Annotated in this window: 50 protein-coding genes (2 of these 50 only partly in view); 29 read left to right on the top strand and 21 right to left on the bottom strand. The window is 64.5% G+C overall.

Annotated elements, in window-relative coordinates; all coding sequences use genetic code 11:
- Positions 1–587: the 5' portion of a hormone-sensitive lipase gene (locus AC2FLM_RS07145; protein ID WP_496856831.1), read on the bottom strand. Its footprint begins 190 nt before the window's first position; only the first 587 of its 777 coding nucleotides appear in the window; the start codon lies at positions 585–587; its stop codon lies beyond the left edge, outside the window.
- 133 nt (positions 588–720) lie between these two features.
- On the opposite strand from AC2FLM_RS07145, the gene AC2FLM_RS07140 reads away from it, so the two are divergent.
- The 9 genes from AC2FLM_RS07140 (at position 721) to AC2FLM_RS07100 (ending at position 10,363) form a co-directional block, all read left to right on the top strand.
- On the top strand, positions 721–3,015 hold the full coding sequence (locus tag AC2FLM_RS07140) for a bifunctional salicylyl-CoA 5-hydroxylase/oxidoreductase (protein WP_496856829.1): 2,295 nt from the start codon (positions 721–723) through the stop codon (positions 3,013–3,015).
- Positions 3,012–3,770, top strand: a complete 759-nt coding sequence (locus tag AC2FLM_RS07135; protein WP_496856826.1) for an SDR family NAD(P)-dependent oxidoreductase — start codon at positions 3,012–3,014, stop codon at positions 3,768–3,770. The genes AC2FLM_RS07140 and AC2FLM_RS07135 overlap by 4 nt, the downstream gene beginning before the upstream one ends.
- Entirely contained in the window at positions 3,767–4,234 is a 468-nt protein-coding gene (locus AC2FLM_RS07130; RefSeq protein ID WP_496856824.1) for a MarR family winged helix-turn-helix transcriptional regulator, read from the top strand. The genes AC2FLM_RS07135 and AC2FLM_RS07130 overlap by 4 nt, the downstream gene beginning before the upstream one ends.
- Complete coding sequence (locus AC2FLM_RS07125; RefSeq protein WP_496856822.1) at positions 4,231–5,034, top strand: enoyl-CoA hydratase family protein; 804 nt, start codon at positions 4,231–4,233, stop codon at positions 5,032–5,034. Before AC2FLM_RS07130 ends, AC2FLM_RS07125 begins: the two co-directional genes overlap by 4 nt.
- Positions 5,035–5,086: 52 nt before the next feature.
- The gene (locus tag AC2FLM_RS07120; protein ID WP_496856820.1) at positions 5,087–6,229 is read left to right on the top strand and encodes an acyl-CoA dehydrogenase family protein; all 1,143 of its coding nucleotides are present in this window, start codon (positions 5,087–5,089) and stop codon (positions 6,227–6,229) included.
- A 28-nt stretch (positions 6,230–6,257) separates the two neighbouring features.
- Positions 6,258–6,710 carry a cupin domain-containing protein gene (locus AC2FLM_RS07115; protein ID WP_164132118.1) on the top strand — a complete coding sequence of 151 codons (453 nt, stop codon included), beginning with the start codon at positions 6,258–6,260 and terminating at the stop codon, positions 6,708–6,710.
- A 3-nt stretch (positions 6,711–6,713) separates the two neighbouring features.
- On the top strand, positions 6,714–8,336 hold the full coding sequence (locus tag AC2FLM_RS07110) for an AMP-binding protein (protein ID WP_496856819.1): 1,623 nt from the start codon (positions 6,714–6,716) through the stop codon (positions 8,334–8,336).
- 13 nt (positions 8,337–8,349) lie between these two features.
- Entirely contained in the window at positions 8,350–8,745 is a 396-nt protein-coding gene (locus AC2FLM_RS07105) for a RidA family protein (protein ID WP_234140329.1), read from the top strand.
- 88 nt (positions 8,746–8,833) lie between these two features.
- Entirely contained in the window at positions 8,834–10,363 is a 1,530-nt protein-coding gene (locus AC2FLM_RS07100; RefSeq protein ID WP_496856818.1) for an alkaline phosphatase family protein, read from the top strand.
- On the opposite strand, the gene AC2FLM_RS07095 is transcribed toward AC2FLM_RS07100, so the two are convergent.
- From AC2FLM_RS07095 to AC2FLM_RS07075, 5 genes are read right to left on the bottom strand one after another with little or no spacing between them, the layout of a single operon-like run.
- Complete coding sequence (locus AC2FLM_RS07095; protein ID WP_496856816.1) at positions 10,354–10,791, bottom strand: MerR family transcriptional regulator; 438 nt, start codon at positions 10,789–10,791, stop codon at positions 10,354–10,356. The genes AC2FLM_RS07100 and AC2FLM_RS07095 overlap by 10 nt on opposite strands.
- A 39-nt stretch (positions 10,792–10,830) precedes the next feature.
- On the bottom strand, positions 10,831–12,066 hold the full coding sequence (locus AC2FLM_RS07090) for a Tm-1-like ATP-binding domain-containing protein (protein ID WP_496856814.1): 1,236 nt from the start codon (positions 12,064–12,066) through the stop codon (positions 10,831–10,833).
- Positions 12,063–13,007, bottom strand: coding sequence for a homoserine kinase (locus AC2FLM_RS07085; RefSeq protein WP_496856812.1), 945 nt, complete (start codon positions 13,005–13,007; stop codon positions 12,063–12,065). Before AC2FLM_RS07085 ends, AC2FLM_RS07090 begins: the two co-directional genes overlap by 4 nt.
- Positions 13,004–14,302, bottom strand: a complete 1,299-nt coding sequence (locus tag AC2FLM_RS07080) for an aspartate aminotransferase family protein (protein WP_496856811.1) — start codon at positions 14,300–14,302, stop codon at positions 13,004–13,006. Before AC2FLM_RS07080 ends, AC2FLM_RS07085 begins: the two co-directional genes overlap by 4 nt.
- On the bottom strand, positions 14,299–15,777 hold the full coding sequence (locus AC2FLM_RS07075; protein ID WP_496856809.1) for an aldehyde dehydrogenase: 1,479 nt from the start codon (positions 15,775–15,777) through the stop codon (positions 14,299–14,301). Before AC2FLM_RS07075 ends, AC2FLM_RS07080 begins: the two co-directional genes overlap by 4 nt.
- Before the next feature lie 127 nt (positions 15,778–15,904).
- Between AC2FLM_RS07075 and AC2FLM_RS07070 the strand changes: the two genes are divergently transcribed.
- Complete coding sequence (locus AC2FLM_RS07070; RefSeq protein WP_496856807.1) at positions 15,905–17,260, top strand: aspartate aminotransferase family protein; 1,356 nt, start codon at positions 15,905–15,907, stop codon at positions 17,258–17,260.
- Between the two features lie 58 nt (positions 17,261–17,318).
- On the opposite strand, the gene AC2FLM_RS07065 is transcribed toward AC2FLM_RS07070, so the two are convergent.
- Entirely contained in the window at positions 17,319–17,921 is a 603-nt protein-coding gene (locus AC2FLM_RS07065; protein WP_496856805.1) for a response regulator transcription factor, read from the bottom strand.
- A 275-nt stretch (positions 17,922–18,196) separates the two neighbouring features.
- Here AC2FLM_RS07065 and AC2FLM_RS07060 point away from each other — a divergent pair, with 275 nt between their 5' ends.
- The 4 genes from AC2FLM_RS07060 (at position 18,197) to AC2FLM_RS07045 (ending at position 22,564) form a co-directional block, all read left to right on the top strand.
- Positions 18,197–18,703 carry a putative pterin-binding protein gene (locus AC2FLM_RS07060; protein WP_496856803.1) on the top strand — a complete coding sequence of 169 codons (507 nt, stop codon included), beginning with the start codon at positions 18,197–18,199 and terminating at the stop codon, positions 18,701–18,703.
- Between the two features lie 84 nt (positions 18,704–18,787).
- Complete coding sequence (locus AC2FLM_RS07055; RefSeq protein WP_496856801.1) at positions 18,788–21,325, top strand: hybrid sensor histidine kinase/response regulator; 2,538 nt, start codon at positions 18,788–18,790, stop codon at positions 21,323–21,325.
- 17 nt (positions 21,326–21,342) lie between these two features.
- Entirely contained in the window at positions 21,343–21,603 is a 261-nt protein-coding gene (locus tag AC2FLM_RS07050) for a hypothetical protein (RefSeq protein WP_496856799.1), read from the top strand.
- Positions 21,604–21,820: 217 nt separating this feature from the next.
- Positions 21,821–22,564 (top strand): Hint domain-containing protein, encoded by a 744-nt coding sequence (locus tag AC2FLM_RS07045; protein ID WP_496856797.1) that lies wholly within the window; start codon positions 21,821–21,823, stop codon positions 22,562–22,564.
- A gap of 38 nt (positions 22,565–22,602) precedes the next feature.
- On the opposite strand, the gene AC2FLM_RS07040 is transcribed toward AC2FLM_RS07045, so the two are convergent.
- Positions 22,603–23,487 (bottom strand): LysR substrate-binding domain-containing protein, encoded by an 885-nt coding sequence (locus AC2FLM_RS07040; RefSeq protein WP_496856795.1) that lies wholly within the window; start codon positions 23,485–23,487, stop codon positions 22,603–22,605.
- A 174-nt stretch (positions 23,488–23,661) separates the two neighbouring features.
- Here AC2FLM_RS07040 and AC2FLM_RS07035 point away from each other — a divergent pair, with 174 nt between their 5' ends.
- On the top strand, positions 23,662–24,738 hold the full coding sequence (locus AC2FLM_RS07035; protein WP_496856793.1) for an NAD(P)H-dependent flavin oxidoreductase: 1,077 nt from the start codon (positions 23,662–23,664) through the stop codon (positions 24,736–24,738).
- Positions 24,739–24,746: 8 nt separating this feature from the next.
- Here AC2FLM_RS07035 and AC2FLM_RS07030 read toward each other — a convergent pair whose 3' ends face one another.
- From AC2FLM_RS07030 to AC2FLM_RS07005, 6 genes are all read right to left on the bottom strand, one after another.
- Positions 24,747–25,310, bottom strand: coding sequence for a DUF4202 domain-containing protein (locus tag AC2FLM_RS07030; RefSeq protein ID WP_234176951.1), 564 nt, complete (start codon positions 25,308–25,310; stop codon positions 24,747–24,749).
- Positions 25,307–26,011 carry a Crp/Fnr family transcriptional regulator gene (locus tag AC2FLM_RS07025; RefSeq protein WP_234140625.1) on the bottom strand — a complete coding sequence of 235 codons (705 nt, stop codon included), beginning with the start codon at positions 26,009–26,011 and terminating at the stop codon, positions 25,307–25,309. Before AC2FLM_RS07025 ends, AC2FLM_RS07030 begins: the two co-directional genes overlap by 4 nt.
- Before the next feature lie 104 nt (positions 26,012–26,115).
- Positions 26,116–27,234 (bottom strand): THUMP domain-containing class I SAM-dependent RNA methyltransferase, encoded by a 1,119-nt coding sequence (locus tag AC2FLM_RS07020; RefSeq protein WP_496856790.1) that lies wholly within the window; start codon positions 27,232–27,234, stop codon positions 26,116–26,118.
- 55 nt (positions 27,235–27,289) lie between these two features.
- Entirely contained in the window at positions 27,290–27,667 is a 378-nt protein-coding gene (locus AC2FLM_RS07015; protein ID WP_496856789.1) for a 5-carboxymethyl-2-hydroxymuconate Delta-isomerase, read from the bottom strand.
- A 151-nt stretch (positions 27,668–27,818) separates the two neighbouring features.
- Entirely contained in the window at positions 27,819–30,209 is a 2,391-nt protein-coding gene (locus AC2FLM_RS07010) for a thiamine pyrophosphate-binding protein (RefSeq protein ID WP_234140622.1), read from the bottom strand.
- Between the two features lie 165 nt (positions 30,210–30,374).
- Entirely contained in the window at positions 30,375–31,577 is a 1,203-nt protein-coding gene (locus tag AC2FLM_RS07005) for a methionine gamma-lyase (protein WP_496856787.1), read from the bottom strand.
- 116 nt (positions 31,578–31,693) lie between these two features.
- On the opposite strand from AC2FLM_RS07005, the gene AC2FLM_RS07000 reads away from it, so the two are divergent.
- On the top strand, positions 31,694–32,152 hold the full coding sequence (locus AC2FLM_RS07000) for an Lrp/AsnC family transcriptional regulator (RefSeq protein WP_234140617.1): 459 nt from the start codon (positions 31,694–31,696) through the stop codon (positions 32,150–32,152).
- Between the two features lie 57 nt (positions 32,153–32,209).
- On the opposite strand, the gene AC2FLM_RS06995 is transcribed toward AC2FLM_RS07000, so the two are convergent.
- Complete coding sequence (locus AC2FLM_RS06995) at positions 32,210–34,423, bottom strand: NADP-dependent isocitrate dehydrogenase (protein ID WP_234221073.1); 2,214 nt, start codon at positions 34,421–34,423, stop codon at positions 32,210–32,212.
- A gap of 470 nt (positions 34,424–34,893) precedes the next feature.
- Between AC2FLM_RS06995 and AC2FLM_RS06990 the strand changes: the two genes are divergently transcribed.
- Positions 34,894–36,702, top strand: a complete 1,809-nt coding sequence (locus AC2FLM_RS06990) for a GAF domain-containing protein (RefSeq protein ID WP_496856785.1) — start codon at positions 34,894–34,896, stop codon at positions 36,700–36,702.
- 184 nt (positions 36,703–36,886) lie between these two features.
- Positions 36,887–39,184 (top strand): Tex family protein, encoded by a 2,298-nt coding sequence (locus AC2FLM_RS06985; RefSeq protein ID WP_496856783.1) that lies wholly within the window; start codon positions 36,887–36,889, stop codon positions 39,182–39,184.
- Positions 39,185–39,190: 6 nt separating this feature from the next.
- Here AC2FLM_RS06985 and AC2FLM_RS06980 read toward each other — a convergent pair whose 3' ends face one another.
- Positions 39,191–39,883: a DnaA N-terminal domain-containing protein gene (locus tag AC2FLM_RS06980; protein WP_496856781.1), complete on the bottom strand. Its 693-nt coding sequence runs from the start codon at positions 39,881–39,883 to the stop codon at positions 39,191–39,193.
- A gap of 474 nt (positions 39,884–40,357) precedes the next feature.
- On the opposite strand from AC2FLM_RS06980, the gene AC2FLM_RS06975 reads away from it, so the two are divergent.
- Entirely contained in the window at positions 40,358–41,665 is a 1,308-nt protein-coding gene (locus tag AC2FLM_RS06975; RefSeq protein ID WP_234168414.1) for an AAA family ATPase, read from the top strand.
- Positions 41,662–42,759, top strand: a complete 1,098-nt coding sequence (locus AC2FLM_RS06970; RefSeq protein WP_496856779.1) for a ParB/RepB/Spo0J family partition protein — start codon at positions 41,662–41,664, stop codon at positions 42,757–42,759. Before AC2FLM_RS06975 ends, AC2FLM_RS06970 begins: the two co-directional genes overlap by 4 nt.
- 33 nt (positions 42,760–42,792) lie before the next feature.
- On the opposite strand, the gene AC2FLM_RS06965 is transcribed toward AC2FLM_RS06970, so the two are convergent.
- The gene (locus tag AC2FLM_RS06965; protein WP_496856777.1) at positions 42,793–43,815 is read right to left on the bottom strand and encodes a tyrosine-type recombinase/integrase; all 1,023 of its coding nucleotides are present in this window, start codon (positions 43,813–43,815) and stop codon (positions 42,793–42,795) included.
- 360 nt (positions 43,816–44,175) lie between these two features.
- Here AC2FLM_RS06965 and AC2FLM_RS06960 point away from each other — a divergent pair, with 360 nt between their 5' ends.
- The 4 genes from AC2FLM_RS06960 (at position 44,176) to AC2FLM_RS06945 (ending at position 47,496) form a co-directional block, all read left to right on the top strand.
- The gene (locus AC2FLM_RS06960) at positions 44,176–44,721 is read left to right on the top strand and encodes a winged helix DNA-binding protein (protein ID WP_496856775.1); all 546 of its coding nucleotides are present in this window, start codon (positions 44,176–44,178) and stop codon (positions 44,719–44,721) included.
- Between the two features lie 99 nt (positions 44,722–44,820).
- Positions 44,821–45,306, top strand: a complete 486-nt coding sequence (locus AC2FLM_RS06955) for a SixA phosphatase family protein (RefSeq protein WP_496856773.1) — start codon at positions 44,821–44,823, stop codon at positions 45,304–45,306.
- A 126-nt stretch (positions 45,307–45,432) separates the two neighbouring features.
- Positions 45,433–46,392, top strand: a complete 960-nt coding sequence (locus AC2FLM_RS06950; protein WP_496856771.1) for an aminotransferase class IV — start codon at positions 45,433–45,435, stop codon at positions 46,390–46,392.
- 42 nt (positions 46,393–46,434) lie between these two features.
- Positions 46,435–47,496, top strand: coding sequence for a helix-turn-helix domain-containing protein (locus AC2FLM_RS06945; RefSeq protein ID WP_496856769.1), 1,062 nt, complete (start codon positions 46,435–46,437; stop codon positions 47,494–47,496).
- 55 nt (positions 47,497–47,551) lie between these two features.
- Here AC2FLM_RS06945 and AC2FLM_RS06940 read toward each other — a convergent pair whose 3' ends face one another.
- Positions 47,552–48,496: a GlxA family transcriptional regulator gene (locus tag AC2FLM_RS06940; protein ID WP_496856767.1), complete on the bottom strand. Its 945-nt coding sequence runs from the start codon at positions 48,494–48,496 to the stop codon at positions 47,552–47,554.
- Positions 48,497–48,573: 77 nt separating this feature from the next.
- On the opposite strand from AC2FLM_RS06940, the gene AC2FLM_RS06935 reads away from it, so the two are divergent.
- The 3 genes from AC2FLM_RS06935 to AC2FLM_RS06925 all read left to right on the top strand — a co-directional run bounded on the left by AC2FLM_RS06935 (position 48,574) and on the right by AC2FLM_RS06925 (position 52,612).
- On the top strand, positions 48,574–49,734 hold the full coding sequence (locus AC2FLM_RS06935; protein WP_234140610.1) for an acyl-CoA dehydrogenase family protein: 1,161 nt from the start codon (positions 48,574–48,576) through the stop codon (positions 49,732–49,734).
- A gap of 82 nt (positions 49,735–49,816) precedes the next feature.
- On the top strand, positions 49,817–51,829 hold the full coding sequence (locus AC2FLM_RS06930; protein WP_496856765.1) for an acetate--CoA ligase family protein: 2,013 nt from the start codon (positions 49,817–49,819) through the stop codon (positions 51,827–51,829).
- A 3-nt stretch (positions 51,830–51,832) separates the two neighbouring features.
- The gene (locus tag AC2FLM_RS06925) at positions 51,833–52,612 is read left to right on the top strand and encodes a carnitinyl-CoA dehydratase (protein ID WP_496856763.1); all 780 of its coding nucleotides are present in this window, start codon (positions 51,833–51,835) and stop codon (positions 52,610–52,612) included.
- A 130-nt stretch (positions 52,613–52,742) separates the two neighbouring features.
- Here the strand turns inward: AC2FLM_RS06925 and AC2FLM_RS06920 are convergent, their stop codons facing one another.
- A complete protein-coding gene (locus AC2FLM_RS06920) occupies positions 52,743–53,549 on the bottom strand; it encodes a hypothetical protein (protein WP_496856761.1) in 807 nt (268 codons plus the stop codon).
- Between the two features lie 184 nt (positions 53,550–53,733).
- Positions 53,734–54,243 (bottom strand): bifunctional 3-hydroxydecanoyl-ACP dehydratase/trans-2-decenoyl-ACP isomerase, encoded by a 510-nt coding sequence (gene fabA, locus AC2FLM_RS06915; protein WP_234140269.1) that lies wholly within the window; start codon positions 54,241–54,243, stop codon positions 53,734–53,736.
- Between the two features lie 189 nt (positions 54,244–54,432).
- Here fabA and irrA point away from each other — a divergent pair, with 189 nt between their 5' ends.
- Positions 54,433–54,852 (top strand): iron response transcriptional regulator IrrA, encoded by a 420-nt coding sequence (gene irrA / locus AC2FLM_RS06910; RefSeq protein WP_496856759.1) that lies wholly within the window; start codon positions 54,433–54,435, stop codon positions 54,850–54,852.
- Here irrA and AC2FLM_RS06905 read toward each other — a convergent pair whose 3' ends face one another.
- Complete coding sequence (locus AC2FLM_RS06905; protein ID WP_496856757.1) at positions 54,853–55,749, bottom strand: LysR family transcriptional regulator; 897 nt, start codon at positions 55,747–55,749, stop codon at positions 54,853–54,855. It lies immediately after the preceding gene.
- A 91-nt stretch (positions 55,750–55,840) separates the two neighbouring features.
- Here AC2FLM_RS06905 and AC2FLM_RS06900 point away from each other — a divergent pair, with 91 nt between their 5' ends.
- Positions 55,841–56,097 carry the start of a phytanoyl-CoA dioxygenase family protein gene (locus AC2FLM_RS06900; RefSeq protein WP_234144288.1) on the top strand. Its footprint extends 541 nt past the window's final position, so only the first 257 of its 798 coding nucleotides appear in the window; its start codon is at positions 55,841–55,843; its stop codon lies off the right edge, out of view.

Raw genomic sequence — 56,097 nt, 5'->3', positions numbered from 1 at the left:
CGTGACAGCAGCGCGGGGCTTTCGGCCGCGGCCTCGGCCGCGTCCAGGTGCAGAACCTCGTTCATCCGGGTGCCCAGCAGCGGGCGCAGATCGTGGATACCGCTGATGCTGATCACCCGGTCCAGCCGGTCGGGCAGCGGCCCGTCGGCGCAGGCCATGCGGGCCACCAGATGGCCACCGGCGGAATGGCCCGCCAGCCGCACCGGTCCCGCGACGTGACGCGCCGCCTCTTCGATCGACGCGCGCACTTCCTCAACCATCTGGCCCAGACGCGCCTCGGGTGCCAGCGTGTAGGAGGGCACCGCCAGCGCCCAGCCCCGGCTGAGCGGTCCGGCGGCGAAATGCGACCAGAAGCTCTTGTCGAGCTTGTGCCAATAGCCGCCATGCACGAACACCACCAGACCCTTGGCCACACCCTCGGGGCGGAACAGGTCCAACCGGTTGCGCGCGCCCGGACCATAAGAGATGTCAAGCGTCCCACCCCGGCTATCGCGCCAGGCCGCCGCTGCCGCGCCCCAGGCGGCGGCCAGCCCGTCCGACCCCGGCACATAGCTGGAATTGTCGAATGCATCGTCCCAGTCGATCATCGTAGATCCTCCTGTCTTGCGGACAGGGTAATCGTCGCTCCGATATATTTCAAGCTTAAAGGTTTAGGCTTGAAATATATCCGAATCCCCGTATCCTCATCTTCAATCAGCGTATCTTGCGAGGGAGGATGCAATGCGTATCGCATGTCTGGGTGGCGGTCCGGCGGGGCTGTATTTCGCCATTTCGATGAAGCTGCGCGACCCTTCGCATCAGGTCACGGTGATCGAGCGCAACAAGGGCGACGACACGTTCGGCTGGGGCGTGGTGCTGAGCGATGACGCGCTGGAAAACCTGGCCGCCAACGACCCCGTCAGCGCCGAAACGATCCGCTCGAACTTTGCCTATTGGGACGATATCGCGGTGGTGCATGACGGGGTGTGCACCGTCTCGGGCGGGCACGGTTTTGCCGGGATCGGGCGCAAGGCGATGCTGCTCCTGCTTCAGGACCGCGCCCGCGAGCTGGGCGTCGATCTGCAATTCCAGACCGAGGCGCGGCCCATCGCCGAGTATCAGGCGGAATATGATCTGGTGGTGGCCTGCGACGGGCTGAACTCGCGCGTGCGCAGCGATCTGGCCGCGCATTTCAAACCCGATATCGACACCCGCCAGTGCAAGTTCATCTGGCTCGGCACACATCAGAAATTCGACGACGCCTTCACCTTCATCTTTGAAAAGACCGAACATGGCTGGATGTGGGTGCATGCCTATCAGTTCGACGAGGACACCGCGACGGTGATCGTGGAATGCAGCCAGGACACCTGGGACGCCTGGGGATTCGAGCATATGTCCAAGGAAGAGAGTGTCGCCACCTGCGAGCGCATCTTTGCCGCACATCTGGGCGGCCACAAGCTCATGTCCAATGCCAGCCACCTGCGCGGCTCGGCGGTCTGGATCAACTTCCCCCGCGTTCTGTGCGAGAAATGGCACCATGAAAATGTGGTGTTGATGGGCGACGCGGCGGCCACCGCGCATTTTTCGATCGGATCGGGCTCGCGCCTGGCCTTTGACAGCGCCATTTCGCTGGCCACCTATCTGCATTCCGAACCGACGATGGAAAGCGCGTTCGAGCGCTATCAGGAGGAACGCCGGCTCGAGGTGCTGCGCCTGCAATCGGCGGCGCGCAACTCGCTGGAATGGTTCGAGCAGGTGGAACGCTATCTGGACATGGACCCGGTGCAGTTCAACTATTCGCTGTTGACCCGCAGCCAGCGGATCAGCCACGAGAACCTGCGCCTGCGCGATGCCGACTGGCTGCGCTCGGCCGAACAGTGGTTCCAGACCCGCGCGGGCGCTGCGGCCGAACCCGTGCGCGCGCCGATGTTCGCCCCCTTCCGCCTGCGCGGGATGGAGCTGAAGAACCGCATCGTGGTCTCGCCCATGGCGCAATACAAGGCGGTCGATGGCTGCCCGACCGACTGGCACCTGATCCATTACGGCGAGCGCGCCAAGGGCGGCGCGGGCCTGGTCTATACCGAGATGACCTGTGTCAGCCCCACGGGTCGCATCACCCCCGGTTGCCCCGGCCTCTATGCGCCCGAGCATGAGGCCGCGTGGAAACGGCTGACCGATTTCGTGCATGGCGAAACGAGCGCGAAAATCTGCTGCCAGATCGGCCATTCGGGCCGCAAGGGCTCGACCCAGCTGGGCTGGGAGACGATGGACGCGCCACTGAAAGCCGAGAACTGGGACCTGATCTCTGCCTCGCCCATCCCGTGGTCCGCCAACAACGCCACCCCGCGTGAAATGACGCGGGCGGATATGGACGCGGTGCGCGATCAGTTCGTCGCGGCCGCGCAAATGGCCGAACGGGCAGGTTTCGACATGATCGAGCTGCACGCCGCGCATGGCTATCTGATCTCCTCCTTCATCTCGCCGATGTCGAACAATCGCAGCGACGAGTATGGCGGGTCGCTGGAAAACCGCATGCGCTACCCGCTGGAAGTATTCACCGCGATGCGGGCCGCATGGCCCGAGGACAAGCCGATGTCGGTGCGGATCTCGGCCAATGACTGGGTGGACGAGGCCGGTGTCACGCCCGAGGAGGCAGTCAAGATCGCCGCGATGTTCCACGCGGCGGGCGCCGATATCATCGACGTCTCGGCCGGCCAGACCTCGATCGAGGCCAAGCCGGTCTATGGCCGCATGTTCCAGACCCCGTTCTCGGATCGCATCCGCAACGAGACCGGCATCGCCACCATGGCGGTGGGCAATATCTATGAGGCCGACCATGCCAACTCGATCCTGATGGCGGGCCGGGCCGACCTGATCTGCGTCGGTCGCCCGCATCTGGCCGACCCCTACTGGACCCTGCACGAGGCCGCCCGCATCGGTGATCGTCACGCCGACTGGCCGCTGCCCTATCTGGCGGGCCGGGATCAGGCCTGGCGTCTGGCCGACCGTGACGCCGAGACGGAGATCCGCGCATGATGCTCGACGGCACCCATGCGGTGGTCACCGGAGGCGGCACCGGAACCGGTGCGGCGATTGCCGAGGCGCTGGCCCATGCCGGTGCCAAGGTCACCGTCTTGGGCCGCCGCGAGGGACCGCTGCGCGAGGTCGCCAAACAGCACAAGTTCATCGGCTGGGTCACCTGCGACGTGACCGATCCGCAGGCGGTGCGCGCCGCCTTTCGGCAGGCGCGCGATCTGAACGGACCGGTGGGTGTGGTGGTCGCCAATGCGGGTGCCGCCGACAGCACACCGTTCAGGAAGATGACCGCCGAAGGGTTCCAGCAGATGCTGGATGTGAACCTCAAGGGCGTGTTCAACAGCTTTCAGGCCGGGCTTGCGGATATGGAAAACGCGGGCGAGGGTCGGCTGATCGCCATCGCCTCGACCGCCGGGCTCAAGGGTTATCCTTATGTGGCGGGCTATTGCGCCGCCAAACACGGGGTGGTGGGCCTGATCCGGGCACTGGCGTTGGAACTTGGCCGCACAGGCGTGACCGCAAACGCCATCTGCCCCGGCTTCATCGAAACCCCGATGCTGGAACGTTCCATTGCCAATATCGTGGACAAGACCGGCCTGAGCGCGGAAGCTGCGGCAAAGTCGCTGCGCAAGGGCAATCCGCAAGACCGGTTCATCCAGGTAGACGAGGTGGCGGGTGCGGTTCTCTGGCTGTGTTCCCAGGCCGCCCGGTCGGTGAACGGCCATGCCCTTGCCCTGTCGGGAGGAGAGATATGAGCGCACCCAACCCCCGCCCCGATGCCGGGCCGGACAGCAAGGCGCGGCTGCGCCTCTGGCTGAAACTGCTCAAAACCACGCGCACGGTGGAATCGGGCCTGCGCGAGAACCTGCGCACCGAGTTCGCCTCGACCCTGCCGCGGTTTGACGTGATGAGCGCGCTGGCCCGCAACGCCGGCGGGTTGAAGATGAGCGAGCTGTCGGGCCTCCTGAAGGTGTCGAACGGCAATGTCACCGGCATCATCGAACGGCTGGTCGAGGACGGCCATGTGCTGCGCGAACCGGTGCCGGGCGACCGCCGCGCCAACCGGGTTCGCCTGACCAGCAAGGGCGAAGAGGAATTTGCCCGCCAGGCCGCCCGCCACGAGGCCTGGGTCGACGATCTGCTGGGCGCGCTCGACGCTGACGAGGCCCGCGCGATCACCGCGACGCTGGACCGCATTCTGACAGAGGGAAAATCATGACCGCCGCCGACACCACCCATTTCCTGTGCACCATCGAGGACGGCATCGCCCGCATCGCGCTGGACCGGCCCGAGCGCAAGAACCCGCTGACCTTCGACAGCTATGCCGAACTGCGCGACTGGTTCCGCGACCTGCATTACAATGACGACATCAAGGCGGTGGTCTTTGCCTCGAACGGCGGCAATTTCAGCTCGGGCGGCGATGTGCATGACATCATCGGGCCGCTCACCCGGATGAACATGAAAGAGCTGCTGCAATTCACCCGCATGACCGGCGATCTGGTCAAGGCGATGATCAATTGCGGCAAGCCGGTGATTGCCGCCATCGACGGCATCTGCGTGGGCGCGGGCGCGATCATCGCCATGGCCTCTGACCTGCGCATCGCCACGCCCGAGGCCAAGGTGGCGTTCCTGTTCACCCGCGTTGGGCTGGCCGGCTGCGACATGGGCGCCTGCGCCATCCTGCCCCGGATTATCGGCCAGGGCCGCGCGGCGGAACTGCTCTATACCGGCCGCGCGATGAGCGCCGAAGAGGGCGCCGCATGGGGCTTTCACAACCGGCTGGTTGCGGCGGACGCGCTGAAGGACGAGGCCCGCAAACTGGCCCAGCAGATCGCGGCAGGCCCGAATTTCGGCCATATGATCACCAAGACCATGCTGGCGCAGGAATGGTCCATGTCGATCGAACAGGCGATCGAGGCCGAGGCGCAGGCACAGGCGATCTGCATGCAGACCGGCGATTTCGAACGCGCCTATCGCGCCTTTGTCGCCAAGGAAAAACCCGTCTTTATGGGCGATTGAGGTCGGCGCAATTGAGTATTTGGGGCGGAATGAAGCCCCTAGGAGGAATGAGATGGCAGACCGCAGCTTTCTGACCTGGCCGTTTTTCGACGAGACCCACCGCGCCCGCGCCGAGGCGATGGAGGGCTGGTGCGCGCGCCTGCATGTGGATCACGGTAACATTGACGCGGCCTGCCGCAAGCTGGTGGCGGATCTGGGCTCGGGCGGCTGGTTGCAGGCCACCGGTGCGACGACGGGCGAGCGGTTGGACGTGCGGACCCTCTGCCTGAGCCGTGAGATCCTCGCGCGCCATGACGGCCTGGCCGATTTTACCTTTGCCATGCAGGGGCTGGGAACGGGTGCGATCTCGCTCTTTGGCACCCCCGCGCAACAGGCCGAATGGCTGCCGCTCACCCGCAGCGGTCAGGCGATCTCGGCCTTTGCGCTGACCGAGCCGCAATCGGGCTCGGACGTGGCCAATTCCACCATGACGGCCACCCCCGATGGTGACGATTACGTGCTGAACGGCGAAAAGACCTGGATTTCGAACGGCGGCATCGCCGATGTCTTTACGCTCTTTGCCCGCACTGGCGAGGCGCCCGGCGCGCGCGGGTTGAGCGCCTTTGTCCTGCCCGCGGGCCTGCCGGGCTTCGAGGTGGTCGAGCGGCTGGAGGTGATGGCGCCGCACCCGCTGGCGCGGCTGCGTTTTACCGATGTGCGGGTGCCGAAATCGGCGCTCCTGGGTGCCCCCGGAGAAGGGTTCAAGGTGGCGATGGCGGTGCTCGACGTGTTCCGCTCGACCGTGGCGGCGGCGGCGCTGGGATTTGCCCGCCGCGCGCTGGACGAGGCATTGGCGCGCGTCACCACACGGCAGGTGCAGGGCGCGCCGCTGTTCGATCTGCAAATGGTGCAGGGCCATATCGCCGACATGGCGCTGGATGTGGATGCCAGCGCGCTGCTCACCTATCGCGCCGCCTGGGCCAAGGACATGGGCGCCCCGCGCGTCAGCCGCGAGGCGGCGATGGCCAAGCTCTATTCGACCGACCACGCCCAGCAGGTGATCGACAAGGCGGTACAACTGTTCGGCGGCGACGGGGTGCGGCGCGGCGAAAAGGTCGAGGAGCTGTATCGCGATATCCGCGCCCTGCGCATCTACGAGGGCGCCAGCGACGTGCAGCGGGTGGTGATCGCCCGCCAGGTGCTGGCGCAGGGATAAGACCTAAACGTCAATGGGAGGAGAGACCATGACCCAGGATCTGGAAAAGGGCATTACCGAAAACGGCACCGGTTATGACGGTGTGGTCTGGAACATTCTGGGCCAGACCTATTACCCCAAGGCGGTTTGCGAGACGACCTTTGCCTTTGAGACGAACTCGGAACCGGGGCAATTCGTGCCGGTGCATGTCCACCCCACCCAGGACGAATTCATCCTGGTGCAGGAGGGCGAACTGGATCTGAAACTGGACGGTGTCTGGACCAAGGCGCGCGCCGGCGATCTGGTACGCATGCCCAAAGGCATCCCGCACGGCTATTTCAACAAGTCCGACAAACCGGCCCGCGCGCTGTTCTGGGTCTCGCCCGCGCGCAAGCTGAAAGAGCTGTTCGAGGCGCTGGACAATCTGGAGGATGTCGAACGCGTGGTGGAACTCTCGGCCCAGCACGAGGTCGATTTCCTGCCGCCCGAGGCGAATGACTGAACCATGCTGGGACCAAGCGCACATATCGACACGTTCACCCGGGACAACCTGCCGCCGCCCGAGCAATGGCCTGACTTTCTGCTCGACGGGTTCGACTATCCCGAGCACCTGAATGTCGGGGTCGAGCTGACCGATGCCATGGTTGACAAGGGGTTTGGCGACCATACCGCGCTGATCGGCAATGGCCGGCGGCGCACCTACAAGGAACTCAGCGACTGGACCAACCGGCTGGCCCATGTGCTGGTCGAGGATCTGGGCGTGAAACCGGGCAACCGGGTGCTGATCCGTTCGGCCAACAACCCGGCCATGGTGGCCTGCTGGCTGGCCGCGACCAAGGCGGGCGCGGTGGTGGTCAACACGATGCCGATGCTGCGCGCGGGCGAGCTGGCCAAGATCATCGACAAGGCCGAGATCACCCATGCGCTGTGCGACACGCGGCTGATGGAGGAGCTGGTCACCTGCGCCAAGACCTCGAAACACCTGCGCACGGTGGTGGGTTTTGACGGCACCTCGAACCACGATGCCGAGCTGGACCGGCTGGCGCTGCAAAAACCGGTGCGGTTCCAGGCGGTCGCGACCGGGCGGGACGATGTGGCGCTGTTGGGGTTCACCTCTGGCACCACGGGCGACCCCAAGGCGACGATGCATTTCCATCGCGACCTGCTGATCATCGCTGACGGTTATGCGCGCGAGGTTCTGGGCGTTACGCCGGACGACGTGTTCATCGGCTCGCCGCCGCTGGCCTTTACCTTTGGGTTGGGCGGTCTGGCGGTCTTCCCGCTGCGCTTTGGCGCCGCCGCGACCCTGCTGGAACAGGCAAGCCCGCCCAACATGGTCGAGATCATCCAGCAATACCGCGCCACCGTCTGTTTCACCGCGCCCACCGCCTATCGCTTCATGCTCAAGGCGATGGACGAGGGCGCCGATCTCAGCTCGCTTCGGGCGGCGGTGTCGGCGGGCGAGACCCTGCCCGCCCCGGTCTATGACGAATGGATCGCCAAGACCGGCAAGCCGATGCTCGACGGGATCGGCGCCACCGAGATGCTGCATATCTTCATCTCGAACCGGTTCGACGATCACCGCCCCGCCTGCACCGGCAAGCCGGTGACGGGGTATCAGGTGCGTATCCTTGACGAGGCAGGCAACGAGGCCCCGCGCGGCGAGGTGGGGCGGCTGGCGGTGCGCGGCCCGACCGGCTGCCGCTATCTGGCCGATGACCGGCAGGCGGGCTATGTGCAGAACAGCTGGAACGTGACCGGCGACAGTTTCGTGATGGATGCGGATGGCTATCTGCATTTCGCCGCCCGCAGCGACGACATGATCGTCAGTTCCGGCTACAACATCGCCGGGCCCGAGGTCGAGGCGGCGCTGCTGTCGCATCCGGCAGTGGCCGAATGCGGCGTCATCGGCGCCCCGGACGAGGCGCGCGGCCATATCGTCGAGGCCCATGTGGTGCTGGCGCCGGGCCATACCGGCGACGCGCTCATGGTCAAGACCTTGCAGGACCACGTCAAGGCGACCATCGCCCCCTATAAATACCCCCGCAGCGTCCGGTTCATCGACGCGCTGCCCAAGACTCAGACCGGCAAGATCCAGCGCTTCCGCTTGCGCACGGACAGTCAGTAAACGGAGGCCAGACATGACCCACAAGATCATCCAACCCGAGGGCTGGGCCCCCGCCAAGGGATATGCCAACGGCATGCTGACTCGCGACGGGCATCTCTATGTCGGCGGTCAGATCGGCTGGAACGCGCAGCAGCAGTTCGAAAGCCATGATTTCATCGGTCAGATGGAACAGGCGCTGCGCAACATCCTCGATGTGGTCGAGGCCGCCGGCGGCCGGGCCGAGCATATCACCCGGCTGACCTGGTACGTGACCGACAAGAAGGAATACATGGCCCGTCAGGCCGAGATCGGCGCCAGCTATCGCAAGGTGATGGGGCGTCATTTCCCGGCCATGGCAATGGTGGTGGTCGCCGGACTGGTCGAGGATGACGCCCTGGTCGAGATCGAGGCCACTGCCGTCATCGACTGATCCGGGGCGCCAGACGGCCCGGTTGGACGCTGGACAGGGAAGAGCCAACTGGCTACCCATTGGCCAACGGAAACCGGCGGGTCGCACCATGAGCAGGCAGGGCAACGTTCTTTTCATCATCATCGACCAGCTGCGGGCCGATTGCCTGTGGGGGGCGCTGGCGGATCACGTTGACTTGCCGCATCTGCGGGCGCTGGCCGAGGACGCGGTCAGCTTTCGCCGTCACTATTCGGTAACCAACCCCTGCGGCCCCTCGCGCGCCTCGATCCTGACCGGGCAATACGCGATGAATCACCGCTCGGTCCGCAACGGCACCCCGCTGCGCCACGACACGCCCAATATCGCGACCGAGATGCGCAAGGCGGGCTACTTGCCGCTGCTCTTTGGCTATACCGACACCTCGCAGGATCCGCGCGCCTATGACGCCAACGACCCGGCGCTCAGGACCTATGAATTCCCGATGAACGGGTTCCATGAGGTCACCGAGATGCGGCTGGAGATGTCCTATCCCTGGCAATCGCATCTGAAGAACCGCGGCTATGCCTTCGACGATTACGCGCAGGTCTATGTGCCCCGCCCGGACGCCGACGGCACCCCGCGCCTTAACGGGCCCGCAATGTACCGGGCAGAGGACAGCGATACCGCCTTTCTGACCGATCAGTTCCTTGCCAACATGCCCGCCTGGGCCGGGCAAAGCTGGTTCGCGCATCTCACCTATATCCGGCCGCATCCACCGCTGGTGGCGCCCGCGCCCTACAACACGATGTACGATCCCGCCAAGTTGCCGCTGCCCGCGCGGCTGTCGACGCGCGACGACGAGGCAGGTGAACACCCCTTCTTTGGTCCCGCCACCCGCTATTCCAGCCCGGCCAGTTTCGTGCTGGGCTTCCCCGATCTGGAACCCACCGACGAGACCATCCAGACCCTGCGCGCGGTCTATCTGGGCCTCGCGACCGAGGTCGACACCCATATCGGTCGGGTGATCGCGCATCTGAAGGACACCGGGCAATATGACAACACCCTGATCGTGGTCACCGCCGATCATGGCGAGATGCTGGGCGACCGCCACAGCTGGGGCAAGATGACGGTCTATGACGCCGCCTATCACACGCCGCTGATCATCCGCGCGCCGGGCTGCAAGCCGGGCCATGTGGTCGAGGCCCCGACCGAGTCAATCGACCTGATGCCCACCATCCTTGAGTGGGTCGGGCAGGAGGTTCCGAACTCGGTCGATGGCCGCTCGCTCAGGCCCTTCCTGACGGGCGAGGCCCCCTCCGACTGGCGGCAGTATTCCTTTTCCGAGCTGGATATCTCGGAACCGCTGAACCCGACGCTCTGGCAGCAGGCGTTCGGCTTTGGCCCCAGCGCTGGTGCATTGGCGATCCTGCGCGACGAACGTTTCACGCTGGTCGAATTTGCCGCCGACCTGCCGCCGATGCTGTTCGACCATCAAGGAAAGGGCGAGTTCCGCAACGTGGCGGGCGACCCCGCCCATGCGGCCGATCTGGCGCGGCTGTCCCGGCAGATGCTGCGCCACCGGATGCGCAACATGGACCACACGCTGTCGCTCTGCACGATCACCGACGAGGGGGCCAAGACCCGGCGCCGCTACGACTGAACCGGGGCTTCCGAGCCGTGATCGGTCAGGCATTCGGCATGGTCGCGCAACACTTCGAGCACGCGGCAATCGCTACCGCGATGGCCGTCGCAACTGTCGATCATCCGCTGCAACTCGGTCTCCAGCTCGCGTAGCCGGGCCAGCCGCTGTTGAACCTGCGCCAATTGTCGCCGGGCAATAGAGTCAGAGGCCGAGCAGCTTTGCCCCGGCTGGTCGTTCAGCGCCAGAAGCTCGCGGATCGCATCCAGGCCAAAGCCCAGCTGCCGCCCGTGGCGGATAAAGGCCAGCCGGTCCAGCGCGGCCTCATCATAGCGGCGCTGCCCGCCTGCGGTGCGCCCGGCCTCGGGCATCAACCCGATCTGCTCGTAATAGCGGATGGTCTGCACCTTGGTGCCGGTTCTGCCGGCAAGGGTTCCAATCGTATACATGGTCAAAACCTACAGCGCATGTAGGTTATTGACCAGAGTTCAAGCCCCCTTGCCGACCAGCCCCCGCGCCACCCAATCGTCGAACACCGCCAGTGCACGGTCCGAGAACGCGGCATCGTTGATATGGGCATCCAGCTCGATCAGTTGGGCATTGTCCGGGCAGGCGCTGCGGATCTCGTCACAAAAGGCCGCCAGCCCCTCGGCATCATGCAGCGGCGCGCCGGGGCGGTCCCATTCGTTGCAGCCCCCGGTGGGCAGCATCAGCGTCACCGGACCCTGTGCGCCCGCCAGTTTGCCACAGATGGCCCGGGCAACCTGCCGCCGCTCGTCCGCCTCCAGCACCGCCGAGGTCAAGAGGCGGTTATGGGCGTGGCTGGGCCGGTCGGCCAGCGCAGCAGGCGGCGCCTGCCAGCCGACATAATCAACCAGATCGTAACAGCCCGGCGCCACCAGTTGCGGGGTGCCTTGCCTGCCTGCATTGGTCATCCGGTCGGCCCCCGCCGAGAGACCGCCGAAAAGGTGGTTGGCCACCTCCTGCGGCGCGAAATCGAACACGGCGGCAAAGGCGCCCTCGGCCGCAAGGCTCTCGAACGCGCGACCGCCCATGCCGGTGGCGTGGAACACCGCCACCTCGTATCCGCGCGCCTCAAGCGCCGGTTTCAGGCTGACCATATAGCGCAGCACCGTCTTGCCAAAGCTGGTCATGCCGATCAGCGGCCGGTCGCGATGCGGCGCCTCGACCGCGCGCGCGGCCCCCAGCACCGCCCCCGCGGCCTGGCTGAGCGAGGCCTTGCAGATCGAATTCAGCCCATAGAGCCCGCCCGCCCAGAGGATCATCTGCACATCCGCCGGGATCCGCTCGGGCGGCAGCAAGGGTGAGAACGAGACGGTCGAGACGATGTATTTCGGCACCCCAAGCGGCAGTGCCGCGCACAGGTCCAGCGCCAGATCGGTGCCCATGGTGCCGCCCAGCACGATCACCCCGTGAATCCGGCCCGCACGATACAGCTCCAATGCCTTGGCCGCCGCACCGGCGGCCATGATCTGCATCGCGGCATTCTCGTCACCGCTGTCGATGGCCGCCTGTATGGAACTGCCCCCGGCCTCGGCCACCTCATGCTTGGAGACATCCGTGGGCCGGGACGGATCGCCCAGCACGCTGACATCCATCGACAGCACGCCGCCCCCTTGCGCCGCGATCACGCCGGCAAGGTAATTCAGCTCGTCATCCTTGGTGTCATAGGTGCCCGCGATCAGGATCGTCTTGTCGCTCATCTCAGCCTCTCCTCCATGAAATCTCCGGCCAGCCGCAGCGCGGTGTCCAGCATGCGTGTCGATCTTTGCCGCCCGCCCGGTTCGTCCAGCCGCGACAGGATCCAGCCCGGATAGGTCAGCGCCCGCAGCAGCAGCATGAAATCGAGCGTGCCCGGGTCGACCTTGCGGCGCACGGCATAGCCCGCGCACAGACCCGCCCTCAGTCGGCCGTATTCGGGCTGGCCGATTAACTTGACCAGAACCGTGGCAAGGTCGAAATCCCGATATCCCCAGGCGCTATCGTCGAAATCTATGAACGCCACGCGATCGTGGTCGACCAGCACATTCTCGGCGACCAGATCGGCATGGATCAAGCCCTGATCGGCATCGGGGGCGAACCCTTCGAACCCGGCCAAAGCCCGCTGGCGGGTTGCGATCATCAACTGCCGCTGCTCGGGGTCGAGGTCAGGGTGTTCCCAGAACCGACCCCAGAGCGGGTCCGGCCCCAGCAACCCCGACCGCCGCCAGTCGGGACGCTGGAAACCGATGGGCGGTTTCCAGCGGTCCGACAGATCGTGCATCCGGGCCATCTGCGCCCCGATGATATGGCCCATGGCCTCGGCATCCAGTCCCGGCGCTAAGCGCCCCATTTCGCCCAGAGGACGGCCCTCGAGCCATTCCAGCAGGCTGACATGCCGACCCTCGACCCGGCCCAACAACGTGCCATCCACCTGACGCACCGGTTGCGGAACCAGCAGTTCCGCCTTGCCCAGCATCTCCATCCAGGCAAGCTCCGAGTGCAACTCGGCCTCGCTCCGGTAACCGGGCCGGTGAAAGCGCAACGCATAGTGGCGCGTGCCGTCCGACACCTTCCAGACCTCGTTTTCCCGCTGCGCGGCCAGCTCATGGCGGGCCCCGTCGAGGCCCCAGAGTCTCAAGGCGCGGGCGACGAGAGCGGTCACGGCACTAACGGCGTTTCGGACAGGACGGTGTCCAGTGTTTCGATCAACTGGTCTGCATTGGCACGGCTGAACGGCATCGGTGGGCGGATCTTCAGTGTGTTGTAATGGATGCCCAGGAAATTCAGCAGCACGCCCCGGTGCCGCATCGCGTTGGCGACCCGCTTGGCAAAGGCGGTGGCGGGGGTCTTGTCGGCCCGGTCCAGCACCATCTCGGCCCCGAAGAACAGCCCCGATCCGCGCACATCGCCGATGCATTCATGCCTCGCCCCAAGTTCGCGCAATCCCTCGCGGGCATACTCACCCACCGCGCGCGCGTTCTCCATCAACCCTTCGTCCTGCACCACCTTCAGCGTTGCAAGCGCGGCGGCCGCCGAAACCGGGTTTCCGCCGAAGGTGTTGAAATAGCGGAACCGCTCGCGAAACGCGGCCATGATCCCGGGGCTGGTCACCACCCCGCCCACCGGATGGCCGTTGGCCATCGGCTTGCCCAGGGTCACCACGTCAGGCAGAAAGCCCGCCTTCTGGTGACCCCAGAAATGGCTGCCCAGACGGCCAAAACCCGGCTGCACCTCATCCGCGATCACGATGCCACCGGCGCGGCGCACGACCTCGATTGCGGGGGCGAGCCATCCGGTCTCCAGCGTGGGAAAGCCTTCATTGGCGAAGTACGGGCAGATGATCAGGCAGGCGAGCTTGTGTCCGCGCGCGGCCAGTGCCGCGATCTGCCCCTGCACGGCGGCGGCAAACGCCTGTGCATGCGCCGGACCGGGAACGCCGCCCAGGGGGCGATAGCTGTCGGGTGCGGGCACAAAGGCCATGTTGTCCCAATACCCGCCGGGCGGCGGATTGGTGCGCGACAGTTGCGACACCGCTGTCGTGTTGCCGTGATAGGTGTGATCGGTCGCGATCACCCCGGTGTTGCCGGTAACCGCCTGCGCCATGCGCAGCGCGATATCGTTCGCCTCAGAGCCTGTGCAGGTCAGGATCGCGGTGTCCAACGGCGCATCGAATGTCGCGGTCAGCGCCTCGACATAGTCGAGGATACCCTCATGCAGATAGCGGGTATGGGTGTTCAGCGTCGCGGCCTGCGTCGCAATGGCCTCGACCACGCGGGGGTGACAATGCCCCACATGCGGCACATTGTTATAGCAATCGAGGTACTTGTTGCCCTCACTGTCCCACAGCCAGACCCCCTGCCCGCGGACCACATGCACCGGTTCGTCATAGAACAGGCTGACATTCGGCCCCAACAGGCGCGCGCGCCGGTCTAGAAGGGTCTGGGTCTCTGGCGTCATAGCTGCATCCAGGCGGTTTTCAGATCCACGTATTTGTCCAGCGCATGCAGGCTCTTGTCATGGCCGTTACCCGACTGGCCGACGCCGCCCAAAGGCACGGTGCCGTCAGCGCCGCCATAGGTGTTCACATGCACCACACCGGCGCGGATGGCGCGCACCATCCGATGGGCGCGGCTCAGGTCCGAGGTCCACAGACCCGAGGCCAGACCATAGACGGTGGAATTGGCCAGATCGACCGCCTCTGCCTCGGTGTCGAAGGCGCTGACCGCCAGCACCGGGCCAAACACCTCCTGCTGGTTCAGCGTCGCGTCGCGCGCCACACCGGTCATCACCGTGGGCTGCATGTAATATCCGCCCGTCACCTCCAGAATGCGCTGGCCGCCGAGCGCGCAATCGGCGCCCTCGGCCAAGGCGGTCTCGACAAAACGCAGGTTCTGCTCCAGCTGCGCCGCCGAATGCACCGCCCCCACGGTCGAGCCCAGATCGAGCGGGTCGCCCACCCTCAGCGCGCTGGCATGGCGGCAGAGCGCATCGACGAATTCGTCATGGATCGACCGTTCGACGATCAGACGCGAACCCGCGACACAGACCTGCCCCGAATTGCGAAAAATGCCCGCCGCCGAAACCTTGGCCGCATGATCCAGATCGGCCACATCACCAAAGACCACATTGGGCGACTTGCCGCCCAGCTCAAGGTAACAGCGTTTCAGGTTCGAGCGGGCGGAATATTCCAACAGCCGCCGCCCCACCGCGCCCGAGCCGGTAAAGACCAGAATGTCGATCTCCATCGACAGGCCCATCGCCTCACCCACCTCGGATCCCTTGCCGGTCACCACGTTGAACACGCCCTCGGGCAGCCCCGCCTCCAGCGCCAGTTCCGCCAGACGCAGGATCGAGAGCGAGGCGCTTTCGGCCGGTTTGACCACGATGGAATTGCCCATGGCCAGCGCCGGCGCGATCTTCCACGCGCCGATCATCAGGGGGAAATTCCACGGCAGGATGGCGCCCACCACCCCCACGGGTTCCTTATGGACAAGGCCCAGAATGTCACCCGCAGTCGGCGCGATCTCGCCATAGACCTTGTCCAGCGCCTCGGCGTAGTAACGAAAGGTCCCGGCAGCCGAGCCGCTTTCGGCCTTGAAGGCCATCGAGATCTCGGTGCCGTTGTCGCGCACCCCCTGCACCGCAAGGTCCAGCGCCTCACCCTCGATCAGCTCTGCCAGGCGGGTCAGCACCTTCTTGCGGGCGGCGGGCGGTTGCCCCGCCCAGACACGGGTGTTGAACGCATGGCGCGCGGCGGCCGTAGCCCGTTCAACCTCGCGAGAACCGCCCCGCGCGATCTGCGTCAGAACGCTCCCGTCGATGGGCGAGATCACGTCAAGCGTCTCGCCCCCAGTCTCGACCCTGCCACCGATCACATGGCCGCGCGGCGGGATCACGCGGGTTCGCAGGGCGTCGATAGCTGCCTGATCCATGGCCGGGGTCCTCCATCTCAATCGGTTCATTATTCAAACCATCGTTTCATAAAATGCTTGTCATAGAGAAATCCCTGTGTCAAGCATGAGCCAAAGAGACCTGCCGCGACACGAGGGAGAGGAACCGATGAAAACCGCCAATTTCATCAAGGAGAACAACGCCCGCCAGTTCTGGCAGCCGATGACTCATCCCGCCGATGCCCAGGCCAATCCGCCCAAGATCATCACCGGTGCCTCCGGTGTCCGCATCCGCGATATCGACGGGCACGAGACGATCGACGCGGTCGGCGGGCTGTGGAACGTCAATCTGGGCTATTCCAACGACGCGGTGAAACAGGCCATTGCCGGGCAGCTCGACAGCCTGCCCTATTACTCGACCTTCCGCGGCACCACCAACGATGCCGCCATCGAACTGGCCTATGACCTGTGCGACTTCTTCGCCCCCGAAGGCATTCAGCGCGTGTTTTATACCTCGGGCGGTTCGGACAGTGTCGAGACCGCGCTGCGGCTGGCGCGGCAGTATCACAAGCTGCGCGGACAGCCCCAGCGCACCAAGTTCCTGTCGCTGAAGAAAGGATACCACGGCACCCATTTCGGCGGCGCCTCGGTCAATGGCAACAACAAGTTCCGCACCGACTACGAACCGCTGCTGCCGGGCTGTTTCCACATCCCCGCCCCCTATACCTATCGCAACCCGTTCAACGAAACCGACCCGGCGCGGCTGGCGCAGCTGTGCGCGCAGGCGCTGGAGGACGAGATCGCCTTTCAGGGGGCCGAGACGATCGCCGCCTTCATCATGGAGCCGATCCTGGGCGCGGGCGGGGTGATCCCGCCGCATGAAAGCTTCATGCCGATGGTACGCGAAATCTGTGACCGCAACGGCATCCTGCTGATCGCCGATGAGGTGATCACCGCGTTCGGCCGCACCGGCGCCTGGTCGGGGTCGCGGCTGTGGGGGGTGCAACCGGACATGATGTGCACCGCCAAGGCGATCACCAACGGCTATTTCCCCTTTGGCGCGGTGCTGATCGGCGCGCGGATGACCGAGGTATTCGAGGGAGATACCAGCGGCAAGGGCGCAATCAGCCACGGCTATACCTATTCCGGCCACCCGGTGGGCGCGGCTGCGGCGGTGATCTGCCTGAAGGAAACACTGAAAGCGGATGTCGCCAGCAATGCCGCCGCGCGGGGGGCCGAGCTGTATTCCGGCCTGCAAGCGCTGGCCGCGAAACACGAAATGATCGGCGATGTACGCGGCGGTCATGGTCTGATGGCGGCACTCGAGGTGGTCGCCGACCGCGCCAGCAAGGCCCCCGCCAACGCCACCACGATGAGCACCGTCTACGAGACGGCGTACAGGGCCGGGGTAATGCTGCGGGTCTCGGGCCCCAATATCATCCTGTCGCCGCCACTCGTGCTGAGCGCGCAGGATGTCGCGGACATCCTGTCAGCGCTCGATGCGGGCTTTGCCGCGCTGGGTTGAGCACCGAGCGGCATGATCGCATCAAAGGTTGTCCGGGCGGCATCCTCGACAAGACGGTTCACGAAAAACCGTTCTCGCGGGCAAGCATCGCGGCATGGGTGCGGTTCTTGGCATTCATCTTCTTCGTCAGGGCCCGGACATGCATCTTGACGGTGGTCTCGTGCACGGCCAGTTCACGCGCGATTTCCTTGTTGGACCACCCGTTACAGATGCCTTGCAAAACATCCTTTTCCCGGCCCGTCAGTTCCCATGGCGTTTCCTCTGCCTCACCGAACAGGAAATCGAACGGCGCGAATACCTCGCCCTCGACCATGAACCGGACCGCCAGCACCATTGAACGCGCGTTCATGGTTTTCGGAATGAATCCCGCAGCGCCAAACGCCAAGGCATTCTCGGCAATCCGTCGGGACGCCGCGCCCGACAGCAGCGCCACGGGACGATCGGCGTTAAGCGAGATCATTCGCTTGAGACCGTTCAAGCCATCCATCCCTGGCATGTCATAGTCGAGCAAGACCAGATCGAATGCACCGTCCCGTTCGACGATGTCACAGGCCTCGGTCAGGTTGTCCGCCTTCTCCACCCGAACATCCATCTTTGCCTCGATAAAGGCACCGATGGTCTCGCGTACCAGATGGTGGTCGTCAGCAATCAGTATCCGCATGGGTATCTTGAATTCTTCAAAGCCTGTTCAACCGAGTTGTCCGATCGTATTCGCCCTTCCCTTTGGTCAATTCATATCAAAATGGGCAAACCCAAAGAAGCGCGTTGGATCACCGCGTCCCGGTTCATTGGCGTGTGCGCGCAAACCTTCGATCCCAGAATACGTTCTAAAGTATAGGATCATACGCTAACGATAGGCTGCTTTACCGTCTTTTTTCTGCAATCACTGTGCCACATACCCAGCACCCCGTCGTGGACAGAAGAAAGGAAGTGGACGTGATCAGAGCTGTTGCCGCATATCTTGCCGTTCTGGTGATGTCTGTGCTTCCCGCAGGGGCGGGAACGCTTTCCGATCCGACCGGACCTGTGGTCCTGACGGTCACGGGTAAGATCGGAAACGGCAATACATCGGGGGTGGCTGCCTTCGACCTTGAGATGCTCAAGGCCATGGGCACCGCCGAGATCACGACATCGACAATCTGGACTTCGGGTCTCGTGACATTCACCGGAGTGCGTCTGGCCAAGCTGCTCGAACATGTCGACGCCCAGGGCAGCACCCTTGAGGCGACAGCCATCAACAACTACTCCATCGCAATACCGATTTCCGATGCCACGGACGATGGACCGATCATCGCCTATCTGCGCGACGGCAAGCACATGAGCATCCGGGACAAGGGTCCGCTCTGGATCATCTATCCCTATGACCAGTCGGCCGCGTATCAGACCGAACTGATCTACTCTCGCAGTATCTGGCAACTCGACCGTATCGTCGTGGCCGACTGATCCCGGCCGTGACCGGCGGAGTGGCCAGCCTTGACGCGCATGACATTGAAAAAATACCTCAGGAGCGGCGCCACCGGCGCTGTCTTGACGTTGCTGCTCGGCATGGTCGTGGTCAGCACGGTCAGCGTGGTGAACCAGTTCGCTGCGTTTCGGCGCGCGGATTCCGACAATATCCCCTGGAACCTGGCCCAGGCCGAAGTCGAATACCTGCAATTCCGGCTCGAGCTCGAAACCCTGCTCACCCAGGGTGCAGCACCTGGGGCACAGGACAGCATCGACGCGGTAAGACGCAATTTCGACGTGCTCTACAGCCGGATCGCAACCATATCCGAAAGCCCGCTCTATTCAGAGGTCCGCGAAAACCCCCGATCCGCGGGTTCCTTTGACGCCATCCAACGCTATTTCGACTGGGCTGTCCCGATCATCGACGCAAGCGATGTAGAGTTGCTTGACCGATGGGCGGAATTCACCCGTGAAACGCGAACGATCGGCGCGCATCTGCGCAATCTCTCCCTCTCCGGGGTTGCGGTTTCGACACTGCAATCGGATCGTGGCCGGCGCGACGTCCTGTCGGCGCTGTCCATCGCCGGTCTTTCCACCCTGTTGCTGTTCCTGCTGCTTGCGGGCGTGATCCTGATAGTCTGGAACACGAGCCGAAAGCTGCGCCGCTCGATGTACGAGGCCGAGATGACGGGCGCCCGGCTTTCCTCGGTCATTTCGACATCGCCGGTTCCGATTGTCGTCAGCGACAAGAAAATGCGCATCATCGAATACAACATGGCAGCCGAAGCGTCATTCGGCTTTTCCAGGGCCGAGGCGATCGGCGCCGATGTCGGCACGCTGCTTGTACCGCGCGATCTGCGCAAGGCACACAAGGCCGGCGTGCACCGGTACTTTGCAACCGGGCATGCCACGCTCATCGGACGCAAGGGCAACCGGTCACGCGCCTTGCGTAGCGACGGGACCGAGTTTCCGGTCGAGATCTCGCTTTCCAGCGGCAACGGTCCCGATGGCCGCATCTTCGTGGCTTACATCCGTGACCTTACCCTCGACCTCGAAAAGGAGGGCGAACTGAGAGAGGCGCACCACATCGCATTGGCCGGGGAACGCGCCAAGGAGCGGCTGTTGAACACCATGAGCCACGAGATGCGCACGCCCCTGCACGGTATCATGGCGGCGCTCGAACTGCTCGGGAACACCAGACTGACCGAAACCCAGCTGCGCTACATGCGGGTCACCGAGAACGCCGCCGCGACATTGCTTCATCACGTCAACAACGTTCTTCAGGTGGCCAGCGATACCTCGAAACACCTGCGCATCGAAGCCGCGGTCTGCGACCTGCACGAACTGGTCTCGGGCGTGATCGACCAGCAGCGCATTCTCGCTGCAAAGAACGGCAACGCCTTGTCTCTGTCCGCTTTCCCGGCAGAATTGGGATATGTCGAGGTCGACGCGCATCACCTGCGGCAGGTGCTGGTCAACCTGCTGAACAATGCGGCCAAGTTCACCCATAACGGCACGATATCCCTCAGGGTTCTCGTTCACTCCGCCACCGGCGAGCTGGAGTTTCGCGTGCAGGATGACGGTATCGGCATCGCGCAGGACGACCAGGTTCGCATCTTCGACGATTTCTTTACACAAGACGCGTCCTTTTCGCATCTCAGTTCCGGCACCGGTCTGGGGCTGGGCATCACGCGTCGGATCATCGCTGCCATGAACGGCAGTATCGGGGTCACAAGCAGTCCCGGTGAGGGCAGTACGTTCTGGTTCCGAATCCCTCTGATCCGTGCGCGGGAACCGGCGCCAGACACGGAAAATCCGGCACGCGACGACATCGCCGAGCCTGCCGACGGCGCCTCTCTCGGGGCGCTCGACGTTCTTGTGGTCGAAGACAACGAGATCAACCGGATGGTGATCGGCGAGGCGCTGGCAGCAGCCGACATCAAGGTGACGATGGCCAGCGATGGCCTCGAGGGGGTCGAACTGGCAGCTCAGCAGCGTTTCGACTGCATCCTGATGGATATCAGCATGCCGGGCATCAGCGGCGTCGACGCCTTGCACCTGATCCGCAAGGGAAATGGCCTTTCAAAGGATACGCCGGTCTTTGCGGTCACCGCACATGTGCTTGCCGACGACCGGAAACGCTTTGTCGAGGCGGGTTTCGACCGGGTCATCGCCAAACCGTTTTCGTTCAAGGCGCTGGTTGACGAGATCGCCTCGGCGGCAAGCGGGCAGGCCCCCGGTCCGTCATCGCCAGAGACAACCGAAGCCGCGCTGATCAATCCGGCGAACATCGAAGAGATGCGGCTGACTTTTGGCCCCGACAAGGCCGCCGATCTTCTTGCCGCCTTTCTCGACGATGGCCGGAAAAGCCTGGACCGGGTAACCAATCTGGCACAGCGCAGGGAACAGGATCTGGCGGCAGTCGCATCCGAATTGCATCGGTTCAAGGGGACCGCCGCCATTCTCGGTGCCGAAGCATTGGTCGCGCGTCTACAGGACCTCGAACTTCAGGCCGCCCGTCACAACTCTCCGCCGTCCGGGGAACAGCTTTCGGAACTCGGCCGATTGCTGGATCGCTCCGTCGTGTCGTTGCAGGAGGTCATTGCCGATGCGGATTGATCACCTGACTGGAAACCATGGGCGCCGACGATTTGCACGGTGAAGCCGTCGGCATAGGCTTTGGCGGCATCGACGATGAACGCGGAGAGCCACAGGGCAAAGCAAGTCAGGACGACGAGTTCGACAGACGCGAAACTGTCTTGCTTTCGAAAGAAGGACTTGAGCATTTACGTTTGTTTCCTCTTCGAGATCAGGATGCGCGAAACCTCCGACAAGCCCTACCACCCAATAGATTTGTCGCCCGGCAAGCGGCGAAGGGCAAACCGTCATCGGGATGACAATGGCTGTCTTTCAGACATCGGCCCTATCGCAAGATAGCTGCCTTGCGGTATAGAAATCCCTGGCCTGCCGCTTTCGATACCATGTGATCTTTTGGACGTAATCATCCTGATCCTTCGATCTGCCCCCGATGCGCATCGGGGGGTAACGTGTCGAAAACCTTAGCGCTGCGACATTCTCCGCCGGTAGTCTGATTAATAAAACGAGGCAGAGCAAATGTTGCAAGACCGTTCCTTTACCGGGATTCCGTTGTCGCATGGCACCGGCCCGTTCCACTGTAACGCACGGCCTGAACCCCAGCGGGACGACGGCATGTCGATTGTCCGGCGTCTGGGCGAATTCCTCGGGTTCGATCAGGACGCGGTCGACCGCACCCTCTCTTATGATCCCGACAGATTCACCGGCTTTCTGCCCGGCACGCGGATTGCGACCAACCTTGGCTGGCGCCCGGTTGAGGCAATCGCCGCCGGCGATCTGGTCGCAACCTTCGACAGCGGGCCAAGACCGGTCACGGCCGTGACCAGAGAGCGCATCGCGATGTCCAGAGCGATGCCCCTCTTGGCCATCGCACCGGGGGTGATCGGTAACACGCGTGAGATGGTCATGCTGCCCAATCAACCGGTGATGATCGAAAGCGACACCGCCGAACTGCTGCTCGGGGATCCGTTTGCCGTTGTTCCCGCGATTACCTTGGACGGCGTAGAAGGTGTAACGCGCCTGACGCCGACCGCCTATGCCGAGGTGATAAAGCTGCATTTCAACGATGACGAGATCATCTATGTAGAAGGCGGGGCGCTGTTGCTGTCCTTTGCCCATTTGCCCGGAACGCTGGACCTGGGTCTGATGAACCCCGTCTCGACAGAGCGCTATTGCGTCCAGCGCGGGGCGTTGCTCGAATACTTGCTGCACGGGTTCAATCAGAACCAGCCGTCCGGACAGGCCTGTGAAATCAGACTATGAAACCGGTTCAATGATGGACCCGGCCCCGCTTTCCACCCTCAACCCGCCATGCGGATCGGCGGGTCGCGCGTCAGCGCCTCCAGAAACGCCCGTTGCGCGGGCGAGACATAGGCGGATTTGCGGCGGATGAAATCGGTGGTCACCTCGGCCTCGCCCGGCTCCAGCGGGTGCAGGGCCAGACCCGCCTCGCCCCAGACACGGGTAACCAGCCGGCGCGGCATCAGGGTAATCCCGACCCCCGCCGCAACGCCCGCGCGAATGGCGTCGAGCGTGCCGAATTCCAGCGTCCGCACCCCCACCACACCGCGCCGCGCCAGCACATCCTCCAGCCGCTGACGATAGGAACAGCCCAGCCGCAGCACCAGCTGGCGCACCCCCGGCGCGCCCAGAACCTGACCCAGGCTGCGCCCGTCGCGCCGAGCCACGATGCACAAATCCTCGCGAAACACCGGCGTCGCCTCCAGATCGGGATGCGCCACCGGCCCGCAGACCAGCGCCCCCTCGACCCCATGGGCCAGCACCATCTCGACCAGTTCGCGGCTGGTTCCGGTCTGGATCGACAGGTCCACCGCCGGATGCGCCCCGGCGAACTCGGACAGGACCGGCGCCAGATGCAGCGCCAGCACCGTTTCCAGCGCCCCCAGGTTCAGCGGCCCCTCGGGCGCGCCATCCTGGGTCATCGCCTTACGGGCATCGGCCAGCAGGGTCATGACCTGACGCGCATAGGGCAACAGAACCTCGCCCGCCGCCGTCACCGCGACCCCGCGGCTGTGGCGATGAAACAGCACCACCCCCAGATCATGTTCCAGATTGCGGATGCGGGTGGTGACATTCGACTGCACCGTGTTCAGCTCGGCCGCCGCGCGGTTCATGTTCCCCACGCGCGCCACACAGTCGAAGAAACGGAGATCGGCAATGTCCATGCGTTCACTTTTCCAGATTGATCGTGGCCCTTGGCATTCCAAGGAAGGATAGTGCGCTCGCCCTGCCCTGCCAATGATATCTCGATCCCCGATAGCTCCGATCGCAGCTCTTCATTGGGTTCCGGCGACAATCGGGCCTAGTATCAGGGCAACACCAGCAAGGCAGGGTCCGACATGTACCGAAACAGCTTGATGGAGCGTCTGGCGCTCGACCATCCGATCATCCAGGCGCCGATGGCCGGCGGCGGCGACACGCCCGAGATGGTGATGGCGGTGGGCAAGGCCGGCGGGCTGGGCAGCATGGGGGTGTCCTATCTGCAACCCGACCGGATCGGCGCCAATGCCGCCCGCGTGCGCGAGGGCAGCAATGCGGGCTTTGCAGTCAACCTGTTCGCGCCGCTCGATCCGCCACCCTTTCCCGCCGATCCAGGCCCCGCGCTCGATTTCGTGCGTCCGCATTACCAGGCGCTGGGGATCACCCCGCCCGGCACGATCAACGGGGCCGAGTTCGATTTCGAGGCGCAGGTGGAGCAGGTGCTGGACAGCGGCGCCTCGGTCTTCAGCTTTGCCTTTGGCATCATGCCCGACCATGTCATCGACCGCGCCCGGCAGCGCGGCATGCTGGTGATGGGCACCGCCACCAGCGTCGCCGAGGCGCAGGCGCTCGAGGCGGCGGGCGTCGATGCGGTGATCGCGCAGGGCGCCGAGGCGGGTGGCCACCGGGCCGGGTTCGGCGCCGATCTGACCCGCGCCATGGTGGGCACCATGGCGTTGGTGCCGCAGGTGGTCTCGGCTGTCGGCGTGCCGGTGGTCGCCTCGGGCGGCATCACCGACGGGCGCGGCATCGCCGCCGCGCTGGCGCTGGGGGCAAGCGCGGCACAGATCGGCACCGCCTTTCTGACCACGACCGAGGCGGGTATCCCCGAGGCGCACAAACAGGCGATCCTGACCGCAAAAGAGACCGACACCACCCTCACCCGCGCCTTTTCCGGGCGCCCGGCACGCGGCATCCGCAACCGTGTCATCGCCGATGGCGAGGCGATGCCCGAACGCCTGCTCGACTTTCCCTATCAGAACGCGCTGACCCGCGCCCTGCGCGCCGAGGCCGCCAAGCAGCAGAACCCGGATTTCCTGTCACTCTGGGCCGGTCAGGGGCTGGGTCTGGCGCGGCGGCTGTCGGCGGCCGAGCTGATGCAACACCTGGTCGAAGAGATGCAGGCCGCTCTGGCCAGCGCGGCGCGCTACGGCTGAGGCCCGGTTCAGCCCGCGAACGCGGCGGCCAGATCAGCGGGCAGGTCGAATTCCTCAAGCACCCGTGCACGCGCGGGCGCCGACATCTTGCGCGCGGTCTTTTCGACGATGTCCTGCACCTTCTCCGGGCTGTGCTTGGCCGCGAAGGGTGCGAAATACCAACGCAGGAAGACGAAACAGATCACATCCTCCAGCGCCTGCACCAGCGCGTCGCGCTTGATGCCTTCCTTGCGCAGCATCCGGCCCGCCGCCTCTATCTCCTCGGCGCCATATCCGGCCTCGGACATCAGCCCACTCACCACCTCGGCATGATGCACCGCCTGCGCCCGGCGCCAGGCCAGGTATCCGGCGCGGCCCTCGGGGTATGTCGCACGCGCCAGTTTCCAGCGTTCCACATGCTGGCCGCGCGCGGCGATCTGCAACACATCCGGCGCATCGGGCACCAGCCGTGCCAGTTCGGCGCTCATTCGTTCGCCGTATAGCAGCGCCTCGGGCCGCCCCTCGTCCAACCGGGGATCGGCGCTGTTGGCGCTATCGATGGCTGCCAGAACCGCCTGCAAACGGGTCGTCATGACTTGCTCCAGCTATCGGCCGGATCGCTTTCGGCATAGTCGCGCAACATCGCCACATCCTCGATATCGGCATGGTTGCGCTGAACGGTCACCCCCGCCGCCTTGAGCCGCGAGAAGGCGCGGCTCAGGCTTTCGGGCTTCATGCCCAGACGGCCCGCGATCAGCATCTTGTCATAAGGCAGCGTCACCTCGCAGGGTCCCTGCTCGCAATCGCACAGCTCCAGCAGGAACTCCGCCACCCGCTGCGCGCCGGTCTGCGCCTTGAGCTGTTCCAGCTGCGCCACCAGCGAATGCAGATGGCCAAACGTGGTGGCCAGGATCGAGATACAGATCTCGGGGTCGCGCCGCATCAGCGAGACAAAGACGGGGCTGGGAATATGCATCACGTCGCAGGGGGTCACCGCCTCGGCCGAGACCGGATAGGGCATGTTGCGCAGCGCCACCGCCTCGCCAAAGCTCTCGCCCCGGGTGAACACGCTGACCACCGCCTCGGACCCGGTCGGCGTCATCCGGAACAGCTTGACCCAACCGTCGATCACAACATGGATCGCCTGCGCCTTTTCCTCTTGCAGGAACAGCGTCTCGCCCCGGTCATAGCTGCGCCAGACCGCCTGATTCAACAAGGCGTCCACATGCTGTTCCGGCAACGACCGGATCAGCAGCGAATTGCGCGCAATGGCTTTCTGTGCCTCGTGGGCCACGGGTCTCTCCTGTCTCGGGCGACTTGGGGTCAGACTAGACCGGTTGCCCGCGCGACGCATCTGCCTTTTGTCCCCGCGCGCGTCAAGCAGCTTTGTCAGCGCTATCAGCGCAACCGGGCCGACTGGTAAAGCCGCACCTTGATGCCACCATGATCGACCACCGGGCCGGGCGCCTGAAACGGCAGCCGGGTCGCCCGCGCCAGGCTCATCTCTGAGGTGATCAGCCCGACACGCCAACCGCTGAAGCGCTCCATCAGCACCTTGCCCAGACTGCCGTAGAGCGCGCGCAGCCGCGCCTGATCGCCGATCCGCGCGCCATAGGGCGGGTTGACGATGACCAGTCCGGGCCGCCCCTCGGGCGGGCGGATATCGCTGACCGGGCGCTGATGAAACGCGCAGAAATCGCTGACGCCCGCGCGGGTCGCATTGGCGCGGCTGGCCTCGATGGCGCCCGCGTTGCGGTCCGAACCGCAATACAGGCTCTCGGGCCTGCCACCCGCGCCCGCCGCGGCGCGCAGCGTCTGCCACTGGGCGGCATCGAACCCCGCCAACTGTTCAAAGGCAAAGCTGCGCGTGCGCCCCGGCGCCAGCCCGGCCGCCCATTCCGCCGCCTCGATCACGAATGAGCCCGAGCCGCACATCGGGTCGAGCACCGGCTCGACCCCGTCGAACCCGCATTGACGCAGGAACAGCGCCGCCATGGTCTCGCGCATGGGGGCCTTGCCCACCGCCTCCTTGTGGCCGCGCTTGTGCAGCGCCTCGCCTGATGTGTCGATGGAAAAGGTGCAGAAATCGCGCTCGATCCGCAGCATCAGGCGAATATCGGCATCATCCGAGATGGGGGCACCCAGTTCCTCGGCAAGGGCGCGTTCGACGCGCTGCTTGGCGGCGCCTGCGTGATAGATCTTGGACTTGCGGCTGACCGCTTCGACCCGAACAGGCACATCCGCGCGCAGGAAATCGCCCCAGGCGAACTTGCGCGCCCGCTTGTCGAGCTGCGCCAGATGCACCGCCGGAAAGCCGCCGATCCGCACCAGAACCCGGCCCGCGCCGCGCAGCACCAGATTGGCGCGCATGACATCGGACCAGGACCCGCGCGTCTCGACCCCGCCGGGCACCACGCGCGGTTCGGCAAAACCGCACTCGGATGCCTCTTTGGCCAGAGGCTGTTCCAGCCCCGGCGGGGCGATCAGGAAAATGTCATAGCTTTGCGTCTTGTCCATCCCCGGCAATTACAGCGGATCGCACAGAGGGGCTAGGGCAATCTCTGGTCCGGATTCAGAGGTGATCGCGGATCGAGCCGGTCTTGGGCGACAGGTCCGGGTCGATATCGCGCATCTCCAGCGATAGGGCCAGCGAGCGCTGCGCCATGACCGGGGCGACAAAGGCGCGGACCGCTTCGAAGACCTCGTTGGCAGCGGCCTGTTTCACCTCGGGCGCGCGGCCCGCGCGCAGCCGGATCGAGATGTCGATGAACCCGTGTTTCGGATCGCCGTCGGCAATCGCCCAGTGATCGGCACGAAAGGCGCGCACCCGGATGCCCGGCATGGGAAAGGTGTCGATCCCCTCGGCGGTGGCGCGGATCACCTCGCAAAGCGCACCGATATCCAGCGCGTCCTCGAGGTTGCCGGAATAGTCGACGATGAAATGCGGCATGGCCTCCTCCTCGCACCAGGGTCAGGCGGCGCGGTGGCACAGGATTTCAAGTGAAATCCTGTGAGCAGGGATTTCCTTAAATCCCTGCCCCCTTGACCCGCGACCCGAGCCTGTAACAGGTTAATCACTCTCCCGCAGGCGGGGGCAAGCCCTATCCGACCAGCCGCGCCGGTTGCCCCGGGCGACCGGCCGTCAGCCCCTCGACCCGCCCGACAATCGCGCCTGCGTCGATGCCGAAATGGCGGTAGAGATCGCCAATGGTGCCGGTCTGGCCGAAATGCTCCACCCCCAGCGGGATGGTCCGGTGCCCGGCCACCGATCCCAGCCAGCCCAGCGTCGCCGGATGCCCGTCGATCACCGTCACCAGATGGCAATGCGGCGGCAATTCGCCCATCAGCCGTTCGATATGCGACAGCGCCGCCGGGTTGCCGCGTGCCCGCGCCCGCTGCGCGGCGGTCCAACCGGCGTTCAGCCGGTCGGCCGAGGTCACCGCCAGCACACCGACATCGCGCCGTGCCTCACCCAGCAGCCCGGCGGCGCGGATCGCCTCGGGCGCCACCGCGCCCTGATAGGCGATCACCACCTCGGCATTGGGCCCCGGCTTGCGCAGCCAATAGGCACCGTCGATGGCGCCCTGTCGAAAGGCATCGTCCACCCGCTTGCCCGGCTGCTCGATCGGATTGGTCGAGAGCCTGAGATAGACGCTGCCCCCGGTCTCGTCACGCAGCCAGGTGCGCTCGTCCGGGTCGCCCTCGCCATCGCGTTGCAGATAGTCGAACGCCCATTCCATGATCACCGCCAACTCGTCGGCAAAGGCGGGTTCGAACGCGGCCAACCCGTCCTGGCTCATCCCGATGAGCGGCGAGCCGATGGATTGATGCGCCCCGCCTTCGGGCGCCAGCGTCACACCCGAGGGCGTGCCCACCAGCATAAACCGCGCATCCTGGTAACAGGCATAGTTCAGCGCATCGAGGCCGCGCGCCACAAACGGGTCATAGACCGTGCCGACCGGGATCAGCCGCTTGCCGAACAGCGAATGGCTCAGCCCCGCCGCCCCCAACAGCAGCATCAGGTTCATCTCGGCGATGCCCAGCTCGATATGCTGACCCTTGGGCGTGAACTCCCATTTCGCGGTCGAGGGGATCTTGTGCTCGATAAACGCGTCAGCCTGATCCTTGCGCGCGAACAGCTTGCGCCGGTTCACCCAGGGACCAAGGTTGGTGGTCCCCGTCACATCGGGCGAGGTGGTGACGATGCGCGCCGCAAGCTCGCTGTCGCCCTTGCTGAGATCGTCCAGCACCTTGCCAAAGGCGGCCTGGGTCGAGATCTCGCGGTCGCTCGCAATCTCGATCCCCGGCACCGCAAGGCGGGCATCGGAGAACCGCCGCCGCCCCTTGGCGAAAAACGGCACACCGTCCAGAAAGGCGCGCAGCGCACCGGGGTCGGCGACGGTGGCCAGCGGCTCCCATTCCTGCCCCTCGGGCACGCCCATATGGGCCTGCCAGGCGGCAAACTGGGTCTTGTTCATCAGCCCGCCATGATTGTCCTTGTGGCCCGCGATGGGCGTGCCCCAGCCCTTGACCGTATAGGCCAGGAAACAGGTGGGCCGGTCATGGTCGATGCCGGCAAAGGTCTCGGCCATGGTGGCCACGCAATTGCCGCCCAGGTTTTCCATCAACTCGGCCAGTTCGTCATCGCTGCGCCGGTCGAGCAAGGCGGAAACGTCGCCCTGATCGCCCAGATCCTCCATCAGCCGCTTGCGCCAGACCGCGCCGCCCATGAAAGTCAGCGCCGAATACTGCTGGTTCGGGCAGGCGTCGATCCAGTCGCGCAGCTTGTCACCGCCCGGTTCGGCAAATGCCGCCCGTTGCAGCGCGCCATACTTGATCCGCACCACGTCCCAGCCAAAGGCGTCGAAAATCTTCTCGACTCGTTCGAACAGACCCTCGCGCACGATCCCGTCCAGCGACTGGCGGTTATAGTCGATGATCCACCAGCAATTGCGCAGGTCGTTCTTCCACCCCTCTTGCAGGGTCTCGTAAACATTGCCCTCGTCCAGTTCGGCATCGCCCACCAGCGCCACCATCCGGCCCATGGGCGCGCCCTGCCCCCAGTCCTTGGCGGCGATGTAGTCCTGCACCAGCGCGGCAAAGGCGGTCACGGCCACGCCCAGCCCCACCGAACCGGTCGAGAAATCGACGTCATCCACATCCTTGGTCCGGCTGGGATAGGATTGCACCCCGCCATAACCGCGAAAGTTCTCCATCCGCGCGCGGTCGAGGTTGCCCATCAGGTACTGGATGGCATGGAACACCGGGCTGGCATGGGGTTTCACCGCCACTCGGTCCTCGGGTCTGAGCGCACTGAAATAAAGCGCCGTCATGATAGACACCATCGAGGCCGAGCTGGCCTGATGGCCGCCGATCTTGATCCCGTCCACCTTGGGGCGGATGTGATTGGCGTGGTGGATCATCCAGTGCGACAGCCACAGGATGCGCTGTTCGATGGTCTTGAGGTGGCTAAGGTCCTGCGGCGTGCTCATCGGCGCTCTCCTTGCAATGCGGGATCAGACCCGTCCGGCGAAGTCTATCATTTCCCTGCCCCGGTGGCGCGGGATTTCAACGCCGGGTTTGCCCCGCGCATCGGTCCGGTCAGGGGTATTCGGGGGCCGCGCGCCCCTCCCCGAGGCGCGCGGCCGCCACCGCCCTCAGGCGGCGGCCTGAACCTGGGGCGCGTCCAGCGACTGCGCCAGATCGGCCAGAATGTCCTCGACCTCTTCCAGACCGACCGACAGCCGGACCAGCCCGTCGCTGATGCCATGCTCGGCCCGTTCCTCGGGCGTATAGGTGGAATGGGTCATCGAGGCCGGATGCTGGATCAGCGTCTCGGCATCGCCCAGCGATACCGCCCGCGCGATCATATTCAGCCGGTTCATCATCGCCCGGCCCGCATCTATGCCGCCCTTCAGCTCGAACGCGATCATCGCGCCGGGCTGGGCCATCTGCCGGTTTGCCAGCGCGTGCTGGGCAAAGGACGGCAGACCGGGGAAATAGACCTCGCCCACCGCCGGATGCGCGGCCAGCCATTCGGCCACCACCTGCGCCGAGGCGCAATGCCGGTCCATCCGCAGCGCCAGCGTTTTCAGCCCGCGCAGGATCAGCATCGCGTTGAACGGGGCCATGACGGCGCCGGTCATGTCCTTCATGCCATAGAGGCGGATCTCGGCGATCTGCTCGGCACCGCCCACCACAAGGCCCGCCACCACATCGCCATGACCGCCCAGATATTTGGTGGCCGAATGCAGCACGATATCGGCGCCCATCTCGATGGGCCGGGTCAGATAGGGCGTGGCATAGGTATTGTCGACCACGACCGAGGCACCGGCGCCATGCGCGATCTCGCTCACCGCCGCAATATCGACCAGCCGCATGTTCGGGTTGGCGGGTGTCTCGAAATAGACCACGCGGGTCTTGTCGCTGATCGCGGTTTTCAGGTTCTCGGGATCGGTCAGGTCCACATGGGTGATGGTCACCCCCCATTTCGCCAGCCCATGCCGCATGTAAGAGAAGGTGCAGCCATAGAGCGTCTTGTCCACGATCACCTCATCCCCCGGCGACAACAGCGTCCACAGAACGGCGGTAATCGCGCCCATCCCCGAGGACAGCGCCAGCCCCGCCTCGGCCCCTTCGAGCGTGGCGATACGCTGTTCCAGCAGGTCGAGCGTCGGGTTCGAGATGCGCGAATAGATATGCCCCTGACGCTCGCCCGCGAACATCTCGCCCCCGGCCTCGGCGGTCTCGAAGGCAAAGGTCGAGGTCAGATGCAAGGGCGGCGTCAGCGCGCCCTCGTGGTCCAGCGGGTCATAGGCGTGGTGGATGGCGCGGCTGGCAAAGCCCTTGGCATGGGTCATGGCGGGATCTCCTGATCTGGTGTTGCGGTCAGGATAGCCAAGCCAAACAGCGATGAGATTGCTATTTCTGCCAACTTGATATTCAATATTGGCAGTTTCTGCCAAGAAAGACAAAAATGGATAGCAAAGATCGCCAGATCATCCGCGCCCTGCAACAGGACGGGCGCATGACCAACCAGGACCTGGCCGAAAAGGTGAGTCTCTCGCCCTCGCCCTGCTTGCGCCGCCTGCGCAATCTTGAAAAGAGCGGCGCCATCCGGGGTTTTGCCGTCGACGTGGACCCGGCCGCCTATGGGCTGCCGATCACCGTCTTTGTCCGCATCCGGCTGGAACGCCACAATCAGGAGGACGTGCAGCGGTTCGAAACCCGCGTGCGCCAGATCGACGAAGTGCTGGAATGCCACATCATGACCGGCGCGATGGATTACCAGCTGCGGGTGGTGGTGTCGGGGCTGGATGCCTACGAACAGTTCATCCGCACCCGCATCCACCCCATCGGAGGCATCGCCTCGATCGACACCAGTTTCGTCTACAGCACGGTGAAGAAGACGGCGGTGTTCCCGCGTCTGGGCTGACATGAAAAAGGGCGCGGGGGTTGATCCCCGCGCCCCTGAACTTTCAAACCATCAGGCTCAGCCGATGATCGCGTTCAGCGTCGCAGACGGCCGCATGATCGCCGCCTTCTTCTCGGCCGAAGGCTTGTAATAGCCGCCGATATCGGCGGATTTGCCCTGGGCTGCGGCCAGTTCGGTCAGGATCGCCTGCTCGCCATCGGCCAGCGCCTTGGCCAGCGGGGCGAATTCGGCGGCCAGATCGGCATCGTCGGATTGCGCCGCCAGCGCCTCGGCCCAGTAGCGGGCGAACCAGTAATGGCTGTCGCGGTTGTCGGGCTGACCCACCTTGCGGCTGGGGCTGCGGTTGAAGTCCAGAATACCCTGGGTCGCCGCCTCGGCGGCACGGCCCAGTACCCCGGCCTTGGCATTGCCCCGGCTGTCGGCGAGGAAGTTCAGGCTTTCCCCCAGTGCGCAGAATTCCCCCATCGAATCCCAGCGCAGGTGGTTTTCCTCGACCAGCTGCTGCACATGTTTCGGGGCCGAGCCACCGGCGCCGGTCTCGAACAGCCCGCCGCCCTGCATCAGCTTGACGATGGACAGCATCTTGGCCGAGGTGCCCAGTTCCAGGATCGGGAACAGGTCGGTCAGGTAGTCGCGCAGCACGTTGCCGGTGATGGCGATGCTGTCCTTGCCCGCGGTGATGGTCTTGAGCGATTGCGCCGTCGCCTCGCGCGGGGCCAGGATCTGGAACTTGTCGGCCACGCCCGCCGCTTCGAGCGCCGGTTTGACATAGGCGATCAGCTGCGCGTCATGGGCGCGATTTGCGTCCAGCCAGAAGATTGCCTCGGACCCGGTCAGGCGCTGACGGTCCATCGCCAGCTGGATCCAGTTCTCGATGGGCGCCTTCTTGACGGTGCAGGCGCGCCAGATATCGCCCGCCTCGACCGCATGCGAATGCAGCACGTCGCCATTGGCCAGCACGATACGGATGGTGCCGTCTGCGGGTGCCTCGAACGTGGTCGGGTGCGACCCGTATTCCTCGGCCTTCTGCGCCATCAGGCCAACGTTGGCCACCGACCCGGCGGTGGTCACGTCCAGCGCGCCGTTGGCCTTGAAGAAGTTGATGGTCTCGTCATAGACGGTCGCATAGCAGCGGTCGGGGATCACGCAATTGGTGTCGCCCTTGGCGCCGGTCTCGTCCCAGCCCTTGCCGCCCGCGCGGATCACGGCGGGCATCGAGGCGTCGATGATCACGTCAGACGGAACGTGCAGGTTGGTGATGCCCTTGTCGCTGTCGACCATGTACATGGCCGGACGATCCGCCTTGACCGCCTCGATGGCGGCCAGGATCTCGGCGTCGCCCTTGACCCGCTCCAGCAGGTCGCCCAGGCCGGAATTCGGATTCACACCAAGCGCCGCCATGCGGTCGCCGAACTTCTCGAACACCGGCGCCAGCCAGGCCTTGACCGCGTGGCCAAAGATGATCGGGTCCGAAACCTTCATCATCGTCGCCTTCATATGCAGCGAGAACATGGTGCCGTCGGCCTTGGTGTCCTCGATGGCATCGGCCAGGAAGGCACCCAGCGCCTTGACCGACATGAACGTCGCATCGGCAACCGTGCCTTCGTCCAGCTGCCAGTTCTTCTTCAGCTCGGTCACGCTGCCATCGGCGCCGATGAACTCGATCCGCGCCTTGCCCGCCTGCGCGGCGGTGATGGTGGCCGATTTCTCGTTGGCATAGAAATCGTTGCCCGGCATCGAGCTGACCTTGGTTTTCGAGGTCGAGACCCATTCCCCCATCGAATGCGGGTTCTTCTGCGCATAGCTCTTGACCGCCTTGGCCGAACGACGGTCCGAGTTGCCTTCGCGCAGGACCGGGTTCACCGCCGAGCCCTTGATCGCGTCATAGCGCGCACGGATCTCCTTTTCCGCATCCGTGGCGGGCGCCTCGGGATAGGACGGGATGTCGTAACCCTGGTTCTGCAATTCCTCGATCGCGGCCACCAGCTGCGGCACCGAGGCCGAGATGTTGGGCAGCTTGATCACATTGGCGGTGGGCGTCTTCACCAGCTCGCCCAGGGCGGCCAGATCGTCGGACTGACGCTGATCGGCGGTCAGGTTCTCGGGGAAGGTCGCGATGATGCGGCCCGCCAGCGAGATATCGGGCGTTCCAACCGTGATATCCGCCGCCGAAACGAACTTGCGGATGATCGGCAGGAACGAGGCGCTGGCCAGCTCCGGCGCTTCGTCTACAATGGTATACAATATGTCGGAGTTCATTTTATCAGCCATATTCTCTTACCTTTTCTAGCCTTTCCTGGGGCGTGCGATCCGAGAGTGTGTTGCCACATCCATTGCGGCGCGGGGGAATCGGGCCTTTGGTCCGACACCGGTTACTCTGATTTGACAGGCTCCCCATACATGGGCGCGCGCCGCGTTTCAATCGAGGGAGACTGCGCATTTTGCCCCAGTCTGCGCAAATCCGCGTGCGTGGGTGACTAGGGCGCGGAAACTGTCCGGAATCATATGTGCAAAATCAGAGCGTTTTGCTCATTGGTGACGCATCAGGTCTCGTCCTTGCGGGTCGGGTCGCATCAGCATGGTCGGGCAAGCGCACCCGAGGTATCGCGCCGGACGGCGGCTATGTGGAATGAAACTGGCCTTGAAGCAGCTTGATCGTCGCGAGACGCTGGCAAGATACTGCTCAACTGTATAGCTTTAACCCATTGTCGAATTCGGACTTCAGGTGGGCTAGACCGGCGATGATTGAGGATTCAGAACGGGAAAGTCTGCTGGTCGAACTGCATCGCGGACTTCGGCGTGAAGAAGCTACTCGGCGTATCCTCGAAGTCATTCAAAGGTCGCGTGATGACGAAGGGCCAGTCTTTGAGGCTATTCTCACCCAAGCGGCAGAGTTGTGCGAGGCAAGCCAAGCCTCCCTGCAGCTTGCGAATGCATCTAGGACGCACTTTGAGATTGCCTCTTACTGGGGGTTTGAGAAAACGGCCTTCAGCGCAGGCGGTTCAGCGCCCCTGGACAGTGGTCGACCGATTCCAGAGGTCATTCGCACCGGTCACACGATCAATATCGCCGACCTGAGCGATACCGATTTCTATCGCGATAAAGACCCGGTTATCAAACACGTTGTAGACCTCGAAGGCGTGCGCTCTTGGCTGATCGTGCCACTGATGAACGGACCGCAGGCGATTGGCGCGATTGCTCTGAGCCGCAAGGAGGTCAAACCTTTCGTCGAAGCCGAACTGCGTTTGGTCGAAAGCTTCGCCGCGCAGGCCGTCATTGCCATCGAGAATTCACGCCAGTTCCGCGAGGTGCAGGACAGGCTGGAGCGAGAGAAGGCCAGCAGTGAGATACTCGGCCTCATTTCCCGAAACCGCGATGACGAAAAGCCGGTTTTCGATGTGATCCTCGCCAATGCAAGTCAGCTTTGCAACGCCTCTGTTGCTGCGCTTGTGCTTCTTGATGAGGCTCGAACCGAACTGACTATTGCAGCTTTGCAGGGAAGTTTCAGGAATTTCGCTGTCGGAATGTCCAAATTCAACCTCGATGGTGATTTCGGCGCCTGCCTCGCCGTCCGTGAAACCCGGATCGTCCATCGGCGTTCGACAAGGGACATCCAAAACGTCGAAGCGCGCCGGGACCTGGAGGATGATGGCGTTCGTGCTGTCCTTTGGGTTCCCCTCATGAGAGCAAACGAAGCAATTGGGGTGCTGGGCCTTTTCCGGCCAGTTGAAAGTGCTTTCTCTGACAGCGAGATTGGCCTTGTGAAAACTTTCGCAGCCCAGGCGGTGATCGCGATCGAGAATGTGCGACAATTCCGTGCGCTCGCCGACCGCACCGCCGAAGTCGAAGCACTCAACGCCTCGCTCGAAACTCGGGTAAGCGAACAGGTGGACGAGATCGAGCGGATGGGCCGCCTGAAGCGGTTCCTGCCAGCGGCAGTGGCCGATACTGTCGTCTCCTCAGGCTCGGAAAAGATGCTGTCGAGCCACCGGGCGCTTCTGGGCGTATTGTTCTGCGACATTCGCGGGTTCACCGCCTTCTGCGAAACGGCCGAACCGGAAGAAACCATCGAGGTCTTGCAGACATATCACCAGGAGATGGGCAAGCTGATCAATGCCCATGGCGCGGGCGTGGATCACAGGATGGGAGACGGAATCATGGTGCTGTTCAACGATCCGCTACCCTGTGACGATCCGGCGGGGGAAGCCGTGCGACTGGCAATCGCGATGCGCGCCCGGATGACCGATCTGTGCGGGACATGGAAGCGCATGGGGTATCGGCTTGGCTTCGGGGTGGGCGTATCGCTTGGATATGCGACCGTCGGTATGGTCGGCTTCGAGGGACGATTCGACTACACCGCCTCGGGTACAGCGATCAACCTCGCCTCGCGACTCTGCGACGAAGCCGAAGACGGCGAAATCCTTCTCAGCCCAAGAGCCGCGATTGCAGTCGAGGACACAATCCAGGTCGGATCTCGCGGTGAGTTGAGCCTCAAGGGGCTTCGGGAACCGATCGAGGTTTTCAGATTGGAAATCGGCACTACGACTTGAGCACGGAAATCGACTGGGTTTCCAAGGGTCTTCTTCGGGTCGGTTTCCAATAGTCTTGACCTGCGCCGGAAAAGGTCAACTGATACTCCAGCGAACGACCTTTGGCAGCGCCCCACCCTGCCCCCTTCCCCTCCCCTGCCCCGCTGGCTAGATAGGATCTCCAACCTATCTGGGAGAAATTTTCTTGGACCGTATCGCCCGCACCATCGCCGCCGAAATCAATGCCCGCCCAGACCAGGTGGATGCCGCGGTCAAGCTGCTGGACGAAGGCGCCACCGTGCCCTTTGTCGCCCGCTACCGCAAAGAGGCGACCGGGGGGCTGGACGATACCCAGCTGCGCACGCTGGCCGACCGGCTGACCTATCTGCGCGAGCTCGAGGCGCGGCGCGAGACGATCCTAGGCTCGATCCGCGATCAGGGCAAGCTGACCGACGAGCTGTCGCTGTCGATTGCGCGGGCCGAGACCAAGGCGCAGCTTGAAGACATCTATCTGCCTTACAAGCCCAAGCGCCGCACCAAGGCGATGATCGCCCGCGAAAACGGGCTCGAACCTTTGGCCGAGGCCATTCTGGCCGACCGCCGCGCCGAACCCGAGGCGCTGGCCGAGGGCTATCTCTCCGAGGCGGTGCCCACCCCCAAGGACGCGCTGAACGGCGCCCGCGACATCCTGGCCGAACGCCTGACCGAGGATGCCACCCTGCTGGGCGAGTTGCGCGCGTTTCTGCACCGCGAGGCGATGCTGAGCGCCAAGGTGATCGAGGGGCAGGAACAGGCGGGCGCCAAGTTCTCGGACTATTTCGCTCATTCCGAAAAATGGGCCACCACGCCGTCGCACCGGGCGCTGGCCATGCTGCGCGCCCAGAAAGAGGGCATCGTGACGCTGGATATCGCCCCCGATGCCGAGGGCGCGACGCGGGCCGAAACCATGGTGGCCTCGCGGCTGGAAACCCGTGGCTCCGGCCCCGGTGACGAATGGCTGCGCAAGGTGGCCGGCTGGACCTGGCGGGTGAAACTGTCGCTGTCGATGATGGTCGACCTGATGGGCGATCTGCGCGCCCGCGCGCAGGAAGAGGCGATCCAGGTCTTTGCCCGCAATCTCAAGGACTTGCTCTTTGCCGCCCCGGCCGGGGCGCGGCCCACGCTGGGGCTTGATCCCGGTATCCGCACCGGGGTCAAAGCGGCGGTGGTCGATGCCACGGGCAAGCTGGTGGCGACCGACACGCTCTATCCGTTCCAGCCCAAGAACGACCTGCGCGGGGCGCAGGCCAGCATCGCCCGGATGATCGCCCAACACGGCATTGAACTGATCGCCATCGGCAACGGCACCGCCAGCCGCGAGACCGAACGCATGGTGGCCGACACGCTGAAGCTGCTGCCGAAATCGGTCAAGGCCCCCACCAAGGTGGTGGTGAGCGAGGCCGGCGCCTCGGTCTATTCCGCCTCGGAACTGGCGGCACGCGAATTCCCGGGGCTGGACGTCTCCTTGCGAGGTGCGGTGTCGATCGCCCGGCGACTTCAGGACCCCTTGGCCGAACTGGTCAAGATCGAACCCAAAAGCATTGGCGTCGGCCAGTATCAGCACGATGTCGACCAGCACCGGCTGGGCCAGATGCTGGAGGCGGTGATCGAAGATGTGGTGAACGCGGTCGGCGTCGACCTCAACACCGCCTCGGCGCCGCTGCTGGCGCATGTCTCGGGGCTGGGGCCTGGTCTGGCCGAGGCCATTGTCGCCCATCGCGACGTGAACGGGGCCTTTGCCGCGCGGCGCGACCTGCTCAAGGTGGCCCGCCTTGGCCCCCGCGCGTTCGAGCAATGCGCAGGCTTCCTGCGCATCCGCGACGGCAAGGAGCCGCTCGACGCCAGCGCCGTGCACCCCGAGGCCTATGAGGTCGCCCGCCGCATCGTCAGCGCCTGTGGCCGCGATATTCGCCAGATCATGGGGCATGAGGGCGCTTTGAAAGGCCTGCGGGCGGAACAGTTCGTGACCGAGACATTCGGCCTGCCCACCGTGCGCGATATCCTGGCCGAGTTGGAGAAACCCGGCCGCGACCCGCGCCCCAGTTTCGTGACCGCCTCTTTTGCCGACGGGGTCGAGGATATCACCGACCTGCGCCCCGGCATGGTGCTGGAAGGCACCGTGACCAACGTCGCGGCCTTTGGTGCCTTTGTCGATATCGGGGTGCATCAGGACGGGCTGGTGCATGTCAGCCAGCTGGCCGACCGTTTCATCAAGGACCCGCATGAGGTGGTCAAGACCGGCCAGGTGGTCAAGGTCACGGTCACCGAGATTGATGTACCCCGCAAGCGGATCGGCCTGACGATGCGCAAGGATGGCGGCGCCTCGGCCCGGCAGGAGAAATCGGCGCGCTCTGGCGGCCCCAAGGACCGGAACCCGCGCGGGCCGATGCAATCAGGGCCCAAGGGCGGTGGCAATACCGGCGCGTTGGGTGCCGCGCTTCAGGACGCGCTGCGCAAACGCTAAGGCCCCCTACCCCGCCGCCTCGATCCGGATTGACCGGATCGAGGGGTCGAGGCGGGAATAGACAGCCAGCAATCGCCCGCTCCATTTTGCGGCGATGTAATCGGCCATGAACCGGCTGGGCGCCATCAGCACCGCACGCCCGTTGCCGCGTTCCACCTCGCTCAGATGCTGGAACCAGCTTGACCACAGTTCCGGATCGCGCCCATGGAGCGCCGCCTGAACCTGCGTCCAGACCGGATCGTCGCTGGCCTCTGACCGCGGGGGCGGTACATGTAGGGGCACCACATTGCCCGCGGTTTCGGTTTGCGGCGTCTCGTCCAATCGCGCCTCGAAATCCGGCCCGATCACGGCCCAGCTGTTGCGCGTGTCCAGCAGCATCTGTTTCAGGTCCAGCTCATAGACACTGACCCGGCCCCGCACGCCCGGACGTTTCACCGCGACCCAGCCCAGTGTCCGCAGACGGGCCATCTCGCGTTTCACGGTACGTTCGTCCACCGACCACAGTCGCGCGATCTCGTCACGGCCCATGGAAAGCTCGTTGCGTTGCCAGTTGTACCGGGTGGTGATCAGCGCCGAAAGCCGCAGGATCAGCCGCTGGCGATGCTTGTCACCGGCCAGCGCATGCACTGCCAGCGCAGACAGGATATCGTATTTGAGGGCCGACGCATTGCGCCCGACCGGTTTTGCGATCTGCATCATCCAACTCTCTGCCCGTCTGCCTCGACGATGGGATCTGTCGTCCCGTGTTGTCGGTCCGGCGTCTTCTCAACGCTTTTCCCGATCTTGGAGCAATTAGCGTCCAAAGCTTCGATTCTGTCAAGCGGCTTGGCCCAAGGCCCCCTCCCCTTCCCCTTTTCAAAGAAAGAAAAAGGGTGAAGTACTGGTGAGGGGGGACATCCTGTCTGTCCCCGTATCGGCCCCTTCTGTCCCCCTAATGGCGGTATTCCGGCGCCTATGTGACCCCATATCTTGCGGAGCGTTACCAGAGACACGCGGCCGAATCGTGGCGCTCTGCTTGCCCTGGCCCCGAATCGGAAGCCCCCTGTTTTCAAGGGCTTTCTTACCCGCGGGTAAGGTCGCATTCTCATGATATTTCCTTTTGCCATAAATGCAAATACAGCGTAAATGGGTAACCACAGATAATTAGCGTCCTGAGAAAAGGAAGCCCGAGGCATGTATACGCACGAAGACCTGAGCCACCTGCGCAACCAGTCGCTGAAGCTGCAAGGCTGGATCCGGCAGCAGACCTTCAGCCCCGAGATGGAAAAGACACTGCGCCGCTTTTCCAGCTGGGAGGTGAGCGAGCTGATCTTCAACGTCAACCAGTCGACCTTTCGCGGCAAGCTGGTCGCCGATCCCACCCTGCCCGGTGGCGAGGTCGAACCCGATGGCCGCCAGCGCTGGTTCAGTCTGGAAGAGGTGAACGAGCTGCGCCGCCGGCTCAAGATCAACCGCAAGTCGCTGATGCCGCCACGCCCGGCGGGCAAGCGCGCGATCCGCGCGGCGGTGGCCAATTTCAAGGGCGGCGCTGGCAAGTCGACCGTCGCCCTGCATCTGGCCCATGCCGCCGCACTGGATGGCTATCGGGTGCTGGTGGTCGATTTCGACCCACAGGCAACGCTCAGCCATTCCATGGGTCTGACGGATGTGGCCGAGGATTACACCGTTTGGGGCATCATGGCGCGCGACCTGATCCGCGAGACCGAGCGGATGAACAACCGCGCCGCCGCCGCCGAAAGCGGCACCACCCTGCCCCGCCGCCAACTGCCTGCGTCGATCACCGGTATGGGTCTGGGCGATCTGCGGGTGGGCGATTTCATCAAGCCCAGCTCCTGGTCGACGATCGACGCGATCCCGTCATGCGCCAACGCGGCCTTTGTCGAATTCGCCAGCGCGCAATACCGGCATCTGAACCCGGAATGGTCCTTCTTTGCCGCGGTGTCGCGCTATCTCGATCAGATCCCCGATGATGCCTATGACCTGATCCTGTTCGATTGCCCACCCGCCATCGGCTATCAGTCGATGAATGCGGTGTTTGCCGCCGACATGCTCTATATCCCGTCGGGGCCCGGATACTGGGAATATGACTCGACCACCTCGTTCATCGGGCAGCTGGCCGAGGCGTTGGAGGATCTGTCGCACGGGTTCGATGGCGTCTTACCCACGGGTAAGATCGGCCTGCCCAAGACCTTTGCCGAGATCCGCTTTATCCTGACCCGCTATGAACCGGGCAATGCCCTGCATCAGGCGATGTACGAAGCATTCCGCAAGGTGTTCGGCCATCATGTCACGGAACACCCGGTCGAGATGACGCGCGCGGTGGAACAATCCGGCCGCTTCCTCAATTCGGTCTACGAAATGGACTACCGCGAGATGACGCGGGAAACCTGGCGCCGCGCGCGCGGCACTTTCGACAACGCCTATCGCGAGTTCCGCGAGGTGATGTTGTCGGCCTGGTCCAAGCTGGAGGATGACGCATGACCCGCAAGCGCAGAATCTTCGATATCGACATGCCGGCGATGGAGGACATCCCGGTCGGCAAGGTGCCCGACAAGGTGCTGGATAAACACCGACGGGGCCCGATGGCGACCGCGATCTCGGAAAATGCCGATGCGCTGCGCGACCGGCAAGAGACCGAGGACCGCATCCGCGCCGAAAACGACCAACTTGCGCATGAACTGGTGCGGCTGAAGAAAGAGGGGCTGATCACCGACCTTGTGCCGCTTGATGCGGTCCATGCCGAACGGTTGACCCGCGACCGCGCCATGGGACCGGACCCGGAGCTGGACGAGCTGAAAACCTCGATCCGCGAAATCGGACTGTCGAACCCGATCCGTGTCGAGAAGCGCGCCGATGGCGGGTACGAGCTGATTCAGGGCATGCGGCGGCTGTCGGCCTATCGCGCGCTCTACGAGGAAACCGGGGATGAACGGTTCGCGCGCATCCCGGCAGGCATTCTGGCCAATGCGCCGACGGATGATCAATACCGGCGCATGGTGGACGAGAACCTGATCCGCAAGGATATCTCGTTTGCCGAAATGGGCGCGCTGGCCCGCGCCTATGCCGAGGACCCGACCAATGATTGCGCCGATGTGGACAAGGCGGTGTCGGTTCTGTTCAAATCCGCCAGCTATACCAAGCGCAGCTATATTCGTGCTTTTGCCAGCCTGCTGATGATGCTGGGCAAGTCGCTGGAGCACCCCAACGAAATCCCGCGCAATGTGGGTGTCGATCTCAAACGTAAGCTGGATGGCGATCCGGGGTTGGTCCGGGCGGTCAGCGCGGCCTTACTGGCGCAGCCGGGGCGGAGCGCGGCGGACGAGGTCGCGATCCTGCGCGGCTTTGCCGACGGGGCAGGGGCGCCGGAACCGCAGACACCTTCGCCCGCGCCCAGCGGCGACAAGACCCGCCGGGCCAAGACCACCTTTCAAATCAGCCGCCCGAGCGGGATCGCGAAATGCTCGGCCTCGAACGGGCGGATCGACCTGCGGTACAATCTGGATTTCACCCGCATCGACCGGCAAAAGCTGGAACAGGCGGTGGCGAAACTGATCGACAGTCTGCAAGAGGACTGACGGTTCGCGGTCTTACCCACGGGTAAGACCGCCTTACCCCAGCAGATCGGTTGCGGGGTTTTCGACAATCTCCACATCGTCGTAATAGCGCTGCGCCTGTGCCACCGAGCGGTGCAGGCTGAGCCGCATCGCCGCCTGAATCGGTGCGCCGTCCAGTGCTGCCTGAGTCAGAAAGCCCGAGCGCAACCCGTGTGGTGTGGCGAAATCCGGTGGCAACCCGGCAAGCTGTAACCGGTGGCGCAGGATTTGATAGACGGCGTCGGGGGTCAGGCGGCGGGTCAGCACACGGTCGGATTTCGACACCGGGCGGAACAGCGGGCCGTCGGTGAGGCCGGATACCTCCAGCCAGTGCACCAGCGCTTGCGCAGCACGGCCCTTGAGCACCAGTCGGGGCGTTGCGCCACGCCGGGTGGTTTTGGTTTCGACCAGCGACAACCAGACGATGCCCTCGATTGCGAAATCCTTGAGCGAGACATCCTCGACCCGGATCGCGGTGATCTCGGAGCGGCGGCGGCCGCCACTGGCCCAGCCCAGCATCAACAGCGCCCGGTCACGGCAATCGCGGCGCGAGCCCCGGCAGGTGGCGAGCAGCTGCTCCAGAACAGGGCGGGTGATCGGGTTGCGCGACTTTGGCGTCGTGGGCCGCGCCGCTGCGCGCCGGGCTTTGGCGCGGGCCTGTTTCAGCAGCGGGCTGTCAAACGGGCTGTCGAGGTTCTTCATCCGGTGAAAGGCCTGCCACGAGGCGATGCGCCGGTTCAGCGTCGCGGGGGCCGGGCAGGTCAGCGAGCGGCGCAGGCCACGCGCGATCAGCGCCTCGGCCACTTCTCGGGTGGGGCCGGTCGCGTCGCTCAGGTCGCGGCTGTGATCGAGGATGAAGCGCAGCGCGCATTCATGCTGTTCGGGCCAGGCCAGCGCTGCGCCAAAGCTGAGCTGTTTCCAGGCGGTGAGATAGAGCAGGTCCCGCTCGTAAGCGCGCAGCGTGTTTTCCGGCGTGCCGCGCACGTAGAGATCGTTGAGCGCCCGACGGTCGCTGTCGGCGAGGGAAGGGGGCGTCAAAGGCTGCGGTATCGCGGGTTTCATGGGGGCGAGGGTGGCAGATTCCGGCCTGTCTGCCAAGAGACATGATAATAGAAAGTTATCACGTATGATGGATCAGATCCACGACTCTCCAAGTAGTGAGCAAAAACTAATAATTTTGAGCGCAAGAAGCAGAGGTATGATGTATCGAAAGAAGAATCCGGGTTGCGTCATAACCAACGGTATGGCGACTCGGTCGGGGATACCGCAGGTTTTGCCAATCCAGTGCTGCCGCCGAGAATGGCGCCGATTTGCTGTAATCTTGACGCCGTTTCTTGTGGATATTGTCAGGGTTTCGTAGGCTGAGACGGATGTTTTCAAGCCGATTGGACCCTGACCTTGAGCCAGAAATCCCAGCCCTCCGGCCCCGCAAAGCCGACCTCGACCCCCATCGTCTCGTCCGATCACCTGGCCGGTACCGATCAGGGCTGGCAGTTCAGCGAACTCGAATACGCGATGACGATGACCTATAACGCGTTCTCGCGCTGGATGACCCATTGCATGAAGGCGGTGGGCTACAAGGATTTCAACCCGCTCGACATTCTGGTGCTGCACAATGTCAACCATCGCGGCAAGGAAAAGCGGCTGTCCGACATCGCCTTCATGCTGAATGTCGAGGACAATCACACCGTCAATTACGCGCTCAAGAAACTGGCCAAGGCGGATCTGGTGACGGGCCGCAAGGTGGGCAAGGAGATGTTCTATTCCACCACCGATCAGGGGCGGAAGGTCTGCGAGGCCTACCGCGACGTGCGCAAGGCCTGTCTGTTGGACGCGGCCGAGGCGACCGACCGCGATTATGACGAGATCAGCCATGTCGCACGGGTGCTGCGTAGCGTCTCGGGGTTATACGATCAAGCGTCGCGCTCGGCGGCGTCCCTGTGATCATGTCCCCCGGCGTCGGGCGAGGGGTGGCGTCGCATGACCCCCGGGGCCTATGCTTGGGCATAGGCTCGACGATGGAAAACCAAAGGGGACCGATCCATGCCCATGTTCCTGGTTGCTCTGCTGCTTGCCCTGACGGGACTGCCCGCCGCTGCTCAGGAAGCTGTCTATCTGATCAGACATGCGGAAAAGGAATTGTCCGGGGCCGATCCCGCGCTGACACCAGAGGGACGGCAGCGCGCCCTGGCTTGGGCTGAGATGCTGCGCCATGTCGGTCTGGATGCGATCATCACCTCGGACGCGCTGCGCACCCGGCAGACCGGTGGGATCATTGCGGATGCGCTCGGGCTTGAGGCAAGTGCATTGCCCAGAGAGGATGTTGCCGGCCTGCTGGACGTTCTGGAATTCGATCACGAGGCAGATACGGTCTTGATCGTCGGCCATGCCGAGACCATTCCACGCATTCTGACGAAGCTTGGCCTGTCTGAGGACATGAGCATTGATCAGAGGGCCTTCGCCAACCTGTTTGTCGTTCTGAGGCCCGGGTCAGATGATCCGGTGCATCTCCACCTTCAGATGCCGTGACCGCGCGGCCCTGATCACGTCGGGTGTTTCGTACCGGTGCATCATCGGCCTGCGGGCAACTGACGCTTTCCAACGATGCGCGCTGCGCCTAGGGTCGGGACCGGATACAGCAGTCAGGACCATCAGATGACGACCCCCCAACCAGACACGGCCGCCCGCACCACCCATGATGCCGAGGCCGACGCACGCAACAGCGATATCCTGATCTATGTGGATGGCGAACTGGTGCACCGGGACCAGGCCAAGGTCTCGGTCTATGACAGCGGCTTCATGCTGGGCGACGGCATGTGGGAGGGGATGCGGCTCTATGACGGGGAATGGGCGTTTTTCGACGCGCATATGGATCGCCTCTTCAACTCGTGCAAGGCTGTGGCACTGGAGATCGGCAAGACGCCTGAGGAGATCCGCGCCATCCTGGACCGCACGGCGGCGGCCAATGGCATGACTGGCGATGCCCATTGCCGGCTGATGATCACGCGCGGGCGCAAGGCGAAACCGTTCCAGCATCCGGGCCTGTCGAAATGGGGGCCGACCATCGTGGCGATCGTCGAACATTCGGTGCCCTCCGAGCGGGTGCAGGGAACGGGGATCCGGCTTGCCTCGGTGCCGCAGGTGCGCGGGCTGCCGCACAGTCAGGACCCCAAGTTCAACAGCCATTCCAAGCTGAACTGCGTGATCGCCTGTTTGCAGGCCGAGCAGGCGGGCGCCGACGAGGCGCTGATGCTGGACCCGCACGGGTTTGTGAACACCACCAATGCCTGCAATTTCTTCATCGTGCGGCGGGGCGAGGTTTGGACCTCGACCGGGGATTACTGCATGAACGGGGTGACGCGGGCCAATGTGATCACGCTGTGTCGCGAGGCGGGCATCCCGGTGTTCGAAAAGAACTTCTCGCTTTACGAGGCCTATGGCGCGGATGAGGCGTTTCTGACCGGTACCTTTGGCGCCCAGACCCCGGTGGCCGAGATCGACGGGCGGGTGATCGGCGCGGGCGGTGGCGCCGGGCCGGTGACCCGGCGGATCCGGGCGCTATACAAGGCGATGGTGGCGCAGAACGTGGCCGAGCAGAAGGCGCGGCGCGGATGAGCACCGCTTTGCGGGCGTATCGCGCGGCGCTATGATCTGGGCATGACACGCAAGCCCGACCCATATGACGAGGCCGAGGGGATCCCCGGCCTCTATGACGGCGACCCGGTCGAGGAGGACGATCTGTGGTTCCTGCCCGCGCAGGAGCCGGGCGAGGGCGAGGGGCTGTTTCCCACGCCGCGTGCCGCGCCCAGACCCTTGTTCGATCCGGTCGAATGGCGTGCGGCGCAGGATGCGCTGTCGGGTGATCTGGCCGATCTTGCGCTGGGATTCGGGGCGCTGGACGAACGGCTGCGCGCCGGGCCGCGCCAATGGGTGCATCGGCTGGCGTTGCTCGAAGTGGCCGATCTGGGCTGGTGGGCAGGCGACCGCATCGGGGCCGAGCGGCTGGCGCTGTGGACCGGGCTGCGGCTGGGCGCAACGGGTGAGGATGCGCAGGCGCTGGCCCGCGCCGGCTGGGCGGTGCGCCGGCTGAGCGGAGGCCCCGCGCCGGACTTGGGCGGCTGGGCCGAGGGGCTGGCCGGGTTCCTGGACCGCGCTGGCGTCGAGGGCGACATGGTGCCCGAGGCGGTGGCCGATCTGGGCGACGTGATGGCGCAGGCGGCGGCGCTGCATCCGGCGACGCGGGCGGCAATGCTGTTTCATTGCTGGATCATGCTGGGGCAGGGGCCTTCGGTCGGGCTTGAAGCGGCGGTGATGGCGGCGCGCCACGGCGCCGCGATGGGGCGCGGTGGGGCGCTGTTCCTGCCGCTGGCGCTGTCCGGGCCGGGCGCGTTGCGCGGTGCGGGTCCGGCGGAGCAGAAGCTGACCGCCTGGTTGCGCGGCGCGGCGCAGGCGGTGACGGCGGCGCTGTTGCATCTGGACCGGGTGGCGGCCTGGAGCGTGCGGGCAATCGAGAAGACAGGCGATCTGAGCGGGCGGACGCCGCCCGCGCTGATCGAGGTGCTGACCGCCTGGCCGATGGTGACCGCGCCGTTGGCCGAGGCCCAGACCGGCGCCTCGCGCGCGGCGGTTCAACGCAATCTCGACCTGTTCGCCCGCCGGGGATTGGTGCGCGAGGTCACGGGACAAGGCCGTTACCGGGTCTGGACGGCCGCGGTGTGAGCCGTTTTCCGATCCGGAAAACGGCCCGGAAAACGTGTCGTTTTCCGGCCCCCCCTCAGCCGTTTGCGCGCAAACCTCTGGGAGCCTGACCGAACCGGGTGCGAAAGGCGCGGGTCAGGGCGCTGGCATTGTCATAGCCGCAGCGGGTCGCGATCTCGGACACGGGCAGGTCGGTCTCGGTCACCAGCTTGTGCGCCAGGTTCAGGCGCAGCCGGCGATAGACCGTTTGCGGCGTCGCGTCGAAGGCCGCGCGCATCCGGGTTTCCAGCGTCTTTTGCGTACAGCCCGCGCGCCGGGCGATCTCGGCGATGGGCAGGGGCTGTTCCAGCGTGTCCTGCATCACCATCACCGCCCGGTTCACCTGCCGGGTGCCGCCCCCGGCGGGGGCGGCATGGGAACGCGCCGAATCCCGCGTCATGAACAGCTGCGCCACCTCCAGCGCCAGCAACTGGCCGTGGTCGCGCCCGATCAGGTGCAGGATCAGGTCAAAGGCCGCCATCGCCCCGGAACAGGTGATGCGCGCCCCGTCCAGCACAAAGCGTTCGCGCAGGGTCTCGACCTGGGGAAAGGTCTCGGCAAAGCGGGTCAGCTCCTCCCAGTGGATGGTGGCCCGGTGCCCGTCCAGCAGCCCCGCCCGCGCCAGCAGCCAACTGCCGGTATCGAGCCCGGCTAGCACCGGATAACGCCGCGCCGCCGCCCGCAGCGCGCGTTGGGTGGCCCAGCCCTCGAGGTCGCGAAACCCATAGGAGGGCATCACCAGCAGCATCGCGCCCCGGCCCGCATCCAGCCGGTCATGCGGCGCCACCTGCAGGCCCGAGGAGCTGTGCACCGCTGCCCCGTCCGGGGTCAAGAAACGCCAGGCATAGAGCGGCTGGCGCGACAGCATGTTGGCGGCGCGCATCGGTTCGACCGTGTTGGCCAGGCAGTGGTTCGAGAAATTGTCGAACAACAGCACATCGTAAACCTGAGTCTGTGCCGAAGTATTTGTCCGATCTTGCATGATGAATGACTAACCCTGCACGATAGCGGCGCGCAAGCCGGGATTTCCTGTTTCAAACCGCAACAGGAGCCCGTGCCATGCATTTCGGATTGAGCGAAGAGCAGGAGATGATCGTCTCTACCGTTCGCAGCTTTGTGGAGAAGGAGATCTATCCCCACGAGGATTTGGTGGAGCGCACCGGCGAGGTGCCCAAGGAGATCGCCGACGAGATCAAGCGCAAGACGATCGAGCTGGGCTTTTATGCCTGCAACTTTCCCGAGGAGGTGGGTGGCGCGGGCCTGTCGCATCTGGAATTCGCGTTGGTCGAGCGGGAATTGGGGCGGGGTTCGATGGCGCTCAACCACTTCTTCGGGCGGCCGCAGAACATCCTGATGGCCTGCGAGGGCGAGCAGCGCGAGCGCTATCTGTTGCCCGCAGTCCGCGGCGAGCGGATGGATGCGCTGGCGATGACCGAACCCGGCGCCGGGTCGGATGTGCGGGGAATGAAATGTTCGGCCGTGCGCGATGGCGGCGATTGGGTGGTGAACGGGACCAAGCATTTCATCTCGGGCGCCGATCATGCCGATTTCATCATCGTCTTTATCGCAACAGGCGAGGACATGACGCCCAAGGGACCAAAGAAGCGTATCACGGCGTTTCTGGTCGACCGGGGTACGCCCGGTTTCACCATCCGCGACGGATACCGCTCGGTCAGCCACCGCGGCTACAAGAACATGGTGCTGGAATTCGACGATTGCCGCCTGCCGGATGCGCAGGTACTGGGCGAGGTCGATGGCGGGTTCGCGGTGATGAACGAATGGCTTTATGCCACCCGGATCACCGTTGCCACCATGAGCGTGGGTCGCGCGCGGCGGGTGTTCGACTATGCGCTGAACTATGCGGCGGAGCGGGAACAGTTCGGGCAGGCCATCGGCAAGTTCCAGGGCGTCAGCTTTCAGATCGCCGACATGATCACCGAGATCGACGCCGCCGACTGGCTGACCCTGGCCGCCGCCTGGCGTCTGGACCAGGGCCTGCCGGCCAATCGCGAGATCGCCAGCGCCAAGGTCTATGCCAGCGAGATGCTGGCGCGGGTCACCGACACCACGCTGCAGATTTTCGGCGGCATGGGGCTGATGGACGATTTCCCGATCGAGCGGTTCTGGCGTGATGCACGGGTCGAGCGGATCTGGGACGGCACCAGCGAGATCCAGCGCCATATCATCAGCCGCGACCTGCTGCGTCCGCTGGGGGCGTGATGGCGCGTGGTCGGGTTCGCGCTGAAGCGCGACGCCTCCGGCGGGAGTATTTTCGGCAAAGTGAAAGGGCAGGGGGCCTGTCATGAGCAAGGGCTTGTCGCGCATGTTCCAGCCGCGCTCGATCGCGGTGATCGGGGGCGGCGCCTGGTGTCGTCAGGTGATCGTGCAGTGCCGGCGCATGGGTTACGGCGGTGCCATCTGGCCGGTGCATCCCAAGGCGGCAGAGGTCGAGGGATATCCGGCCTTTGCCCGGCTGGAGGATCTGCCGGGCGCGCCCGATGCGGCCTTTATCGGCATCAACCGGCATGCCACCGTCGAGGCGGTGGCGCTGCTATCGGCCATGGGGGCGGGCGGGGCGGTCTGTTTCGCCAGCGGCTTTTCCGAGGCTTTGGCCGAGGACGAGACCGGGAGCGACCTGCAGGCCGCGCTGGTGGCGGCGGCGGGTGACATGCCGATCCTGGGCCCAAATTGCTATGGCTTCGTCAATGCGCTCGATGGGGCGCTACTCTGGCCCGATCAGCATGGGTGCAGCCGGGTCGAACGCGGCGTGGCCATCCTGACGCAAAGTTCGAACATCGCGATCAACCTGACCATGCAGCAGCGCGGCCTGCCCATCGCCTATGTGGTTACCTGCGGGAACATGGCGCAGACCGGTCAGGCGCGGATTGCCATGGGGTTGCTGGACGACCCCCGGGTGACCGCCATCGGCCTGCATATCGAGGGGTTCGGCGATCTGCGCGACTGGGAGGCGCTGGCGGCCAAGGCCCATGCGCGGGGCGTGCCGCTGGTGGCGCTAAAGGTCGGGGCCTCGGAACAGGCGCGGCAGGCGACGGTGTCGCATACGGCGTCTCTGGCGGGCAGCGATGCTGGGGCGCAGGCGCTGCTGGACCGTCTGGGCATCCCGCGCCTGCGGGCGCTGCCCGATCTGCTGGAGACGCTGAAACTGTTGCATAGCTGCGGGCCGCTTGCCGGGCGGGGCATTGCCTCGATCAGCTGTTCGGGAGGCGAGGCGAGCCTGATCGCTGATATGGCCGAGGGCGGCGGGCTGCGCTTTCCACCGCTGAGCGGGGACCAGCGGGCGCGGTTGCGCGCGGCGCTGGGGCCGATGGTGGCGCTGAGCAATCCGCTGGATTACCACACCTATATCTGGCGCGACACCGATGCGATGGCGGCGGCCTGGTCCGGGATGACCGGTGAGGGCATCGCCTTGACCGTTTCGATTGTCGATTATCCGGTGACCGATGCCAGCGACTGGGCCTGCGCCACCCAGGCGGCGCTGCGGGTGCGGGCCGAGACCGGGGCGCCCTTTGCCGTGGTGGCGACGCTGCCAGAACTGATGCCGCCGGATGTGGCGGCCGAGCTGATGGCGGGCGGCGTGGTGCCCCTGATGGGCCTGCGCGAGGCGCTGGCGGCGGCCGAGGCGGCGGCCAGCCTGCGCGCGCCCGATCCGGTGCCGCTGTGCCTGCCGGGGCAGGGCGCGGCGGAGCGGTTGCTGGACGAGGGTGCGGCCAAGGCGGCGCTGGCGGCGCATGGGCTGGCGGTGCCGCGCAACCGGACCGCGCGTGCTGACGGGATGGCGCAGGCGGTGGAGGGGCTGCGCGGGCCCTTTGCGGTCAAGGGCGTCGGGTTGGCGCATAAATCGGACCATGGCGCGGTACGGCTGGGCGTGGCGGCGGCGGATATCGCGCGTGTTGCATCCGAGATCGGCACAGCCGAGGTGCTGGTCGAGGAGATGGTGAGCGACACGGCGGCCGAGTTGCTGGTGGGCGTCGTCCGCGACCCGGCACACGGGTTTGTTTTGACGCTGGGGGCGGGCGGGGTGCTGACCGAGTTGATGCGGGATACCGTGTCGCTGCTGGTGCCTGCCGCGCCCGAGGCTATCCGCGCCGGGCTGGAGCAGCTGCGCATCGCGCCCCTGCTGGCGGGCTATCGCGGCAAGCCGGGCGCGGATATGGATGCGATCCTGGAGGCTGTCGCGGCGGTGCAGGACTATGTGCTTGCCCATGCCGAAACACTGGGCGAGGTTGAGATCAACCCGCTCCTTGCCACGCCGGACCGGGCGGTGGCGGTAGATGCACTGATCAGAAAGGGCTGACCGATGACCCCCATCAAGACGCGCCGTGACGGCGCCATTTTCGAGGTGACGCTGGACCGGCCCAAGGCCAATGCGATCGACCTGGCCACCAGCCGGATCATGGGCGAGGTATTCCGCGAGTTCCGCGACGATCCCGAATTGCGGGTGGCGATTCTGACCGGCGGCGGCGAAAAGTTCTTTTGCCCCGGCTGGGACCTGAAGGCGGCGGCCGATGGCGATGCGGTGGATGGCGATTATGGCGTCGGCGGTTTCGGCGGCTTGCAGGAGTTGCGCGACATGAACAAGCCGGTGATTGCCGCCGTCAACGGCATCGCCTGCGGCGGCGGGCTGGAACTGGCGCTGTCGGCGGACATGATCATCGCCGCCGAGCACGCCACGTTCGCGCTGCCCGAGATCCGCTCGGGCACGGTGGCCGATGCGGCCAGCGTGAAACTGCCCAAGCGCATCCCCTATCACATCGCGATGGAGCTGTTGCTGACCGGGCGCTGGTTCGACGCCGAGGAGGCGCATCGCTGGGGCCTGGTGAACGAGATCGTGCCGGGCGCGCAGCTGATGGACCGCGCCTGGGAACTGGCACGCCTGCTGGCCAGTGGCCCGCCGCTGGTCTATGCCGCGATCAAGGAGATCGTGCGCGAGGCCGAGGATGCCAGGTTTCAGGACACGATGAACAAGATCACCAAGAGGCAGTTGCGCACGGTGGATGTGCTCTATTCGTCCGAGGATCAGCTGGAGGGCGCCCGCGCCTTTGCAGAGAAACGCGATCCGGTCTGGAAAGGGCGCTGAGGCGGTTGCGGAACCTGTTTTCGGCCATTTCCTCGCTGGCGACGACACGGCGCATGGGTGTGCTCCCTGCTTTTCTTATGCCTTAGCGGGCTCTGAAGGATGGAGATGTAAGACAGAGCTGGTGCGTGTTTTAGCGCCCGACAAGTTTGCGCGTCCCCTGCCTTTGCCGTTTGATGTATGGTCCATCAACCATGTCCTCTGGCGGCAGATCGAGGAGGCAGTTTATGAGAGCGGCCCAAGTGTCATCCTTGAGGTGAAAACCGCGAGGCAGGCATGGTGAAGCAGTACAGGTCTCGGCGTTGACGCGCTCAAAAAGAGCGCGGCAGAAATCAGCTTTGGAGCCTCTGCGGCTCGCCAAGGCCGCAGCCGTTATGCTGTTGTCTATCTCGATCTCCGCGTTTTGCGCGTCGACCGCGATCTCGGTCGCAATGTCGGAAAGGTCCGGCCAGTACTTCAAGTCGAACCTTGAAGTAAGAGCGTTCAGTTCCGGCTCGACATTCCATTTGAACGAATAGTTTCCCCGAGCCGCCCTGATGACCACATTCACGATGTGATAATGTGTGTTGCCCCCAAAGGAGTTCGTATTCTCCAGCTGTGAACGTTCCCGCAGGTAAGCACTAAGCGTGTCGGCCAGATCCGCGATCTTCTGGTTTACCTCTGCCAGCCGCGACTTGGCTTCGCGCATTTCTTGAGTGCTGGTCGGGTCCCAGACGCAGACGGTGCAAAGCAAGGCATCAACAAAGACGTCTGCGGCGCGATCGTCTCCCTTCAGGGTATGGGCCATATCAGCATAGGCGTCGAGCAACTCGGGGCGACGCTCTAGCATCCTGTCCGCTATCCCCGGCCATCGAGGATAGATATTCTTTTCCAGACAGTAATCCTTCTGCCTTTGGATTGCCGCTTCGCAAAACGCGACGCCGTTCTTGGGTGTGGACATTCTGTGCCTCAATGTTTGTCTTAGCCCGGATACTACGCCTAGACGAGGCAGAGGTCGGTACCTGTACACAAAAAAGAAACGTGCCTTTCGGGTACTCAATCCGCGAAAGGCGCGCATGTTGCGCCGTGGGTTCGGCTTGCCTTGTCAGAAAGGCTTTTTGGAATCCCGGAAGAAATGTGGTTTCTCAGCTTTCGCTGAGCGCGACCTTCATGTCCTTGACCTGATAGATCACCTCGCCATCGGCCTCGACGATGCCGTCGGCAACGCCCATGGTCAGGCGGCGGGTCTGGATCGCCTTGGTGAAATCCACCTTGTAGGTCAGCATCTTGCGGTCGGGCCGCACCATGCCGGTCAGCTTGACCTCGCCCACACCCAGCGCATAGCCGCGCCCCTGCCAGCCGCGCCAGCCAAGGTTGAAGCCGGTCAGTTGCCACAGCCCGTCCAGGCCAAGGCAGCCGGGCATGATCGGGTTGCCGGGGAAATGGCAGTCAAAGAACCACAGGTCGGGGGTGATGTCGAACTCGGCCCGAATGTGACCTTTGCCATGGGCGCCGCCATCGGCGGACACCTCGGTGATCCGGTCCATCATCAGCATCGGCGGCGCCGGCAGCTGTGCATTGCCGGGACCAAACAGCTCGCCACGAGCGCATTTCAGCAGTTCGTCCTTGTCAAAGCTGCTCGGGTATTGGGCCATCTGCCTGTCTCTCCTGCCTGTGGGTCTGTCTAGCATAGCTGGACCCCTCTAGCATCGCCAAAGCTTGTCCCGCAAGGGCGGCAAAGGGATCTGTGGTCGCAGGTCCACAGCCAGATGCGAATGAATTTCATTTGAGTTTTACGCTGCGCGCACTTTATATATACCGTTAGCCGCAACGGAACGGGACCGATGACGCTAAATTCTCAGGAAATCGCCACCGACTGGCTGGTAGATGCCGGGCTGCGCCCGACCCGTCAGCGCGTGGCGCTGGCCGAGTTGCTGGTGGGCGATGGCCGCCACCGCCATGTGACCGCCGAAAGCCTGTTCGACGCCGCCCGGACCAAGGGTGCCGCCGTGTCGCTGGCAACCGTCTACAACACGCTGCGCGCCTTTTGCGAGGCCGGAGTGTTGCAGGAGATCACGGTGGATGGCTCGAAAAGCTATTTCGACACCAATACCCACGATCACCCGCATTTCTTTTGGGAGGACGAGGGGCGGCTGTCGGACGCGCCTTCGGACCAGCTGGTGATCCAGCGCCTGCCCGAAGCGCCCGACGGGGTCGAAATCGCCTCGGTCGATGTGGTGATCCGGTTGCGGCGCAAGGGCTGATCAGCCCGCGCCGAACAAATCCGTCAAGACCTGTGCCGCCCGCGCGGTGGTTGCGTCCGCCGCGCCGGTGCCGTGCCGGACAAGGATCACGGATTCTGTCAAATCCGCCCCGGCGATCGGGCGACTGAGCAGCGGTCTGCCGTCATAGCTGGTGGCGTGAGCGGGCGCCGCATAGCTGATCCCGACGCCTTCGCCATGGGCGGCGAGGCTGCGCAACAGTTCCAGCGTGGCGGCCCGGTGCGCCACCAGCGGCGACAATCCATGCCGTCGAAAGAGACCCAGCATGTGCTGCGCCGATAGGCCCTCGTCCGACAGGATCAGCGGATGCCCGGTCAGCGCCTTCAGGTCGGGGTCGGCGCCCCGGGCCAGCGGATGGTAGGGAGACATCAGGGCCTGCGGGTGGCTGCGATAGAGCGGTTGGCGGTGAAACCCGGCATCCAGCCCCAGATCATAGGTCAGCGCCAGGTCGATCTGGCCCTTGAGCAGCGCCGAAATCAGCGCCTCGAACCCGTCGGCGCGGGTGCTGATCGTCACATCCGGCAGCGCCCGGCGCAGCGCGTGCAGGGCAGGGGCCAGCAGGAAGGGTGCCAGATCGGTGAAACAGCCCAGATGCAGCTGTCGTTTGGCCGGGCGGGGATGGGCCGGATCCTCGATCCGGGCCGCGTCGGACAAAAGCGCCTCGGCGGCGGTGATGAAATCGCGCCCTGCCGGGGTCACCGCCATGGCCGAACCTCGCCTGCGGATGAAGAGGGGCTGGCCCAGATGCGTCTCGATCTTGGCCAGTGCGGCAGACAGTGCCGGCTGGGAAACGTTCAACGCGGCGGCGGCGGCCGACAGGCTGCCATGACGGCCCACGGCACAGACATATTCGTATTGGCGCAAAGTGAGATATAACATCAATCTATTTATTAGTTAGAAAGATATGATTTGAACAGAAGTTCCCGTCATGCGCAGAAAGAGGCAGGACATCAGCCCCGGAGAGATCGCCATGCCGCACCCGCTTGTCACGCCCGAGATGATCGAGACCTTTCAGCGCGACGGTGTCGTGCTGGTCCGGGGCCTGTTCGCCGATCATGTGGAGGCCCTGCGCGCCGGGATTGCCGCCAACATGGCGGCACCCGGTCCCTATGCCTCGGAAAACCGCAAGGAGGGGCATACGGGCCTGTTCTTTGACGATTATTGCAACTGGGAACGTATCCCAGAGTTTCGCGAGGTGATCGAGACCTCGCCCGCCGCCGAGGTGGC

The sequence above is a fragment of the Ruegeria sp. SAZD011 genome (assembly GCF_059612545.1).
The sequence above is the reverse complement of the archived record's forward strand: the minus strand, read 5'-3'. Positions and strand labels throughout refer to the sequence as shown.

What these genes read in the sequence shown, in the direction of transcription:
- AC2FLM_RS07140 (WP_496856829.1), top strand. Translation starts at nt 721, where the DNA reads ATGCGTATCGCATGTCTGGGTGGCGGTCCGGCGGGGCTGTATTTCGCC.
- AC2FLM_RS07135 (WP_496856826.1), top strand. Translation starts at nt 3,012, where the DNA reads ATGATGCTCGACGGCACCCATGCGGTGGTCACCGGAGGCGGCACCGGA.
- AC2FLM_RS07130 (WP_496856824.1), top strand. Translation starts at nt 3,767, where the DNA reads ATGAGCGCACCCAACCCCCGCCCCGATGCCGGGCCGGACAGCAAGGCG.
- AC2FLM_RS07125 (WP_496856822.1), top strand. Translation starts at nt 4,231, where the DNA reads ATGACCGCCGCCGACACCACCCATTTCCTGTGCACCATCGAGGACGGC.
- AC2FLM_RS07120 (WP_496856820.1), top strand. Translation starts at nt 5,087, where the DNA reads ATGGCAGACCGCAGCTTTCTGACCTGGCCGTTTTTCGACGAGACCCAC.
- AC2FLM_RS07115 (WP_164132118.1), top strand. Translation starts at nt 6,258, where the DNA reads ATGACCCAGGATCTGGAAAAGGGCATTACCGAAAACGGCACCGGTTAT.
- AC2FLM_RS07110 (WP_496856819.1), top strand. Translation starts at nt 6,714, where the DNA reads ATGCTGGGACCAAGCGCACATATCGACACGTTCACCCGGGACAACCTG.
- AC2FLM_RS07105 (WP_234140329.1), top strand. Translation starts at nt 8,350, where the DNA reads ATGACCCACAAGATCATCCAACCCGAGGGCTGGGCCCCCGCCAAGGGA.
- AC2FLM_RS07100 (WP_496856818.1), top strand. Translation starts at nt 8,834, where the DNA reads ATGAGCAGGCAGGGCAACGTTCTTTTCATCATCATCGACCAGCTGCGG.
- AC2FLM_RS07095 (WP_496856816.1), bottom strand. Translation starts at nt 10,791, where the DNA reads ATGTATACGATTGGAACCCTTGCCGGCAGAACCGGCACCAAGGTGCAG.
- AC2FLM_RS07090 (WP_496856814.1), bottom strand. Translation starts at nt 12,066, where the DNA reads ATGAGCGACAAGACGATCCTGATCGCGGGCACCTATGACACCAAGGAT.
- AC2FLM_RS07080 (WP_496856811.1), bottom strand. Translation starts at nt 14,302, where the DNA reads ATGACGCCAGAGACCCAGACCCTTCTAGACCGGCGCGCGCGCCTGTTG.
- AC2FLM_RS07075 (WP_496856809.1), bottom strand. Translation starts at nt 15,777, where the DNA reads ATGGATCAGGCAGCTATCGACGCCCTGCGAACCCGCGTGATCCCGCCG.
- AC2FLM_RS07070 (WP_496856807.1), top strand. Translation starts at nt 15,905, where the DNA reads ATGAAAACCGCCAATTTCATCAAGGAGAACAACGCCCGCCAGTTCTGG.
- AC2FLM_RS07065 (WP_496856805.1), bottom strand. Translation starts at nt 17,921, where the DNA reads ATGCGGATACTGATTGCTGACGACCACCATCTGGTACGCGAGACCATC.
- AC2FLM_RS07050 (WP_496856799.1), top strand. Translation starts at nt 21,343, where the DNA reads ATGGGCGCCGACGATTTGCACGGTGAAGCCGTCGGCATAGGCTTTGGC.
- AC2FLM_RS07045 (WP_496856797.1), top strand. Translation starts at nt 21,821, where the DNA reads ATGTTGCAAGACCGTTCCTTTACCGGGATTCCGTTGTCGCATGGCACC.
- AC2FLM_RS07040 (WP_496856795.1), bottom strand. Translation starts at nt 23,487, where the DNA reads ATGGACATTGCCGATCTCCGTTTCTTCGACTGTGTGGCGCGCGTGGGG.
- AC2FLM_RS07035 (WP_496856793.1), top strand. Translation starts at nt 23,662, where the DNA reads ATGTACCGAAACAGCTTGATGGAGCGTCTGGCGCTCGACCATCCGATC.
- AC2FLM_RS07030 (WP_234176951.1), bottom strand. Translation starts at nt 25,310, where the DNA reads ATGACGACCCGTTTGCAGGCGGTTCTGGCAGCCATCGATAGCGCCAAC.
- AC2FLM_RS07020 (WP_496856790.1), bottom strand. Translation starts at nt 27,234, where the DNA reads ATGGACAAGACGCAAAGCTATGACATTTTCCTGATCGCCCCGCCGGGG.
- AC2FLM_RS07015 (WP_496856789.1), bottom strand. Translation starts at nt 27,667, where the DNA reads ATGCCGCATTTCATCGTCGACTATTCCGGCAACCTCGAGGACGCGCTG.
- AC2FLM_RS07010 (WP_234140622.1), bottom strand. Translation starts at nt 30,209, where the DNA reads ATGAGCACGCCGCAGGACCTTAGCCACCTCAAGACCATCGAACAGCGC.
- AC2FLM_RS07005 (WP_496856787.1), bottom strand. Translation starts at nt 31,577, where the DNA reads ATGACCCATGCCAAGGGCTTTGCCAGCCGCGCCATCCACCACGCCTAT.
- AC2FLM_RS07000 (WP_234140617.1), top strand. Translation starts at nt 31,694, where the DNA reads ATGGATAGCAAAGATCGCCAGATCATCCGCGCCCTGCAACAGGACGGG.
- AC2FLM_RS06995 (WP_234221073.1), bottom strand. Translation starts at nt 34,423, where the DNA reads ATGGCTGATAAAATGAACTCCGACATATTGTATACCATTGTAGACGAA.
- AC2FLM_RS06990 (WP_496856785.1), top strand. Translation starts at nt 34,894, where the DNA reads ATGATTGAGGATTCAGAACGGGAAAGTCTGCTGGTCGAACTGCATCGC.
- AC2FLM_RS06980 (WP_496856781.1), bottom strand. Translation starts at nt 39,883, where the DNA reads ATGATGCAGATCGCAAAACCGGTCGGGCGCAATGCGTCGGCCCTCAAA.
- AC2FLM_RS06975 (WP_234168414.1), top strand. Translation starts at nt 40,358, where the DNA reads ATGTATACGCACGAAGACCTGAGCCACCTGCGCAACCAGTCGCTGAAG.
- AC2FLM_RS06970 (WP_496856779.1), top strand. Translation starts at nt 41,662, where the DNA reads ATGACCCGCAAGCGCAGAATCTTCGATATCGACATGCCGGCGATGGAG.
- AC2FLM_RS06955 (WP_496856773.1), top strand. Translation starts at nt 44,821, where the DNA reads ATGCCCATGTTCCTGGTTGCTCTGCTGCTTGCCCTGACGGGACTGCCC.
- AC2FLM_RS06950 (WP_496856771.1), top strand. Translation starts at nt 45,433, where the DNA reads ATGACGACCCCCCAACCAGACACGGCCGCCCGCACCACCCATGATGCC.
- AC2FLM_RS06945 (WP_496856769.1), top strand. Translation starts at nt 46,435, where the DNA reads ATGACACGCAAGCCCGACCCATATGACGAGGCCGAGGGGATCCCCGGC.
- AC2FLM_RS06940 (WP_496856767.1), bottom strand. Translation starts at nt 48,496, where the DNA reads ATGCAAGATCGGACAAATACTTCGGCACAGACTCAGGTTTACGATGTG.
- AC2FLM_RS06935 (WP_234140610.1), top strand. Translation starts at nt 48,574, where the DNA reads ATGCATTTCGGATTGAGCGAAGAGCAGGAGATGATCGTCTCTACCGTT.
- AC2FLM_RS06930 (WP_496856765.1), top strand. Translation starts at nt 49,817, where the DNA reads ATGAGCAAGGGCTTGTCGCGCATGTTCCAGCCGCGCTCGATCGCGGTG.
- AC2FLM_RS06925 (WP_496856763.1), top strand. Translation starts at nt 51,833, where the DNA reads ATGACCCCCATCAAGACGCGCCGTGACGGCGCCATTTTCGAGGTGACG.
- AC2FLM_RS06920 (WP_496856761.1), bottom strand. Translation starts at nt 53,549, where the DNA reads ATGTCCACACCCAAGAACGGCGTCGCGTTTTGCGAAGCGGCAATCCAA.
- fabA (WP_234140269.1), bottom strand. Translation starts at nt 54,243, where the DNA reads ATGGCCCAATACCCGAGCAGCTTTGACAAGGACGAACTGCTGAAATGC.
- irrA (WP_496856759.1), top strand. Translation starts at nt 54,433, where the DNA reads ATGACGCTAAATTCTCAGGAAATCGCCACCGACTGGCTGGTAGATGCC.
- AC2FLM_RS06905 (WP_496856757.1), bottom strand. Translation starts at nt 55,749, where the DNA reads ATGTTATATCTCACTTTGCGCCAATACGAATATGTCTGTGCCGTGGGC.